Annotated in this window: 49 protein-coding genes, 3 tRNA genes and 1 riboswitch (1 of these 53 cut by a window edge); of the genes, 25 read left to right on the top strand and 27 right to left on the bottom strand. The window is 66.0% G+C overall.

Going from position 1 to position 56,801, the window contains the following annotated elements:
• The 3 genes in view from QFZ91_RS19350 to QFZ91_RS19340 are tightly spaced (at most 15 nt apart) and all read left to right on the top strand, a layout consistent with a single transcriptional unit that may run on beyond the window.
• Positions 1-568 carry the 3' end of a formate dehydrogenase beta subunit gene (locus tag QFZ91_RS19350; RefSeq protein WP_429568116.1) on the top strand. It extends 1,007 nt beyond the left edge of the window, so the window shows 568 of its 1,575 coding nt (coding positions 1,008-1,575); the start codon falls outside the window, past its left edge; the stop codon is at positions 566-568.
• 15 nt (positions 569-583) lie between these two features.
• Positions 584-3,550 carry a formate dehydrogenase subunit alpha gene (fdhF, locus tag QFZ91_RS19345; RefSeq protein ID WP_429568115.1) on the top strand — a complete coding sequence of 989 codons (2,967 nt, stop codon included), beginning with the start codon at positions 584-586 and terminating at the stop codon, positions 3,548-3,550.
• An 8-nt stretch (positions 3,551-3,558) separates the two neighbouring features.
• Positions 3,559-3,813, top strand: coding sequence for a formate dehydrogenase subunit delta (locus QFZ91_RS19340; RefSeq protein ID WP_013090158.1), 255 nt, complete (start codon positions 3,559-3,561; stop codon positions 3,811-3,813).
• Between the two features lie 75 nt (positions 3,814-3,888).
• Here the strand turns inward: QFZ91_RS19340 and QFZ91_RS19335 are convergent, their stop codons facing one another.
• Positions 3,889-5,583 (bottom strand): FAD-dependent monooxygenase, encoded by a 1,695-nt coding sequence (locus QFZ91_RS19335; protein WP_429568114.1) that lies wholly within the window; start codon positions 5,581-5,583, stop codon positions 3,889-3,891.
• 190 nt (positions 5,584-5,773) lie between these two features.
• Between QFZ91_RS19335 and QFZ91_RS19330 the strand changes: the two genes are divergently transcribed.
• Positions 5,774-7,621 carry a tetratricopeptide repeat protein gene (locus QFZ91_RS19330; protein WP_429568113.1) on the top strand — a complete coding sequence of 616 codons (1,848 nt, stop codon included), beginning with the start codon at positions 5,774-5,776 and terminating at the stop codon, positions 7,619-7,621.
• 76 nt (positions 7,622-7,697) lie between these two features.
• Here QFZ91_RS19330 and QFZ91_RS19325 read toward each other — a convergent pair whose 3' ends face one another.
• Positions 7,698-8,999, bottom strand: a complete 1,302-nt coding sequence (locus tag QFZ91_RS19325; protein ID WP_176124363.1) for an MFS transporter — start codon at positions 8,997-8,999, stop codon at positions 7,698-7,700.
• Positions 9,000-9,325: 326 nt separating this feature from the next.
• Here QFZ91_RS19325 and QFZ91_RS19320 point away from each other — a divergent pair, with 326 nt between their 5' ends.
• Positions 9,326-9,850, top strand: coding sequence for a GNAT family N-acetyltransferase (locus QFZ91_RS19320; protein WP_176105364.1), 525 nt, complete (start codon positions 9,326-9,328; stop codon positions 9,848-9,850).
• A 180-nt stretch (positions 9,851-10,030) separates the two neighbouring features.
• The gene (locus QFZ91_RS19315) at positions 10,031-11,002 is read left to right on the top strand and encodes a hypothetical protein (RefSeq protein WP_429568112.1); all 972 of its coding nucleotides are present in this window, start codon (positions 10,031-10,033) and stop codon (positions 11,000-11,002) included.
• Positions 11,003-11,079: 77 nt separating this feature from the next.
• Here QFZ91_RS19315 and QFZ91_RS19310 read toward each other — a convergent pair whose 3' ends face one another.
• Together QFZ91_RS19310 and QFZ91_RS19305 are read right to left on the bottom strand one after the other, a co-directional pair.
• Positions 11,080-12,531: a gamma-glutamyl-gamma-aminobutyrate hydrolase family protein gene (locus QFZ91_RS19310; protein WP_429568111.1), complete on the bottom strand. Its 1,452-nt coding sequence runs from the start codon at positions 12,529-12,531 to the stop codon at positions 11,080-11,082.
• 127 nt (positions 12,532-12,658) lie between these two features.
• Positions 12,659-14,416: a cation:proton antiporter gene (locus QFZ91_RS19305; RefSeq protein WP_429568110.1), complete on the bottom strand. Its 1,758-nt coding sequence runs from the start codon at positions 14,414-14,416 to the stop codon at positions 12,659-12,661.
• 212 nt (positions 14,417-14,628) lie between these two features.
• On the opposite strand from QFZ91_RS19305, the gene QFZ91_RS19300 reads away from it, so the two are divergent.
• From QFZ91_RS19300 to guaD, 7 genes are all read left to right on the top strand, one after another.
• Entirely contained in the window at positions 14,629-16,005 is a 1,377-nt protein-coding gene (locus tag QFZ91_RS19300; protein ID WP_429568109.1) for an amidase, read from the top strand.
• A gap of 94 nt (positions 16,006-16,099) precedes the next feature.
• Positions 16,100-16,609, top strand: a complete 510-nt coding sequence (locus QFZ91_RS19295) for a disulfide bond formation protein B (RefSeq protein ID WP_176105359.1) — start codon at positions 16,100-16,102, stop codon at positions 16,607-16,609.
• Between the two features lie 320 nt (positions 16,610-16,929).
• A complete protein-coding gene (gene xdhA / locus QFZ91_RS19290) occupies positions 16,930-18,468 on the top strand; it encodes a xanthine dehydrogenase small subunit (protein WP_429568108.1) in 1,539 nt (512 codons plus the stop codon).
• Positions 18,468-20,981, top strand: a complete 2,514-nt coding sequence (xdhB, locus tag QFZ91_RS19285; RefSeq protein ID WP_429568107.1) for a xanthine dehydrogenase molybdopterin binding subunit — start codon at positions 18,468-18,470, stop codon at positions 20,979-20,981. The genes xdhA and xdhB overlap by 1 nt, the downstream gene beginning before the upstream one ends.
• Complete coding sequence (gene xdhC, locus QFZ91_RS19280) at positions 20,962-21,978, top strand: xanthine dehydrogenase accessory protein XdhC (RefSeq protein WP_176105356.1); 1,017 nt, start codon at positions 20,962-20,964, stop codon at positions 21,976-21,978. Before xdhB ends, xdhC begins: the two co-directional genes overlap by 20 nt.
• Before the next feature lie 47 nt (positions 21,979-22,025).
• Positions 22,026-23,075, top strand: a complete 1,050-nt coding sequence (locus QFZ91_RS19275; protein ID WP_429568106.1) for an adenosine deaminase — start codon at positions 22,026-22,028, stop codon at positions 23,073-23,075.
• Between the two features lie 145 nt (positions 23,076-23,220).
• On the top strand, positions 23,221-24,585 hold the full coding sequence (gene guaD / locus QFZ91_RS19270) for a guanine deaminase (RefSeq protein ID WP_429568105.1): 1,365 nt from the start codon (positions 23,221-23,223) through the stop codon (positions 24,583-24,585).
• Positions 24,586-24,608: 23 nt separating this feature from the next.
• Here guaD and QFZ91_RS19265 read toward each other — a convergent pair whose 3' ends face one another.
• From QFZ91_RS19265 to QFZ91_RS19185, 17 genes are read right to left on the bottom strand one after another with little or no spacing between them, the layout of a single operon-like run.
• Complete coding sequence (locus tag QFZ91_RS19265) at positions 24,609-25,853, bottom strand: NAD(P)/FAD-dependent oxidoreductase (RefSeq protein ID WP_429568104.1); 1,245 nt, start codon at positions 25,851-25,853, stop codon at positions 24,609-24,611.
• A complete protein-coding gene (locus QFZ91_RS19260; RefSeq protein ID WP_429568103.1) occupies positions 25,850-27,130 on the bottom strand; it encodes a beta-ketoacyl-[acyl-carrier-protein] synthase family protein in 1,281 nt (426 codons plus the stop codon). Before QFZ91_RS19260 ends, QFZ91_RS19265 begins: the two co-directional genes overlap by 4 nt.
• Positions 27,127-28,353, bottom strand: a complete 1,227-nt coding sequence (locus QFZ91_RS19255; RefSeq protein WP_429568102.1) for a beta-ketoacyl-ACP synthase — start codon at positions 28,351-28,353, stop codon at positions 27,127-27,129. Before QFZ91_RS19255 ends, QFZ91_RS19260 begins: the two co-directional genes overlap by 4 nt.
• A complete protein-coding gene (locus QFZ91_RS19250) occupies positions 28,353-29,078 on the bottom strand; it encodes a 3-ketoacyl-ACP reductase FabG2 (RefSeq protein ID WP_429568101.1) in 726 nt (241 codons plus the stop codon). Before QFZ91_RS19250 ends, QFZ91_RS19255 begins: the two co-directional genes overlap by 1 nt.
• Positions 29,075-29,563 carry a hotdog family protein gene (locus tag QFZ91_RS19245; RefSeq protein WP_429568100.1) on the bottom strand — a complete coding sequence of 163 codons (489 nt, stop codon included), beginning with the start codon at positions 29,561-29,563 and terminating at the stop codon, positions 29,075-29,077. The genes QFZ91_RS19250 and QFZ91_RS19245 overlap by 4 nt, the downstream gene beginning before the upstream one ends.
• Before the next feature lie 5 nt (positions 29,564-29,568).
• Positions 29,569-30,753 (bottom strand): beta-ketoacyl-[acyl-carrier-protein] synthase family protein, encoded by a 1,185-nt coding sequence (locus QFZ91_RS19240; protein WP_429568099.1) that lies wholly within the window; start codon positions 30,751-30,753, stop codon positions 29,569-29,571.
• Positions 30,750-33,257 carry an MMPL family transporter gene (locus tag QFZ91_RS19235; RefSeq protein ID WP_429568098.1) on the bottom strand — a complete coding sequence of 836 codons (2,508 nt, stop codon included), beginning with the start codon at positions 33,255-33,257 and terminating at the stop codon, positions 30,750-30,752. The genes QFZ91_RS19240 and QFZ91_RS19235 overlap by 4 nt, the downstream gene beginning before the upstream one ends.
• A complete protein-coding gene (locus tag QFZ91_RS19230; RefSeq protein ID WP_429568097.1) occupies positions 33,257-33,940 on the bottom strand; it encodes a LolA family protein in 684 nt (227 codons plus the stop codon). The genes QFZ91_RS19235 and QFZ91_RS19230 overlap by 1 nt, the downstream gene beginning before the upstream one ends.
• Positions 33,928-34,368 (bottom strand): acyl-CoA thioesterase, encoded by a 441-nt coding sequence (locus tag QFZ91_RS19225; RefSeq protein ID WP_429568096.1) that lies wholly within the window; start codon positions 34,366-34,368, stop codon positions 33,928-33,930. Before QFZ91_RS19225 ends, QFZ91_RS19230 begins: the two co-directional genes overlap by 13 nt.
• Positions 34,365-35,984, bottom strand: coding sequence for an HAL/PAL/TAL family ammonia-lyase (locus tag QFZ91_RS19220; RefSeq protein WP_429568095.1), 1,620 nt, complete (start codon positions 35,982-35,984; stop codon positions 34,365-34,367). The genes QFZ91_RS19225 and QFZ91_RS19220 overlap by 4 nt, the downstream gene beginning before the upstream one ends.
• Positions 35,971-37,707, bottom strand: a complete 1,737-nt coding sequence (locus tag QFZ91_RS19215) for a glycosyltransferase family 2 protein (protein WP_429568094.1) — start codon at positions 37,705-37,707, stop codon at positions 35,971-35,973. The genes QFZ91_RS19220 and QFZ91_RS19215 overlap by 14 nt, the downstream gene beginning before the upstream one ends.
• On the bottom strand, positions 37,707-39,404 hold the full coding sequence (locus QFZ91_RS19210; RefSeq protein ID WP_429568093.1) for an AMP-binding protein: 1,698 nt from the start codon (positions 39,402-39,404) through the stop codon (positions 37,707-37,709). Before QFZ91_RS19210 ends, QFZ91_RS19215 begins: the two co-directional genes overlap by 1 nt.
• Complete coding sequence (locus tag QFZ91_RS19205) at positions 39,404-40,072, bottom strand: hypothetical protein (RefSeq protein ID WP_429568092.1); 669 nt, start codon at positions 40,070-40,072, stop codon at positions 39,404-39,406. The genes QFZ91_RS19210 and QFZ91_RS19205 overlap by 1 nt, the downstream gene beginning before the upstream one ends.
• Entirely contained in the window at positions 40,072-40,323 is a 252-nt protein-coding gene (locus QFZ91_RS19200) for an acyl carrier protein (protein ID WP_013090186.1), read from the bottom strand. The genes QFZ91_RS19205 and QFZ91_RS19200 overlap by 1 nt, the downstream gene beginning before the upstream one ends.
• Positions 40,320-40,625 (bottom strand): phosphopantetheine-binding protein, encoded by a 306-nt coding sequence (locus QFZ91_RS19195; protein WP_176105339.1) that lies wholly within the window; start codon positions 40,623-40,625, stop codon positions 40,320-40,322. The genes QFZ91_RS19200 and QFZ91_RS19195 overlap by 4 nt, the downstream gene beginning before the upstream one ends.
• On the bottom strand, positions 40,600-41,394 hold the full coding sequence (locus QFZ91_RS19190; RefSeq protein WP_429568091.1) for a lysophospholipid acyltransferase family protein: 795 nt from the start codon (positions 41,392-41,394) through the stop codon (positions 40,600-40,602). Before QFZ91_RS19190 ends, QFZ91_RS19195 begins: the two co-directional genes overlap by 26 nt.
• Positions 41,378-42,103, bottom strand: a complete 726-nt coding sequence (locus QFZ91_RS19185; protein WP_176381247.1) for a beta-ketoacyl synthase chain length factor — start codon at positions 42,101-42,103, stop codon at positions 41,378-41,380. Before QFZ91_RS19185 ends, QFZ91_RS19190 begins: the two co-directional genes overlap by 17 nt.
• Before the next feature lie 494 nt (positions 42,104-42,597).
• Positions 42,598-42,811: riboswitch (yybP-ykoY riboswitch) on the top strand.
• Positions 42,812-42,821: 10 nt separating this feature from the next.
• On the opposite strand from QFZ91_RS19185, the gene QFZ91_RS19180 reads away from it, so the two are divergent.
• Positions 42,822-43,394, top strand: coding sequence for a TMEM165/GDT1 family protein (locus QFZ91_RS19180; protein ID WP_429568090.1), 573 nt, complete (start codon positions 42,822-42,824; stop codon positions 43,392-43,394).
• Between the two features lies 1 nt (position 43,395).
• Here the strand turns inward: QFZ91_RS19180 and QFZ91_RS19175 are convergent, their stop codons facing one another.
• Positions 43,396-44,085: a DUF4136 domain-containing protein gene (locus tag QFZ91_RS19175; protein ID WP_429568089.1), complete on the bottom strand. Its 690-nt coding sequence runs from the start codon at positions 44,083-44,085 to the stop codon at positions 43,396-43,398.
• 323 nt (positions 44,086-44,408) lie between these two features.
• Here QFZ91_RS19175 and pepN point away from each other — a divergent pair, with 323 nt between their 5' ends.
• The gene (gene pepN / locus QFZ91_RS19170; protein WP_429568088.1) at positions 44,409-47,105 is read left to right on the top strand and encodes an aminopeptidase N; all 2,697 of its coding nucleotides are present in this window, start codon (positions 44,409-44,411) and stop codon (positions 47,103-47,105) included.
• Positions 47,106-47,283: 178 nt separating this feature from the next.
• On the opposite strand, the gene QFZ91_RS19165 is transcribed toward pepN, so the two are convergent.
• On the bottom strand, positions 47,284-47,541 hold the full coding sequence (locus QFZ91_RS19165; RefSeq protein WP_429568688.1) for a hypothetical protein: 258 nt from the start codon (positions 47,539-47,541) through the stop codon (positions 47,284-47,286).
• Here QFZ91_RS19165 and QFZ91_RS19160 point away from each other — a divergent pair.
• From QFZ91_RS19160 to QFZ91_RS19135, 6 genes are all read left to right on the top strand, one after another.
• Positions 47,506-47,589 (top strand): hypothetical protein, encoded by an 84-nt coding sequence (locus tag QFZ91_RS19160; protein ID WP_429568661.1) that lies wholly within the window; start codon positions 47,506-47,508, stop codon positions 47,587-47,589. The genes QFZ91_RS19165 and QFZ91_RS19160 overlap by 36 nt on opposite strands.
• A 16-nt stretch (positions 47,590-47,605) precedes the next feature.
• Entirely contained in the window at positions 47,606-48,058 is a 453-nt protein-coding gene (locus QFZ91_RS19155; RefSeq protein ID WP_429568087.1) for a HigA family addiction module antitoxin, read from the top strand.
• Positions 48,059-48,144: 86 nt separating this feature from the next.
• A complete protein-coding gene (locus QFZ91_RS19150; protein ID WP_176381236.1) occupies positions 48,145-49,161 on the top strand; it encodes a class 1 fructose-bisphosphatase in 1,017 nt (338 codons plus the stop codon).
• Positions 49,162-49,234: 73 nt separating this feature from the next.
• Positions 49,235-49,310, top strand: a tRNA-Thr gene (locus QFZ91_RS19145).
• An 802-nt stretch (positions 49,311-50,112) separates the two neighbouring features.
• Positions 50,113-50,262 (top strand): hypothetical protein, encoded by a 150-nt coding sequence (locus tag QFZ91_RS19140; RefSeq protein WP_008921206.1) that lies wholly within the window; start codon positions 50,113-50,115, stop codon positions 50,260-50,262.
• Between the two features lie 281 nt (positions 50,263-50,543).
• Entirely contained in the window at positions 50,544-51,140 is a 597-nt protein-coding gene (locus QFZ91_RS19135) for a chorismate mutase (protein ID WP_429568086.1), read from the top strand.
• 38 nt (positions 51,141-51,178) lie between these two features.
• Here the strand turns inward: QFZ91_RS19135 and QFZ91_RS19130 are convergent, their stop codons facing one another.
• The gene (locus QFZ91_RS19130) at positions 51,179-52,327 is read right to left on the bottom strand and encodes an exonuclease domain-containing protein (RefSeq protein WP_368715680.1); all 1,149 of its coding nucleotides are present in this window, start codon (positions 52,325-52,327) and stop codon (positions 51,179-51,181) included.
• Positions 52,328-52,639: 312 nt separating this feature from the next.
• Complete coding sequence (locus QFZ91_RS19125) at positions 52,640-52,843, bottom strand: cold-shock protein (protein WP_013090197.1); 204 nt, start codon at positions 52,841-52,843, stop codon at positions 52,640-52,642.
• A gap of 398 nt (positions 52,844-53,241) precedes the next feature.
• Between QFZ91_RS19125 and QFZ91_RS19120 the strand changes: the two genes are divergently transcribed.
• Positions 53,242-53,484: a hypothetical protein gene (locus QFZ91_RS19120; protein ID WP_429568085.1), complete on the top strand. Its 243-nt coding sequence runs from the start codon at positions 53,242-53,244 to the stop codon at positions 53,482-53,484.
• 527 nt (positions 53,485-54,011) lie between these two features.
• On the top strand, positions 54,012-55,175 hold the full coding sequence (locus QFZ91_RS19115; protein WP_429568084.1) for a porin: 1,164 nt from the start codon (positions 54,012-54,014) through the stop codon (positions 55,173-55,175).
• Positions 55,176-55,282: 107 nt separating this feature from the next.
• Here the strand turns inward: QFZ91_RS19115 and greB are convergent, their stop codons facing one another.
• Positions 55,283-55,852, bottom strand: coding sequence for a transcription elongation factor GreB (gene greB / locus QFZ91_RS19110; protein WP_176105325.1), 570 nt, complete (start codon positions 55,850-55,852; stop codon positions 55,283-55,285).
• Positions 55,853-55,975: 123 nt separating this feature from the next.
• Between greB and QFZ91_RS19105 the strand changes: the two genes are divergently transcribed.
• Positions 55,976-56,052: transfer RNA gene (locus QFZ91_RS19105), tRNA-Arg, on the top strand.
• Positions 56,053-56,126: 74 nt separating this feature from the next.
• Positions 56,127-56,203: transfer RNA gene (locus tag QFZ91_RS19100), tRNA-Arg, on the top strand.
• A 66-nt stretch (positions 56,204-56,269) separates the two neighbouring features.
• On the opposite strand, the gene QFZ91_RS19095 is transcribed toward QFZ91_RS19100, so the two are convergent.
• Positions 56,270-56,755, bottom strand: a complete 486-nt coding sequence (locus QFZ91_RS19095; RefSeq protein WP_368596565.1) for a phage protein NinX family protein — start codon at positions 56,753-56,755, stop codon at positions 56,270-56,272.
• Positions 56,756-56,801 lie beyond the last annotated feature (46 nt).

Below are 56,801 nucleotides of genomic sequence, written 5' to 3'. Positions count from 1 at the left end.
ACTGCCGTTCCAACTGGCCGGCAACATCAAGCGAGGCGGCCTCGTCGAACTCGCGTTCGGCGTGACATTGCGCCAACTGCTCGACGACTTCGGCGGCGGCACCGCGAGTGGCCGACCGGCGCGCGCAGTGCAGGTCGGCGGTCCGCTCGGCACATATTTGCCGGAAAGCCAGTGGGACATCCCGATGGACTACGAAGCGTACGCGGCAGTCGGCGCGGTGATCGGCCACGGCGGTCTCGTCGTGCATGACGACACGTCGAACCTGGCCGAGCTCGCGCAATACGCGATGCACTTCTGCGCGCTCGAATCGTGCGGCAAATGCACACCGTGCCGGATCGGCTCGACGCGCGGCGTCGAAGTGATCGCGCGGATTCGTAATGGCGATACCTCGACGCGTCAGGTGCAACTGCTGCGCGATCTGTGCGACACGATGGTGTCCGGTTCGCTGTGCGCGATGGGCGGCATGACGCCGTTCCCGGTGCTGTCCGCGCTCGATCATTTCCCTGAAGACTTCGGTCTCGCCGCCGATCCCACTGCCGACCACGCCAGCAAAGCGGCCGCGGCCTGACACGAGGAGTTCACCATGTCCGACCAGTTCAACTCTCCCGTCCCCCTGGGGGGCGGCTGCGGCTCAGGCAACTGCGCGTGCAAGTCGCAAGCCATCGCACGCGCCGCCAACCCGTTCGCCGACGACACCGACTACGGCACCCCCGCGCGTCACTCGGACGTCGACGTGACGCTCGAAATCGACGGCCAGGCGGTGACCGTGCCCGCCGGCACGTCGGTGATGCGCGCAGCGGCCGAAGCCGGCGTCAACGTGCCGAAGCTGTGCGCGACCGATTCGCTTGAACCGTTCGGCTCATGCCGTCTGTGTCTGGTCGAAATCGAAGGACGGCGCGGCTATCCGGCCTCGTGCACGACGCCGGTCGAAGCCGGCATGAAGGTGCGCACGCAGACCGACCGTCTGCAGACGCTGCGTCGCAACGTGATGGAGCTGTACATCTCCGATCATCCGCTCGATTGCCTGACCTGCCCCGCCAACGGCGACTGCGAACTGCAGGACATGGCCGGCGTGACGGGCTTGCGCGAAGTGCGCTACGGCTTCGACGGCGAGAATCACCTGAAGGACAGGAAGGACGAATCGAATCCGTACTTCACGTACGACCCGTCGAAGTGCATCGTCTGCAATCGCTGCGTGCGCGCGTGCGAGGAAACCCAGGGCACGTTCGCGCTGACGATCACCGGACGCGGCTTCGAATCGCGCGTCGCGGCGAGCGAGAACCAGCCGTTCATGGAATCGGAGTGCGTGTCGTGCGGCGCGTGCGTGGCCGCGTGCCCGACCGCGACCTTGCAGGAAAAGACCGTCGTGATGCTCGGCCAGCCCGAGCACTCGGTCGTCACCACCTGCGCGTATTGCGGCGTCGGCTGCTCGTTCAAGGCCGAGATGAAAGGCAATCAGGTCGTGCGCATGGTGCCGCACAAGAACGGCCAGGCCAACGAAGGCCATGCGTGCGTGAAGGGGCGCTTCGCGTGGGGGTACGCGACGCACAAGGACCGCATCAAGAAGCCGATGATCCGCGCGAAGATCACCGACCCGTGGCGCGAAGTCAGCTGGGACGAAGCGATCTCGTACGCGGCATCGGAGTTCCGTCGCATCCAGGCGAAGCATGGGCGCGATTCGATCGGCGGCATCACGTCGTCGCGTTGCACGAACGAAGAGACGTACCTCGTGCAGAAGCTCGTGCGCGCCGCGTTCGGCAACAACAACGTCGACACCTGCGCGCGAGTCTGCCATTCGCCGACCGGCTACGGCCTGAAGACGACGATCGGCGAATCGGCGGGCACCCAGACGTTCGCCTCGGTCGATAAGGCCGACGTCATCATGGTGATCGGTGCGAATCCCACCGACGGCCATCCGGTGTTCGCCTCGCGTCTGAAGCGGCGCGTGCGCGAGGGTGCGAAGCTGATCGTCGTCGATCCGCGTCGGATCGACATCGTCGATACGCCGCACGTGAAGGCCTCGCATCATCTGCAATTGCGGCCCGGCACCAACGTCGCGATCGTCAACGCGCTCGCGCATGTGATCGTCACCGAAGGCCTGCTCGACGAAGCGTTCATCGCCGAGCGCTGCGAAACGCGCGCGTTCGAGCAGTGGCGCGATTTCGCCGCGCTGCCGGAGAACTCGCCGGAGGCGACCGAAGCGGCAACCGGCGTGCCCGCGCAACAGGTGCGCGAAGCCGCGCGCATCTACGCGAGCGCCGGCAACGCCGCGATCTACTACGGCCTCGGTGTCACCGAACACGCGCAAGGCTCGACGATGGTGATCGGCATCGCGAACCTCGCGATGGCGACCGGCAACATCGGCCGCGAAGGTGTCGGCGTGAATCCGCTGCGCGGCCAGAACAACGTGCAGGGCTCGTGCGACATGGGCTCGTTCCCGCACGAGCTGCCCGGCTATCGGCACATCGGCGATCCGCTCGTGCGCACGCAGTTCGAAAACGCCTGGAACGTCACGCTGCAACCGGAACCGGGCCTGCGCATTCCGAATATGTTCGACGCCGCGCTGCACGGCAGCTTCAAAGGCCTGTACTGCCAGGGCGAGGACATCGTGCAGTCGGACCCGAACACGCATCATGTGGCGGCGGCGCTGTCGTCGATGGAATGCATCGTCGTGCAGGACATCTTCCTGAACGAGACCGCCAAGTACGCCCACGTGCTGCTGCCCGGCTCGTCGTTCCTCGAAAAGGACGGCACGTTCACCAATGCCGAGCGCCGCATCTCGCGCGTGCGCAAGGTGATGCCGCCGCTCGGCGGGTACGCGGACTGGGAAGTCACGCAGCTGCTGTCGCGCGCGCTCGGCTACGAGATGGACTACACCCATCCGTCCGAGATCATGGACGAAATCGCACGGCTCACGCCGACCTTCCACGGCGTGTCGTTCCAGAAGATCGACGAACTGGGCAGCATCCAGTGGCCGTGCAACGAGGACGCGCCCGACGGCACGCCGACGATGCACGTCGGTACCTTCGTGCGCGGCAAGGGCAGGTTCGTGATCACGAAGTTCATCGCCTCGCCTGAGAAGGTCACGCGCAAGTATCCGCTGCTGCTGACGACCGGCCGCATCCTGACGCAGTACAACGTCGGCGCGCAGACGCGCCGCACCGACAACTCGCTCTGGCATGACGAAGACCGGCTCGAACTGCATCCGGACGATGCGGAGGAACGCGGCATCAAGACCGGCGACTGGGTCGGCATCGAATCGCGCGCGGGGCAGACCGTGTTGCGCGCGAAGGTGACGGAGCGCATGCAGCCGGGCGTCGTCTACACGACGTTCCACTTCCCCGAATCGGGTGCGAACGTGATCACGACCGACAGCTCCGACTGGGCGACCAACTGCCCCGAATACAAGGTGACCGCGGTGCAGGTGATGCCGGTCGAGCAGCCGTCGCAATGGCAGAAGGACTATTCGCGCTTCAGTAGCGAACAGCTCGATCTGCTGAAACGGCGCGAGCAGGCCGATTCGGCCGCGGCCGTTACCGCGGGCAAGTGAGGCGAGCGATGGACAATCGGAATCTGATCGACATGGCGAACCGGATCGGCGACTTCTTCGAGTCGATGCCCGACCACGAGGAAGCGCTGACCGGCGTCGCCGAACACATCCGCCGCTTCTGGGAGCCGCGCATGCGTCGCGCGCTGCTCGCAACCCTCGACGAAGCGCCGGACACCTATGACATCGCGCTAACGAACTTCACGCGCGAGGCGATCGTCAGGTATCGCGAGAAGTTGACGCCGGCCCAGGCGTCGGCGGCTTAGGCTTAGACTTAGGCCATTTTCCCAACCACCGTGGCACGGCGGCGAAATCCGCTGGCGCGCAGCAGGCGACCCTGATCACAGCGTCGCCTGCTCGTGTATCTCTCCCCCCACCGCAAACCACGCCTCGCAGTGCCGTACGAGACCGTGCAGGTCCGAGCCGGTGCGTCCGCGCGCGCTGATATAGCCGTCGGGTCGCACCAGATAAAACGACGGCCGCGTACGCCCATACGATTCGGACAGCGCCGGGCCGCCGTCGCCGCTCGTATCGGTGACGCGCCAGATCCGCACCGCGTTCGGCAGCAGCCGCTCGACCTCGGCGGCGAGCTTTTCCAGCTCCGGGTCCGGCGGCGCCGCATGCTTCGCGGCCGGATCGAGCGGCGTGCCGTCGACGGGCAGCGGCGGCACCAGCAGAAACAGCGAGAAGAACGCCGGATCGTGCAGATCGAAAATGCAGCCGACGCCCGGCGCGCGCCCGAGCGGACCGTCGACGACATGCACCAGCGCATCCGGCGCGCGCTCGCCCGCGCGCGGGCCGCCGTCGAGCACGCGTTCGAGCGTCAGCGGACTGCGCCGGTACTGGATCGCCAGCTCGCTGATGGTCGCGCGCGCGGCATCGCGCAGCGGCCCGAGCGCGGCCAGCACCGGCATCACGCGCTCGCGCAGCAGCTTCAGCGGACCGTGATCGGCCTCGGCCATTTGCGTGATGAAGCCGGTCTGCCGCAGCACCTCGCGCTCGATCGGGTGCCGTTCGGCGTGGTACGTGTCGAGCAGGCGATCCGGCGCCGCGCCGCCGATCACACGCGCGAGCTTCCAGCCGAGATTGAGCGCTTCCTGGATGCCGGTGTTCATGCCCTGCGCGGCCGCGGGGCTGTGCACGTGCGCGGCATCGCCGGCGAGGAAGATGCGGCCCACGCGCAGCCGATCGACCATCCGGCTATTCACGTGGAAATACGCCGACCACGCGAGATCGGACACGGCGACGCGCTCGCGCACGCGTCGCGCAATCAGCGCCTTGCATTGTTCGAGCGACGGCACTGCGGGGGTGGCGGGCGGGGCGGCGGCGCCGGACGGCTCGACCGCATGATCGGCGATCAGTCGATGACGGCCATGGCCCATCGGAAACAGCGCGACGAGACCGTCGCCCGACGCGAAGATATGGAACTCGTCGTCGGGCCAGTCGGTTTCCGCGTGCAGGTCAGCGAGCAGGAAGGTCTGCTCGAAGGTCTTGCCCTCGAAGTTCAGGCCGAGGCGATGGCGAATCGAGCTATGCGCGCCGTCGGCGGCGATCATGTATGACGGGCGCATGCCTTCCGTACGGCCGTCCGCGCGGCGCAGGGTCGCCTGAATGCTCGCGGAGCCTTGCATGAACGCCATCAGTTCGACGCCGCGCTCGACCTTCACGCCGAGCGTCGCCAGATGCTCGGTCAGGAGCCGCTCGGTCACCGACTGGTCGAGAAACAGCAGATAGGGATAGCGCGTGTGCAGCGGGTCGAAATCGAGCTGCGCAAGCCGCATGCCGTTCGAAAACAGATTTGCGACGCGCGCTCGATGGCCGAGTTCGAGAAACGGCTCGATCAGCCGATGCTGCTCGAGCAGCTCGAGCGTGCGTGCCTGAATGCCGATCGCGCGCGAGTAAGGGTTCGGCTGCGGCGCCTTGTCGATCAGACGCACGGGGATGTGAGCACGCGCGAGACTCATCGCTGCGGCAAGTCCAGTGGGACCGGCCCCGACGATCAGCACCGGCGACGCGTCGTAGGCGGCAGCGTCCATGCGGAACTCCGGAGGCAACAATGCGTTCAGTGTACGCCGCCGCCCTCGCGCACACCGGTGCGCTGCATCAATCGCCCAGAAGGGACGCCGCGGCGCTGCAGAGGCCCCTGCGAGCCGCGCAAATCCGGGCCCCTTGCGCAAGTATGGGAAAATGCGGCCCAGTCTGATTGATCCGAATGCCCTCCCCGTCATGCAACCTGTATTTGACCGCGCGTTCGCGGCGCATCGTGACGGCCGCCTCGACGACGCCGAACGCGGCTACCGCGCCACGCTCGACCACGACCCCAGCCATGTCGATGCGCTGCATCTGCTCGGCGTGCTGCGCCACCAGCAGGGCCAGCACGCCGAAGCCGCGGCGCTCGTGCGGCGCGCGGTCGACCTGCGCCCCGAAGACGCGGCGCTGCAGCTGAACCTCGGCAATGCGCTGAAGGCGCTCGGCCAGATCGACGCCGCGATCGAGCAGTTCCGCAACGCGCTGACGCTCGCGCCGACGTTCCCGATGGCGCACTACAACCTCGGCAACGCGTACGCGTCGCTGGGCCGTCACGAAGACGCCGCCGATGCGTTCGAACGCTCGCTGCGCCTGCAGCCGGATGACGCGTCGTCGTACAACAATCTCGGCAATGCGCTGCACGCGCTCGGCCGTCACGCGGACGCGATCGCGTCGTTCCGGCGCGCGCTCGAACTGCGCCCCGGTCACGCCGGCGCGCTGAACAACATGGGCATGTCGCTGAACGCGCTCGATCGGCCGAACGAAGCGGTGCCCTGCTTCGAGGCCGCGCTCGCCGCCGAGCCGCGCTTCGTCGCCGCGCACTTCAACCTCGCGAACACGTTCGATGCGACCGGCCGACATGCGCAGGCGGTCGCATCATTCGAAGCGGCGCTGCGGCTGCAGCCGAACCTGCCGCCCGCGATCTACGGCATGGGCAACGCGCTCGCGGCGCTCGGCCGGGCCGAGCAGGCCTTGCCGTATCTGGAGCGCGCGGTCGGGCTCGACCCGCAATTCGCGCTGGCGTGGCTCGCGCTCGGCACCGCGCACCAGGCGCTCGGCGCGCACGCGGCCGCGGTGCGCGCGCTCGATCAGGCGCTGCGGCTGCGCCCCGACCTCGCGTCCGCGCATATGAACCGAGCGCTCGCGTGGCTTGCGATGCGCGACTTCGAGCGCGGTCTGCCCGAATACGAATGGCGCCTGCAAACCGTCGCGCAACCGGCGATCCAGACGCTGCCGCGCTGGCACGGCGAGTCAATCGACGAGTACACGCTGCTGATCCATGCCGAACAGGGTTTCGGCGACACGCTGCAATTCGTGCGCTTCGTGCCGCTCGCCGCGCAAAGCGCCGCGCGCGTCGTGCTCGAAGTGCAGCCGCAGTTGGTGCCGCTGCTCGCGCCCGTCGCGCAGGCATGGCGCGTCTCGCTGATCGCGCAAGGTCAGCCGCGCCCCGCCGCCGATCTGCAGATTCCGCTGCTGAGCCTGCCGCTCGCGCTCGGCACGCGCTACGACACGATCGAAGCGCGCACGCCCTATCTGAGCGTGCCGCCGGCCTATCGCCGCAAATGGCGCGGCTCGCTCGGCGGTCAGGCGAAGCGCAAGATCGGGCTCGCGTGGTCGGGGCGCATCCAGCGCAACGAAACCCGCACGATGCCGCTCGCCGCGCTGGAGCCGCTGTTCGCGCTCGACGGCATCGACTGGATCGTGCTGCAGCCCGATCTGTCCGACGACGAACGCGCGGCGCTCGACGCCCATCCGCGCGCGGCCGCGATCCATCGCTTCGACCAACGGATCGGCGACTTCGCGGATACCGCGGCGATCGTCGAGCGGCTCGACGCGGTGGTGTCGATCGACACCTCGATCGCGCACCTCGCCGGCGCGCTGCGCAAGCCGCTGTGGCTGATGCTGCCATTCGCCGCCGACTGGCGCTGGTTCGACGGCGACACGCGCAGCCCGTGGTATCCGGGCGCGACGCTGGTGCGTCAGCCGCGGCCGGGCGCGTGGGATGAAGTCGTCGAAGCGGTCGCCAACGAATTGCGCCACGGGTAGCGACGGCCACGCTCCGCCAACAAGCAAAAACCCCGCTTTCGCGGGGTTTTTGCTTTCAGAACATCGGGCGAACCCGTCAGGCCGCCCGATACTGATTGCGCGCCTCCGGCGTGCGATACAGGAACAGCGTCGCGAGCAGACCGCAGATCGCCGCCACGCCGAGAACCAGACCCGGCGCCGCCTTGTTGTTGGTCACGTGGATCAGCAGCGTGGCGATGGCCGGCGTGAAGCCGCCGATCGTCGTCGCGAGACTGTACGCGAGCGAGAAGCCGGCGGTCCGCACTTCGACCGGCATCACTTCGGTCAGCGCGACGACCATCGCGCCGTTGTAGCAGCCATACAGGAACGAAAGCCACAGCTGCACGGCGAGCAGACGCGCGAACGACGGCTCGGCCACGAGCCATTGCAGCGCCGGATACGCGGTGAGGATCGTCAGGATCGTGAACGCGAGCAGCACCGGACGGCGGCCGATGCGATCGGACAACGCGCCGGACACCGGCAGCCAGATCAGGTTCGAGATACCGACGCAGACGGTGACGACCAGCGCGTCGATCGCCGTCAGCTTCAGCACCTCCTTGCCAAAGGTCGGCGTATAAGCCGTGATCATGTAAAACGACACGGTCGTCATGACGACCATGCCCATGCCGCCCAGCACTACGGGATAGTTCGCCGCCATCGACTTCAGGATCTCGCCCATGCCCGGACGATGCTTGCGAGCCGTGAACTCCTCGGTCTCCTGCAGCGAGCGGCGGATGATGAACAGGAACGGCACGATCAGACAGCCGATCAGGAACGGCACGCGCCAGCCCCACGCGAACATCTGGTCGGCGGGAAGAATCTTGTTGAGCCCCACGCCGATCAGCGCGGCGAATACCACCGCGACCTGCTGGCTGCCCGACTGCCACGAGCAATAGAAGCCCTTGTTGCCCTTCGTCGCGATCTCCGACAGATACACCGACACGCCGCCGAGCTCGGCGCCGGCCGAGAAACCTTGCAGCAGCCGGCCGAACAGCACGAGCACGGGCGCCACGAGTCCGATGGTCGCGTAGCCCGGTATCGTCGCGACCGTCAGCGTGCCGAGCGCCATCAGGCTCAGCGTGAGGATCAGGCCTTTGCGGCGGCCGTGATGGTCGATGTAGGCGCCGAGCACGATCGCACCGAGCGGACGCATCAGGAAGCCCGCGCCGAATACGGACAGCGACAGCATCAGCGACGCGAAATCGCTGCCGCTCGGGAAGTAGGTCTTGGCGATCGCGGAAGCGTAGTAGCCATAGACCATGAAGTCGTACATCTCAAGAAAGTTGCCGCTGACGACGCGGAACACTGTCTTGACCTTGGATTCTTTGGTATTGGAAGCGGCGTGGGTGGCGGTAGACATGACACTCTCGGAGAGGCCCGCCGCCCAGTCGGACGGATCGACGCGGACGGTGACGAGCGGGCAGTTGGAACGATCCACTGCGCTTGGCAAGCGGATCCCGCAGACGGACACGCGGTTATCGATTGGCGAAGCGCGCCCGGGGGCGCCGCATTCCGCTGCCCACTGTGTTCATCCGAGACTAGGGTAAACGCTGAGCTTGATGCGGGGCCGATGCCACGTAATGTTACTGCTGATAAGGTCGCCGCGAAACGCATACAGTTTGCTTACGCGCGACACCTGCGGGCAGCGGTAGACTGCCCGCGCAAGCCATTCAGTTGATTACTCCGATGCAAACCACCCCTGCTCTTTCCCTGCGCCCCGCCACGCTCGAGGACGCCGCGCTGATCGCGTCGATCCACAGCGCCAGCTGGCAGGCGACCTATCGCGGTCTGTTGCCCGACGCGTTCCTCGACGGCGAAGTCACGCGCGAACGCGCCGCCTATTGGGAAGCGCGTCTCGGCGCGCCGGGCGGCGAGCGCCGCATCGTGCTGATCGCCGAATTGGCCGGCGAGCCGATCGGCTTCGTGTGTGTCGAGCGACAGCCGGAGTCCGCATGGGGCGTGCTGCTCGACAACCTGCATGCGCTGCCCGGTTATCAGGGCATCGGCGTCGGCAAGACACTGATGCACGCAGCCGTTGACTGGACCCGCGCGCAAGGCGAGGCCCAGTTGTATCTGTACGTGCTCGAGGGCAACACGGCGGCGATCGGCTTTTACGAGCGGCACGGCTGGCAGTTGGTCGGCGCGGAGCCCGACCATATGGGCGGCGTCGATATCACCGCGCTGCGCTACGTGTACCGGTTGAAGCCCTGAGCATCGCAGTTGAACGCACGTGCAGCGCGCCCGTGATGTCCCCGTTTTCGGAGTCATCTGAAGGGTGGACAAGGTAGTTTCGAGGCACGATATTCTGTCGCCGATGGCTTCATCGGTCCCCTAACAGATTCCGTCCCTGCCTCGCCGGTCGTCCCTGTCACGAGACACCGGAAGAAACCGATGACCAGCACGCCGCTCACCTTGATCGAAGGCGCATTTGCCCTTCCCCCTCTCCGTCCGCTCAATCAACTTTCCGAATCGTTCGGCCGCGATTGGGCGTTGCTGCCCGACGCTCAGTGCTGGCGAGCCGAATTCGATTCGCTGTATGCCGCGCTGCTGCGCACCGTCTGCATCAGGGATCAGCCGTTGCTGTCGTATGGGCAGTGGGTGTCGATCGAGGGCGCGCTGGGCGGCGCGAAGCGTCCGGCCGAGGCTCCGGTCGCGGACGCCACGCAGCATGCCGCGGAAGCGGCGCATACCGCGACGGTGACGCGTCCCGCTATGCAACGGAAGGTGCCTCAGGGTCCAATGCGTATCGCGCTCAAGGCCCGCTCGCCGCGAATCGCGCAACGGCGCTCAGTTTGGAATCGACGTACGGTCGCGGCGAGTGCCGGGGTAATCGGCTGCGTCGCGGCGCTAGTGTGGTGGATCGTCGATCAGCCTCTGGCGCCGCGGCAGATGGCCTCCGAGATGCTGAAGTCGGCGCAGGCGTTGATGCCGCGTCGCGATGCGCCGGTGATGGCCGAGGCCGTCACACCGGCTGCTGTGCTTCCGCCATTACCTGTCGACGTGGCCGCCGCTGCACCCGCGCCCATAGCGGCTTTGCCTCAGCGCAACACCACGCGAAATCCGCGCACGCCGCGTGATGCGATTCACTCCTCGCCTGCGCGTCGTGCGCTTCGCGCGCAAACGCGTCCGCTTTCGGTAAATCGCCATGCCGCAAACGAGTCGTCGCATGAAGCGCGCGTTCGAACCCGGTTCGGCGATGACGAATACGCCGACGTGACGACTTTCGCGATGATGTCTTCACGCGACGCCGCGCCGCTGCCGCGCTCCACCGTGTCGAACGGTCGGCCGGCGGACAGCTCCCAGTGGATGAATCACATATCGCAGCGACGCGTCACCGAAATCCCGGAACAATTCGCGCAATGATCGCCGCCGGCCCCATAGCGTGGCAGTGCGTCAAATGGATGGGACGGCCCCGTCGGGCCAACGCGAACCCGCCCTGCTCAAAACCGCGTCTCCCGCGCGACTCGCAGGAACGTATCGAGCAACGGCGTGCAATCGAGCAGCTCCGGCCCGCCCGCGCGATGAAACTCCGGATGCCACTGCACGCCCATCACGAACGGCGCGCGCCGATAGCGCACGGCCTCGATGATGCCGTCCGACGCCGACACCGCCTCGATATTCAGATCGCGGCCCAGTGTCTTCACCGCCTGATGGTGGATCGAGTTGACGATCGCGTCGCGTCGTCCGGGGAACATGTTCAGCAGCGTCGAACCATCGGGAAAATGCACGCCGTGCCGGTGCTGATCGTAGTTCTCGTTGACGTGGGCGTTCGCGGTAGGCACATCGGTCGCGATGTCCTGATACAGCGTGCCGCCGAACGCGACGTTGATCAGCTGGCAGCCGCGGCACACGCCTAGCACCGGCTTGCCCGATTCGACGAACTCGTGCAGCAGTTCGAGCTCGTACATGTCGCGCACGCGGTCACCGGGCCATTCGTGGCTGCTCGCCGTTTCCGCGTAGGTCTGCGGCGACACGTCGGCGCCGCCTTGCAGCAGCAGGCCGTCGAGATGCTTCGCATAGTCGCGCAGACGGATGTTGCTCGGGTGCAGCATGCCCTGATGACCGACGGTCGGGATCATGAATACCAGCACGTCGCGCGACATCACCCAGTGCGCGATCGACTCCTCCAGATACTGCAGCGTCTTGCCGCGCAAGCCCTTCGCGCCCGGTTCCGGGTGGAAGATGCGCGCCGACACGCCGATGCGCAGCGTGCGCTGCGTGATCCGCTGTCCCGCGCGATCGAACAGCTGCCGCGCGCGCGCCGCGACGATACGGCCGAACACGCTCCACGCCGAATCGCTCTGCTTCAGATAACGCGGCGGCGACGGCGGGAGCGCGTTGGGCGGCGGCGGATTGGTGGCGCTGAAATCGGGTGCCGCGCCGAATCCGGGCGGCGGCGAGCCGGGCGCGCGCGTCGCGCGCGCGGCGGTTTCCTCGGTGGCGATCTCGCCGTCGGTAGCGACGTCCGCGGCGCTGAGGCCGCCACCCACTAGAGGCTCGCCGGCGGCTGCCGTCGGTTTGACGGCTGGCTCGGGTTTCACCGTGGTCGCGCCGACGGGGCGCGTACCGGCGCGCCGCGCTTCGCGCTCGTGCACCGCGGCTTCCTGGCGCGCGGTCGATTCGGCGGCGGCGCTGCGTGCCTCCGCCGCCTCGCGCAACCGCGCCGTGCGCGGATCTTCGCGAGTAACTGACGATGCGCTGATCGGATCGTCGGTCGACGACCGCGCGGTCGCCTCCTCGGCGGCCGGGCTCGTGTCTTTGGCGGCCGACTGGGTGGCATCTTCATGCGACGGAGGAAGCGAGGGCGCCGGTGCGGCCGGCGTGCCGCTCGGCGCGGGCGAGCTCGGCTGTGGACTGCCAGTCGTGCCGGCGTTTTCGGGTTTGTCGCTCATGACTGTCGGACGGGCGCCTTCCGCGCGAACGAATGAATATGCCCTGATTATCCGTCAGTGCAGCAGGCCCGGCAAACCCGCAAACAATTACTCACATTGTTGCGAAGCTTTACACAAACCCTTTGAGTCAAGGGTCTGGCCGCTCGTCGAAAGTCTCCCGCAACGCGATCTGCATCGACGCGTGAATCTTCACGCACCAGCGCCACACGAGCGCGAGCAGCAGCGCGGCGCACACGAGCACCGCGACGAGCAGGCCCGTCGGCGGCAGGATGCTGCCCGACAGCGCCGCCACCAGCAGAAACACGCCGATCATCGACACGATCGGCACGAGGTCGGCGATCGCGTGACGCAGCGCGCTGGTGAAGCGCCCGGCAGCGGTCTGCTGCACGCTGACTTCGGCGAGCAGCAGCGCGAGCGACTTGGTCTTGCGATACACGGCCACGAGGAACGGCAGCGACACCACCAGCGCGACACTCCACTGCACGACGCGTTGCAATGGCTCATCATCGAGCCAGTGCGCGAGCAGCCGGCCGCTATGCGGCGCGCTATACGACACCACCAGGAAAATCGCCGCGACGAGCGCGAGATTCACCGCGATCTGCAATACGATGCGCCGCGTCATGCTGATCAGCGTCGGCTCGCCGCGCGCCGCGATCAAACTGCGCAGCCATTGCCCGTACATGCCGAACGCGTTGGATAACGTGGCGGGCATCGCATTCGCGATGCGGCGCGTCAGCGGATCGGCGACGCGGATCAGATAGGGTGTCGTCAGCGTGGTCAACGCCGACACGGCGACCGCGATCGGATACAGAAACCCGCTCGTCACCTTCAACGTCAAACCGAGCGTCGCAATGATGAACGAGAACTCGCCGATCTGCGACACGGTCATGCCGACGCGCATCGACGTGCGCCCGTCCTGCCCCGACAGAAACGCGCCGAGGCCGCACGACACGATCTTGCCGGCGATCACCGCGAACGTGATCACGGCGATCGGCCATCCGTAGTCGAGTATCACGGCGGGGTTCAGCATCAGTCCGATCGTCACGAAGAAGATCGCGGAAAACGCGTCGCGCAGCGGCGCGATCAGATGCTCGATCCGATGCAGATGGCGCGACTCGGCCATGATCGCGCCGATCAGAAACGCGCCGAGCGCGATGCTGTAATCGAGCTTGACGACCAGCAGGCAGAAGCCGAAGCAGAAGCCGAGCACGGACACGAGCATCATCTCGTTGCTGCCGGTGCGCGCGACGTAGTTCAGCGCGCGCGGCACGAGCAGCACGCCGACCAGCAGCGACACCGTCATGAACAGCAGCAGCTTGCCGAGCGTGACGGCCGCGAGCCCGGCCGACAACTGCCCGGTCTGCGCGATGCCGGTCAGCAGCACGAGCATCGCGATGCCCAGAATGTCTTCGACGATCAGGATGCCGAACACGAGCTGCGCGAAGCTTTCGCGTTTGAGTCCGAGGTCGGACAGCGCCTTCACGATGATCGTCGTCGACGAGATCGCGAGGATCGCACCGAGGAACAGTGAATCCATCGGGCTCCAGCCGAATGCATTGCCGATCGCGTAGCCGATCCACAGCATCAGCACGATCTCGGACAGCGCGGCGACGATCGCCGTCGCGCCGACCTTGAACAGCTTGCGCAGGCTGAATTCGAGACCCAGCGAAAACATCAGGAACACGACGCCCAGCTCGCCGAGCGTCTGAATCGTCTGTTCGTCATGGATCAGCTGGAACGGCGGCGTGTACGGTCCGATGATCACGCCGGCCACGATATAGCCGAGCACCACCGGCTGCTTCAGGCGATGGAACAGCACGGTGACGACGCCCGCCAGCGCCATCACGACGGCCAGATCCTGGATGAAGCCAATGCCATGGTGCATGAGCGCTTTCCTTACAAACGGTAATCTCGGAAGGCGCAGTGTAACAAACGGGCCGGCGATGTTTTTGGCGAATCCGCGCGCCGCGCCCGCCGGCCCTGGCAGGCCGCTCGGCCGCAAAACCATGCTCTACAATGCGGACGGACCTTTCCGTTGGCTCGACACCGCCCCGCTCATGCGCCCGAGCCGCGCTCAACCGGATCTCTACCGACATCATGGCCACTGACTTCGCTCCGTTCCCGCCGCTTGCCCAGCTTGCCGCCGATCTCGCCGCCGGCCGCACCACCAGCCGCGCGCTCGTCGAAACCGCGCTCGACCGGATCGCCGACCCCGCCGGCCAGGGCGCCGCCGTCTTCATGCACGTCGACGCCGATGCCGCGCGCGCCGCCGCCGACGCGCACGACCGCCTGCGCGCGGCCGGCACCGTGCTGTCGCCGCTCGCCGGGATTCCGGTGTCGGTCAAGGACCTGTTCGACATCGAAGGCCAGCCGACCCGCGCGGGCTCCGTCGTGCTCGCCGATGCGCCAGCCGCGAAATCCGACGCGGTCGCGGTCGCGCGGCTGAAACGGGCCGGCGCCGTGATCGTCGGGCGCACCAACATGAGCGAGTTCGCGTTTTCCGGGCTCGGCCTGAATCCGCACTACGGCCATCCGTTGTCGCCGTACCGGCGCGGCGTGAAGGGCGACGAGCGGGTTTCGGGCGGCTCGTCGTCGGGCGCGGCGGCATCGGTCGCCGACGGCATGGCGGCGGTCGCGCTCGCCACCGACACCGGCGGCTCCATCCGCATTCCAGCCGCATTGTGCGGGCTGACCGGCTTCAAGCCGACCGCCGCGCGCATCCCGAAGCAAGGCGGCGTGCCGCTGTCGTCGACGCTCGATTCGTTCGGGCCGATCGGTGTATCGGTCGCCTGCTGCGCGCTGGTCGACCGGATGCTCGCCGGGCTCGAGCCGCGCATCCCGGCCGCGCGGCCGCTCGAAGGCGTGCGTCTCGGCGTGCTGACCAACTTCGTGACCGACGGCGTCGAGCCCGAAGTCGCGCGCGCGATCGACACCGCGCTCAAGCACCTGGAGGCGGCCGGCGCGATCGTCAGCGAGGTGCGCTTCGCGCCGCTCGACCGCCTGCCGGAAATCAACCGCTTCGGCTTTGCGCCGATCGAGGCGTATGCGTGGCATCGCCCGCTGCTCGACAAGCATCGCGAGCAGTACGACCCGCGCGTGCTCGTGCGCATCATGAAAGGACAGCCGGCCACCGCGGTCGACTATCTGGACCTGCTCGCCGAGCGCGCGGCGATGCTCGACGAAGCCGCGCGCACGCTGTGGCAGCGTTTCGATGCGGTCGTCGCGCCGACGGTGCCGGTCGTGCCGCCGCGCCTCGCCGACCTGCTCGACGACCACACGTTCGGCCACACTAACGCGCTGATCCTGCGCAACCCGAGTGCGTTCAACTTCCTCGATAGCTGCGCGCTGTCGCTGCCGTGCCATCTGCGCGGCGACGCGCCGGTCGGCCTGATGCTGGCGGGCGCGCCGTACGCCGACGACGCGCTGCTCGCAATCGGCCGCGCGGCCGAGGCGGTGTTGAAAGCGATCCGTTAAGGCGCGGCAATCGTCAGGCGATAAGCGGCGCGAAAGGCGTTCGCGCTAGAATCGCCGGCACCCGCTCTACCGTCTCCAGACCAATCGAAGATCCATGACTAACGACTCCGCGATGCTGCGCCGCGAGCGCACCCTGCTGAATCTGCTCGGCCTGATCTGTCTCGCCCTCGTGGGCGGTGCGCTGTACCTGCAGTTCGGCCTGCGCGAAGACCCGTGTCCGCTGTGCATCATCCAGCGCTATTTCTTTCTGCTGATCGCGATCTTCGCGTTCCTCGGCGCGCGCTTCAAGAACTGGCGCGGCGTGCGCCTGCTCGAAGTGATGGCGGCGCTGTCGGCGCTCGCCGGCATCGCGACCGCCGCGCGCCATGTGTACATCCAGGCGAATCCTGGCTTCAGCTGCGGCTTCGACGAACTGCAGCCGATCGTTGACAGCCTGCCGCCCGCGCACTGGCTGCCGAGCGTGTTCAAGGTCGCGGGCCTGTGCGAAACCGCATATCCGCCGATTCTCGGGCTGACGCTGCCAATGTGGTCGGGGGTCGCGTTCATCGTCGCGTTCGTCGCGCTGGTGCTGAGCCTGGTGCGCAATCGCCATCGGGTGTCCTGACGACCGATCCGCATTGCCAATGACGCCGGACTTCGTGTCGCCCATGCTTGGGCCACCGGAGTCCGGCGTTTTTTTCTGCGCGATGTCCACCGATCGCGCACCATTGTCGTCGCTCCCCGCCCCGCGCACGCAACTCTCGCTGCCGCGCGAATCGTACCTGGATCATGATCGCCGCCGCATGAGCTTCATGCGACGCGGGAAATATTTTCGGGCCGGGGTAGTGCTATCTTCGGGTATGGATGGCGATCTACGTGCGCGAGGCCGGCTTTTGCGACCCCATGCGTAACGCGCGCCCGGTCCGCACTGTCTTCCGATCCGCCATGACAACGCAAACCATCCGCTTCTATCACCAGGGGTCCGTCCGCGAGGTCGCGGGCGTTCCGGCGACGCGCACCGTGCTGCAGCACCTGCGCGAGGATCTGCGCTGCACCGGCACCAAGGAAGGCTGCGCGGAAGGCGACTGCGGCGCGTGCACGGTCGTGATCGGCGAACTCGACGCGCGCGGCGAGCTCACGCTGAAGGCGATCAACGCCTGCATCCAGTTCCTGCCGACACTCGACGGCCGCGCCCTTTTCACCGTCGAAGACCTGCGCGCCGCGAACGGCGCGCTGCATCCGGTGCAGCAGGCGCTGGTCGACTGTCACGGTTCGCAATGCGGCTTCTGCACGCCCGGCTTCGTGATGTCGATGTGGGCGCTCTACGAGAACCAGCCCGCCAGCGCCGGTCTGCCGACCCGCGACGAAATCGACGCCGCGCTGTCCGGCAATCTGTGCCGCTGCACCGGCTACCGGCCGATCATCGATGCCGCGCAGAAGATGTTCGACTACGCGCAGCATCCGCGCGTCGCGCTCGACCGCGATGCGGTCGCGGCCACGCTGCGCACGCTGCAACGTAAAGACACTTTCGAATACAGCGCCCCCGACACTCGCGGCGCCGCGTTCGGCTCACCCACCTTCCACGCCCCGCTCACGCTCGACGCGTTCGCGACGCTGCGCGTGCAGCATCCGGACGCGCGCATCGTCGCGGGCAGCACCGACGTCGGCTTGTGGGTCACCAAGCAGTTTCGCGATCTCGGCGACCTGCTGTACATCGGCAACGTCGCCGAGTTGAAGACGATCGCGCGCGACGCGCAAACGCTGACGATCGGCGCGGCGGCCACGCTCGAAGACGCGTACGCGGCGCTCACCGCCGACTATCCCGAGCTCGCCGAACTATGGACGCGCTTCGCCTCGCTGCCGATCCGCAATGCGGGCACGCTCGGCGGCAACGTCGCGAACGGCTCGCCGATCGGCGATTCGATGCCGGCACTGCTCGCGCTCGGCGCCGAGGTCGAGCTGCGCCGCGATCGCACGACCCGCACGCTGCCGCTCGACGCGTTCTACCTCGGCTATCAGAAGACCGCGCTCGCGGCCGGCGAATTCGTCAGCGCGCTGCGCGTGCCGCGCCCGGCAGGCGCGCTGCGGTTTCGCACCTACAAGGTGGCGAAGCGTTACGACCAGGACATCTCGGCGGTGTGCGCGGCGTTTGCGCTGCACGTCGCGCAAGACGGCACGATCCGCGCGGCGCGCGTCGCGTTCGGCGGCATGGCGGCGACACCGAAGCGCGCCGCGCATGCCGAAGCCGCGCTCGACGGCGCGGCGTGGAACGAACAAACCGCCCGCCGCGCGATGGACGCGCTCGCCGCCGACTACCAGCCGCTCACCGACATGCGCGCATCGAGCGCGTATCGGCTGAAGGTCGCGCGCAATCTGCTGTGGCGCTGCTATCTCGAAACGCGCGACGACGCGCCGCTCGCGCTCTGCGACGTCAATGCGTTCGCGTTCGAAGCGGACACGGCCGTCGCGAAGGAGTCGCCGTGATGAACCGGACCGATGCCTTTATCGAACCCGCGGGCGAGCGTGCCGATCAACGCGATGCGACGCCTAACGATGGCAGTAGCAGCGCGTCGATCGGCGTGCCGCTGCCGCACGAATCCGCCGCGCTGCACGTGAGCGGCGAAGCGACCTACACCGACGATATCGCTGAGCTGCACGGCACGCTGCACGCGGCGCTCGGCCTATCGCGCCATGCGCATGCGCGGATCGTGTCGATGGATCTCGCCGCGGTCAGAAACGCGCCCGGCGTGATCGCGGTGCTGAGCGCCGACGATATCCCCGGCGAAAACAATTGCGGCCCGGTGCTGCACGACGATCCGATTCTCACCGACGGCGAAGTGCTGTACCTGGGCCAGCCGGTCTTCGCGGTGATCGCCGAAACTCACGAGCTCGCCCGCCGCGCGGCCGCGCTCGCGAAAAGCGACGACGTGATCCGCTACGAGCCGCTCGACGCGATCCTCACCGCCGCCGATGCCAAAGCCGCGAAGCAGTTCGTGCTGCCGCCGCTGCATCTGCGGCGCGGCGATCCGGACGCGAAGATCGCCGCCGCGCCGCATCGGCTGGCCGGCACGTTCGAGGTCGGCGGCCAGGAGCAGTTCTATCTCGAAGGCCAGATCGCCTATGCGGTGCCGAAGGAGATGGACGGCATGCTCGTCTACAGTTCGACGCAGCATCCAAGCGAAATGCAGCAGGTGGTCGCGCATATGCTCGACTGGCCCGCGCATAACGTCGTGTGCGAATGCCGGCGCATGGGCGGCGGCTTCGGCGGCAAGGAATCGCAATCGGCGCTATTCGCGTGCGTGGCCGCGCTCGCGGCGCAACGCTTGCGTCGGCCGGTCAAGCTGCGCGCCGATCGCGACGACGACTTCCTGATCACCGGCAAGCGCCACGACGCGGTCTACGAATACGAGGCGGGCTTCGACGATCAGGGCCGCATGCTCGGCGTGCGCGTCGAAATCGCGCTGCGCGCCGGCTACTCCGCGGATCTGTCGGGCGCGGTCGCGACGCGCGCCGTATGCCACTTCGACAACGCGTACTACCTGCCCGACGTCGATATCGTCGCGCTGTGCTGCAAGACCAATACACAGTCGAACACCGCGTTTCGCGGCTTCGGCGGACCGCAGGGCGCGCTCGTGATGGAGGTGCTGCTCGACGGCATCGCGCGCGAGTTGCGGCTGGATCCGCTCGACGTACGGCTCGCGAATTACTACGGCATTGGCGAGCGCGATACGACGCCGTACGGTCAACGCGTCGAAGACAACATCATCGCGCCGCTGACCGACGCGCTGCTCGCTTCGAGCGACTACCGCGCGCGGCGCGCGGCGCTCGCCGAATTCAATGCGAAGAGTCCCGTGCTCAAACGCGGCCTCGCGTTTTCGCCGGTCAAGTTCGGCATCTCGTTCAACGTGCCGTTCCTGAATCAGGCCGGTGCGCTCGTGCACGTGTACAAGGACGGCTCCGTGCTCGTCAATCACGGCGGCACCGAGATGGGCCAGGGGCTCAACACGAAAGTCGCGCAGGTGGTCGCGAATCAGTTCGGCTTGCCGCTATCGCGCGTGCGGGTGACGGCGACCGATACCTCGAAGATCGCCAACACCTCCGCGACCGCGGCTTCCACCGGCAGCGATCTGAACGGCATGGCAGCCGAAGCGGCCGCGCAGACGATCCGCGCACGTCTCGCCGAAGTCGCGGCGCGCCAGCTCGGCGGCGACGCGAGCGACGTGCAGTTCGCGCGCGGCAGCGTGTCGGTGAACGGTGGCGCGCTGCCGTTCGAACAGCTCGTCAACGCCGCGTATCTCGCGCGCGTGCAGTTGTGGTCGGACGGCTTCTACGCGACGCCGAAAGTGCATTGGGATGCGAAGACGCTGACCGGTCATCCGTTCTATTACTTCGCGTATGGCGCGGCGGTGTCGGAGGTCGTCGTCGATACGCTGACCGGCGAATGGAAGCTCGTGCGCGCGGACGTGTTGCACGACGCGGGCCAATCGATCAATCCGGCGATCGATCTCGGCCAGATCGAAGGCGGCTTCATTCAGGGCATGGGCTGGCTCACCACCGAAGAGCTATGGTGGAACCGCGACGGCCGCCTGATGACGCACGCGCCGTCGACATACAAGATTCCCGCGGTCAGCGACACGCCCGCCGCGTTCCACGTGCGGCTCTACGACAACAGCAATGCGGAGCCGACCGTGTTCCGCTCGAAGGCCGTCGGCGAGCCGCCGCTGCTGCTGCCGTTCTCGGTGTTTCTCGCGATTCGCGACGCGATCGCAGCCGCGGTGCCGGGCGCACAACATGCTCCGCTGTTGCGCGCGCCGGCCACGCCCGAGGCGATACTCGACGCGCTGGACGCGTTGAGCGCGTCGGACGCGTCGCAGCACGCAAATCCGACCGAAGCCGCCACGCACCCCGACAGCGCCGACCCCCCCACGCCATCCGCCGCGCCGACACCCGACGCGGCACCGCAAGGAGAATCGCCGGATGCAAGCCTGGCTCACTGACCTGCAACATCTGCTCGCGCATGGCGACGCCGCCGTGCTGGTGACGGTCGCGCGCGTCGAAGGTTCGGCGCCGCGCGAAGCCGGCACCAAGATGATCGTCACGCGCGAGGCGGCCAGGCATACGATCGGCGGCGGCCACCTCGAATGGAAGGCGATCGAGACCGCGCGCCAGGTGCTGCGCGACGGCATGCGCGCGCCGCACATGCGGCGGCTCGAACGCTTCGCGCTGGGGCCGAGCCTCGGGCAGTGCTGCGGCGGCGCCGTGGTCCTCGCCTTCGAGCGGCTCGACGTCGGCGATCTCGGCTGGCTAGCCTCGCTCGCCAAGCGCCTCGCGGCGGGGCAATCGACGGTGCGTAGCGTATCATTCGGCCCCGCGCCGGATGCGGTGATGCTGTCCGAGCCCGAGCCCGGCATCGACGGAGCCGACTGTCTGCTGTGGGACGGCGCCGGTTTCGACGACAGCAGCGCGTTGCTGACCGAAACCATCGCGCCGGGCGAATTCGCCGTCGTGCTGTTCGGCGCCGGTCACGTCGGCGCGGCGCTCGTGCGCGTGCTCGCGACGCTGCCGTGCACGGTGCGCTGGGTCGACGAGCGCGACGCGCAGTTTCCGCCGCTCGATACGCTGCATGCGCCGAACGTGACGATCGACGCGAACGACGCACCCGATGAAGCGATCGATCAGGCCGCGCCGAACACGTACTTCATCGTGATGACGCACAACCACGCGCGCGATCTCGACCTCGCCGAGCGCATCCTGCGGCGCGGCGATTTCGCGTTCTTCGGCATGATCGGCTCGCACACCAAGCGCAAGCAGTTCGAGCACCGGCTCGCGGCGCACGGCATCGATCCGGCGCGGATCGCGCGGATGAAGTGTCCGCTCGGCGTCGAGGGCATCGTCGACAAGTCGCCCGAGGTCATCGCGATCTCGGCGGCCGCGCAGGTATTGCAGGCGGTCGAGGCGAACGCGGGCGCGCGCCACGCGACGCAGTCGGTCTGATCCGCGAGCCGCACCGCTCACTACCCCATAAACAATTCCAAATCACCATGAATACGACAACAGCTACCCCCGTTTCCGCCGTTACGCTCGCCGAGAAAACCGCGCGCGCGCCGAAGGCCGAGTTGCATATCCACATCGAAGGCTCGCTCGAACCCGAGCTGATTTTCGCGCTCGTGCAGCGCAACGGCGTGAAGCTCGCGTACGACTCGGTGGAAGCCTTGCGCGCGGCTTATGCGTTCACCGATCTGCAATCGTTCCTCGACATCTACTACGCGGGCGCGAGCGTGCTGCTGCACGAGCAGGACTTCTACGACATGACGATGGCCTACGTCGAGCGCTGCGTCGCCGACAACGTCGTGCATAGCGAAATCTTCTTCGACCCGCAGACGCACACCGAGCGCGGCGTGCGGATCGCAACCGTGGTGGCCGGCATCGAACGCGCGCTGGCCGACGCGGAAAAGCGCGGCATCACGAGCAAGCTGATCCTGTGCTTCCTGCGTCATCTGTCCGAGGACGATGCGCTCGCCACCTTCGACGAAGCGCTGCCCCTCTTCGAGCAGTACAAGCATCGGCTGATCGGCGTCGGGCTCGATTCGTCGGAGCGCGGTCATCCGCCGTCGAAGTTCGAGCGCGTATTCGCGAAGGCCCGCGCGCTCGGTCTGAAGCTCGTCGCGCATGCGGGCGAGGAAGGCCCGCCGTCCTACATCTACGAAGCGCTCGATGTGCTGAAGGTCGACCGCGTCGATCACGGCGTACGCAGCATCGAGGACCCGGCGCTCGTCACGCGCCTCGCCGACACGCGCGTCGCGCTCACCGTGTGCCCGCTGTCTAACCTGAAGCTGTGCGTGTTCGACGACCTGACCAAACACACGCTGAAGGACCTGCTCGATCGCGGCGTCGCGGTGACCGTCAATTCCGACGATCCGGCCTATTTCGGCGGCTACGTGAACGCGAACTATCTGGCGACGATCGACGCGCTGAAGCTCGACGACGCCGAGGTCTACACGATCATCCGCAATGGCTTCGAGGCGTCGTTCGTGACGCCCGAGGAACGCGCGATGCTGATCGCTAAGCTTGACGCGCACTGGCGGCAGTAAGCCACGCGTTAATGGATTTCAACTGACCGGCCTCGACTGACGTCGGCGGCCTGCGGTTTCGCTTCGTTCGGGGATCGGTAAGACCCCGAACCGGGAAACCGTTGCCTGCGCCGTCCAGCTTTCAACATTCGGAGACAGCTTTTCCATGACTGAATCGGCTCATACCGCGCAAGCGGCACAAACTGCATTCCGTGCGGCGCTGCTGACCTTCAACGGCGATCCGGCGCACGCGCCGAACGCCGCTGTGTTTCACGAGGACGGTCTGTTGATCGTCGAAGACGGCCGCGTCGTCGCGGCCGACGCGTATGCGGCGCTCGCGTCGCGGCTCGCGCCCGGCGCCCAGATCGTGGAGCGACGCGACAAGCTGATCGTGCCGGGCTTCATCGATACGCACATCCACTATCCGCAGACGGACATGATCGCGTCGCCGGCGCCGGGTCTGCTGCCGTGGCTCGATACGTACACGTTCCCGACCGAGCGCCGCTTTGCCGACATCGACCACGCGCGCGACACCGCGAGCTTTTTCGTCGATGAACTGCTCGCCTGTGGCACGACGACCGCACTCGTGTACTGCACGGTGCACAAGGAATCCGCCGACGCCCTGTTCACCGAGAGCGAAGCGCGCAATCTGCGCATGGTCGCGGGCAAGGTGCTGATGGACCGCCACTGCCCCGAATTCCTGCGCGACACCGCGCAATCGGGCTACGACGACAGCGCCGAGCTGATCGGCCGCTGGCACAATCGCGGCCGCCAGATGTACGCGCTGACGCCGCGCTTCGCGCCGACCTCGACCGAGGCGCAACTCGAAGCATGCGGCGCGCTCGCGCGACTGCATCCGGACGTGTTCATCCAGAGCCACGTCGCCGAGAACACCGACGAAGTGAAATGGGTCGCCGAGCTGTTCCCCGGCCACCGCAGCTATCTCGACATCTACGATCACTACGGGCTTTTACGCCGCCGCGCGGTGTACGGCCATTGCATCTACCTCGGCGACGAAGACCGCAAGCGCATGGCGCAAACCGGCGCGCTCGCGTCGCACTGCCCGACGTCGAACCTGTTCCTCGGCAGCGGGCTGTTCAACTTCGACAAGGCCGACTCGGCCGGCATGCCGATCGCGCTCGCGACCGACGTCGGCGGCGGCACGTCGTTCTCGATGCTGCAGACGATGAACGAAGCGCACAAGGTTGCGCGCCTCGGCGGCCATCATCTGACGGCGACGCGCATGTTCTATCTGGCGACCGCGGGCGCGGCCGAAGCGCTCGATCTCGGCGACCAGGTCGGCACGCTGAGGGACGGCTCGGAAGCGGATTTCGTCGTGCTCGATCCGCAGGCGACGCCGCTGCTCGCGCGCCGCACCGCGCGGCGCGAATCGCTCGAAGAGTTGCTGTTCGCGTTCGCGTTGCTCGGCGACGATCGTGCGGTGTATGAAACGTATGCGGCCGGCAAGCGCGTGCATCGCCGCGACGACGCGCACCGGCACGTGCCGGGGCGCGCGAAGATCGCGGCTTGAGGCTGGCTCGGTTGACGGGGACCTCAGCCCGCCTTGCACACCTCGTGCAAAGCGTTGAGCCGCCGCGCCGGGTCCGCGACATACGGATTCGACTCGTCCCACGCATAACCGGCGAGCACCGCGCAGATCATCCGACGGATCGGCGTCACCTGCTCCGGGTAGTAGATGATGTCCTGCAGCTCGCCCGTGTACCAGCGCTCGACGAACGCGCGGAACGTGTCGATGCCCTTGCGCAACGGCACGTCGTAATCGGCTGACCAGTCCACCTTCTCGCCGTCGAGCTGCCGGTTGAGCGCGCGCGCCGCCAGATGCGCGGAGCGCAGCGCGATCGTCACCCCCGACGAAAACACCGGATCGAGAAACTCGCCCGCATTGCCGAGCAGCGCATAGCCCGGCCCGTGCAGACTCGCGACGTTCGCCGCATAGCCGCCGATGCTCCGCACCGGCATCAGGAACGGCGCCTGCCCGATCAGCCGGTTCAGCGTCGGCTCCTGCTGGATCAGCGCGCGTAGCGTCGCCTCGCGCTCGCCTTCCGGCACGTCGAGAAAGCTCGCCTCGGCGACACACCCCACCGAAGAACGGCCGCCCGCGAGCGGAATCATCCAGAACCACACGTCGCGACGCTCGGGATGCGTCGCGATGCAGATCTTGTTGCGATCGATGACATCGAGCGCGAGGCCGTCGCGCACGTGCGTGAACAATGCGGCGCGCGTCGGCATGCGCGTCGGGGTCTCCAGCTTCAGCAGGCGCGGCAGCACGCGCCCGAAGCCGCTCGCATCGAGCACGAAACGCGCTTCGACCGGATACGCGTGCCCCGCTTCATTCACGACGTCGAGCACCGGCGCCGCGCCCGTCTGCACCGCGCTCACCGTGTGGCCGAAGCGCACGTCGGCGCCCTGCGCGGCCGCGCAGCGAATCAGCACGTCGTCGAACAGCGCGCGTTCGACCTGGTACGTGGTGCCCCAGCCCGGCGAATGCTTGTCGCGGAAGTCGAACGACGAGGTCTGGTCGCGATACACGAAATACGCGCCGTTCTTGTACTGGAAACCCGCCTCGACGACGGCCTGCAGCATGCCGGCCTCTTCGAGGTACGCCATGCTTTGCGGCAACAGGCTCTCGCCGATCGAGAAGCGCGGAAAATGCTGACGCTCCAGCACTAGCACCGAGCGGCCGGCCTTGCGCAATAGCGCGGCAGCTACCGCGCCGGCCGGACCCGCGCCGATGATCGCAACGTCGACCACGGTCCGCTTTGAAGAATCGCTGTTCAAATCACTCCTCCAACGGTTTGCATGGGCGGCCGCGCCGTATGCGGACCGCGCCACGCTTCGAACATCAGGCTCGCGCAACTACCGCCGAACCCGAATGAAACCGACATCGCCGTGTCGATGCGCGCGTCGCGCGTGACGCGCACGAGCGGCATATCACGCACTTGCGGCTCCGGCGTATCGGCCAGCGCCGTGCCCGCGATAAAGCCGTCGCGCATCATCAGCAGCGTATAGATCGCCTCGTGCGCGCCGCACGCGCCGAGCGAATGCCCCGTCATGCCCTTGGTCGACGAGAACGCGGGCACCCCTTGCGCCGATGCTCCGAACACGTCGCGCAACGCGTGCAGTTCTTCGAGATCGCCGAGCGGCGTAGACGGCGCATGCGTGTTCACGTAGTCGGGACGGCGGCCCGCCTGCGCGAGCGCGCCGCGCATCGCGCGCCCGATGCCGGCCGCACGCGGCGCGACCATGCCCGCGGGATCGGTGCAATCGTCGAAGCCGCTCAGCTCCGCGTAGATGCGCGCGCCGCGCGCGAGCGCATGATCGAGCGCTTCGAGCACCAGCACGCCGCCGCCCGACGCGATCACGAAGCCGTCGCGCTGCGTGTCATACGGACGCGATGCGCTCTCCGGCGTGTGGTTGAAACGGCGCGATAACGCGCCCATCGCGTCGAACATCAGCGTCGTGTTGTCGTGCAGCGCTTCGCTGCCGCCCGCGAGCACGATCTGCTGGCGGCCGGTCTGGATCAGCTGCATCGCCTGCCCGATCGCGAGCGCCGATGTCGTGCATGCCGACGACGGTGAATAGCTGACGCCTTCGAGCCCGAACATCTGCGCGACGTTCGCCGACGCGGTGCTGCTCATCGCCTGCGGCACGGTGTACGGCGGCACCTTGTCGACGCCGCGCGTTTGCGCAATTGCGAGCGCCGCGTCGTAGCTCGCTAACGTGCCGACGCCCGAGCCGATCACGACGCCCGCGCGCGGCGACTGCAACGAAGCGAGGTCGAGCCCCGCATCGGCGATCGCGCGTTGCGCCGCGTGGCACGCGAAGCGCGCGGTGTCGCCCATGAAGCGCTCGAGCTTGCGCTCGAGCGGCGCCTCGTGCGCGACCGACGCGACGCCGGCAACCTGCGATGCAAACCCGCGCTCGCGCCACGCGTCGATACGCTCGATGCGCGAGCGCCCCGCACGCAATGCAGTGGAAACTTCGTCGAGCGTATTGCCGAGACACGACACGATGCCCATGCCGGTCACGACCACACGTTGCAGGCCGCCGCTCATCGAGCGCGCCGAAAAATCAGCGACGTGTTGATGCCGCCGAACGCGAAGTTGTTGTTCATCACGTACTCCGCGTCGATCTCGCGCGCGCCGCCGACGATGTAATCGAGCGGCGCGCAAGCCGGATCGACGTGGTCGAGATTCAGCGTCGGCGCGTACCAGTTGCGCTTCATCATCTCGATCGTCCACCACGCTTCGATCGCGCCGCACGCGCCGAGCGTGTGGCCGACATAGCTTTTCAGCGAGCTGATCGGCATGCGCGCGCCGAAGGTCTGCGCGGTCGCATGGCTTTCGGCGATATCACCGCGATCGGTCGACGTACCGTGCGCGTTCACATAGGCAATCGCTTCGGGCGCCAATTGCGCGTCGCGCAGCGCGAGCTGCATCGCGAGCGCCATCGTGTCGGCGGTCGGTTGCGTCATGTGCGCGCCGTCCGAGTTGCAGCCGAAGCCGACCACCTCGGCATGAATCCGCGCGCCGCGCGCCACTGCGTGCTCGTACTCTTCCAGCACCAGCGTCGCCGCGCCCTCGCCGACCACGAGGCCGTCGCGCGCGGCATCGAACGGACGCGGCGTCAGATGCGGCTCGTCGTTGCGCGTGCTGGTCGCGTACAGCGTGTCGAACACGGCGACCGCCGGACCCGACAACTCTTCCGCGCCGCCCGCCAGCATCAGCGTCTGCTTGCCGGACTGGATCGCCTCGTACGCATAGCCGATCGCCTGGCTGCCCGACGCGCACGCGCACGAGGTCGGGATGATGCGACCTTTGAGGTCCCAGAACAGGCTCACGTTGACGGCGGTCGTGTGCGGCATCATCTGCACGTAGCTGTTCGACGTGACGTTGTTCATCGAGCCGGTTTCGAGCATCGTGCCGAACGCACGGATCGGCTGCACCGAGCCCGACGACGAACCGTACGCGACGCCCATGCGGCCGTCGGCGATGGCCGTGTCTTCGGCGAGCCCCGCATCGGCGAGCGCAAGTTCGCTCGCGCGCACCGAGTACAGCGACACCGGACCCATCGAGCGGACCTTCTTGCGCGGGTAATGCGCGGGGGTCGTGAACTCGGGCAGCGGACACGCGAGCCGCGTATGGAGCGACTCGAAGTAGTCCCACTCGGGCATGCGGCGCACCGCGTTCTCGCCGCGCTTCAGGCGCGCTTGAACCGCGTCCCAGTTATCGCCGAACGCGGTGACGCCGCCCATGCCGGTGATGACGACACGCTTCATCAGACCATCCCGCCGTTCACGCCGATCACCTGGCGCGTCACGTACGACGCGCCATCCGACATCAGAAAGCTCACCACCGACGCGACCTCCGCCGGCTGGCCGACGCGGTTCATCGGCACGGTCTTCAACGCGTGGTCGACCGTGACCTGTTCGAGCATGCCGGTTTCGATCAGCCCGGGCGCGACGCAATTGACGGTGATATTGCGCGACGCGAGTTCGACCGCGAGCGCCTTGGTCGCGCCGATCAGCCCCGCCTTCGCCGCGCTGTAGTTGACCTGGCCGCGATTGCCCATCATGCCCGACACCGAAGCGATCGTGACGATGCGGCCGCCTTGGCGCGCGCGCACCATCGGCATCGTCAGCGGATGCACGACGTTGTAGAACGCATCGAGGCCGGTTTCGATCACGACGTCCCAGTCTTCTTCGGTCAGCGCCGGAAACGCCGCGTCGCGCGTGACGCCCGCGCTGCACACAATGCCGTAGTACGGACCGTGCGCGGCGACGTCGGCTTCGAGCACCTCGCGGCACGCGGCGCGCTCGCGCACGTCGAACTGCAGCACGCGCGCCGTGCCGCCCTGCGCGGCGATGCCTGTCGCGACCGCGTCGGCTTCGCTGCGTCCGGTGCGGCAATGCACGGTCACGGCGAAACCGTCGGCGGCCAACTTGTACGCAATCGCTCGGCCGATGCCGCGGCTTGCGCCGGTAACGAGAACTCGCCGGCTCATGTACTGATACTCCCTTCGATGAATGACTGGAAATCGAGCGGTTGAAATACCTTGATCACGGCTTCGGCGCAGCGCGTCTCGCCGTCGTCGATCGTGCATTCGTAGGCGCTGTGACCTGCGTCGCTGCGCAGCAGTTCGCTCACGTGAACGCGCAAGCGCGCGCCGCTTTGGAACACCGGCTGCAACGCCTGATAGCTGCGCGAACCCAGCAGCACGCCGTGACGCGCATGGCCGCCGCCGCGCATCGCGACGAGCGCGATGTGCGCGGCGATCGCCTGCGCCATCACCTCGATGCCGATCCACGCGGGCATTGCGCCGGCGGCGTCGGCATACCATGCGTGCGGATCGACGCGGGCGAACGCGCTGAGCGCGGAATCGGCGAACGTGTCGATCGCATCGAGCAGCAGCATGCTGCCGCGATGCGGGATGATCGCTTCGATCGGCTGACGCACGAGTTGCTCGACGGTGAGTGGCGGAGTCGTCATGCGCTTTACCGGGCGAGGATCAGGCTGACATTGCTGCCGCCGAACGCGAACGAATTGCTCATCGCGTACTGCGTGCCCGTGCCGCGCGGCAAATGGCGCGCGCCGGCGACAAGATCGAGCGCGGGCAGCGCGGGATCGGCTTCGCCGTCCCACAGATGCGGCGGCAGCGTCGCGTTCTCGTGCGCGAGCGTGAGCCACGCGAAGCCGAGTTCGGTCGCGCCGGCCGCGCCGAGCTGATGACCGGTCAGCGGCTTGGTGCCGCTCGCGGCGACGCCGTCTGGGAACACGCGCGCCATCAGACGGGCTTCCATTTCGTCGTTCTTCTGCGTGGCGGTCGCGTGCAGATTCACATAGCCGACCGCCGACGGCGCGACGCCCGCGTCCGCGAGCGCGTCGCGAAGCGCGAGTTCGCCGCCGACGCCCTGCGGGTCCGGCGCCGAAATATGATGCGCGTCGCTCGATTCGCCGACGCCCGCGAGCCGCACCGTCGCTTCGTCGCGGCTCATCAGGAACACGGCCGCGCCCTCGCCGACGTTGATGCCGCAGCGATTGCGGCTCATCGGATTGGTGCGCGCGCTGCTGGTCGATTCGAGCGACGCAAAGCCCTGTACCGTCAATTCGCAGAGCGAATCGACGCCGCCGACGACGACCGCATCGCACAGCCGCAATTGCAGCAGCCGACGCGCCGATGCGAACGCCTTCGCGCTCGACGTGCACGCGGTCGAAATCGTAAACGCCGGCCCGTGCACGCCGAGCGCGGCGGCCGCGAATGGCGCGGCGGTGCCGATTTCCATCTGCCGGTAGTTGAAGCTCTGCGGCAGTTCGCCGGCTCGGGCGTGATAGACGAACGCGGTTTCGGCCGCTTCGATGCCCGACGTGCTGGTGCCGAGCACGACGCCGATCCGCTCCGGGCCATAGCGCTCGCGCGCGGCTTCGATCGCGGGCGCGATCTGCGCCAATGCCGCGAGCAGCAGCCGGTTGTTGCGGCAGTCGTAGCGCGCGAGATCTGCGCGCGGCGCGAGTTCGAGCGGCGCGAGCACACTGCCGACGAACGCGTCGCCGATGCCGGTATGCACGTTGCCCATGCCGGGCGAATTCGCGGCGGCGAGCGCCGGCACGATCTCGCCGACGTCGCCACCGAGCGCGTTGATCATGCCGAGCGCGTGCAAATAAACTGTTGGCGCTTTCATGCCGCTCTCCGTGAATCCGATGATTTATCCGATGACTTCGCCGATGACTTCGCCGATGACTGCGCCGATGGCTTCGCCGATGACTGCGTCGATGGCATGCCGATAGGCGCGAGCAACACGGCAACCGCGATGCCGAGCGCGAGCGTGGTGCCGAAACTCCTGAGCGCGGGCATCGCACTGAGGCCGAGCATGCCGAACGACAACAACGTGGTTGCCGCCGACAGCAGCACGCCGGTCCACACCGCGCCGAGATCCGCGTCCGCGCGGGCGCAGCCTTCGCGCAGGAACACCGCATAGTTCGCGCCGACGCCGAGCACCAGCATCAGCGCGAGCCAGTTGAACAGATTGAGCGGCACGCCCGCGTAGCCGAACACCGCCAGCGCGACGCCGACCGCGAACAGCACGGGCAAGGTCGTGGCGATACCGCCGCGCGCCCCATAACGCACCATCAGCAGCACGCACACGAGCACGAGCGCGCCGCCGAGCCACCAGCCGCTATCCACGCGATATGCACCGAACAGCTTCGACACGCTCGCGGCCTTGTCGACGAACACGACGCCGGGCAGGCCGCGCGCGAGCGCGATCAGCGCGGGTTCGTTGCGCGGCGTCACGCCTTGGGGAATCACGACGGCCGCATAGCTTGTTTCATGCGCCCGATTGGCGTCGTTCGATCCCACCGCGCCGAGCCACAAATGCCGGTACGGCTGCGACCAGGGCGCCGCGAGCCAGCGCTCGACGGTCAGCGGCGCGGACGGCCGGGCGAAGCCGGCGAGCCAAGCCTCGGCGACTTCGTCCTTGAAGCCCGCTTGCAGCAGCGTCGCGCGCAACGCGGCGGAGTCGCCGAACACATGCCGTGCAAGCAGCGCGCGATCTTCGCTCTGACGTTGCGCGGAGGGCACGAACTGCGCGATCGACTGATAGCCGCCGACGCTATCCGCGCTGCCGTTCAGCGCATCGAGCTTCGCGCCGAGCGCTTCGGCGCGTTGCAGCACCGCTTCCTCGCTCGCGCCGCGCACGACGAAAAACTGCGCGCTGTTATCGACGCCGACCGCCGCGCGCACCGTGTCTTCCTGCGCGGCCAGCGACGCATCGCGCTGGATCAGCAGATGGATGTCGTCGTCGCTGCTCAGACGCAGCCAGCCGGGCACCGACGCGATCAGCAGCAGCGCGGCGACCAGCCACACGCGCTTGCCGCCGAGCGCATGCTGCCAGCGCGCGAGCAGCCGCGCCGCGCTCGCGAACAGGCGTCGCGGGCAGTGCTTCGGCGCGCGCGTGAGCAGCGCCGGCAGCAGCCACAGCACCGACGAGAACGCGGTCGTGATGCCCACCATCGCGAAGCACGCGATCTGCTTCAACGCGGGGAACGGCACCCACATCAGGATCGCGTAGCCGAGCAGGCTCGTCGCCAGCGCCACGCCGAGCGCGGGCCGCACGCTGCGCGCGCCGTGCCGCGCGTCCCAGTCGCGGCCCGCGCCGAGATAGACGACGAAATACTGGATCGAATAATCGACGGCCTCGCCGATCAGGCTCGCGCCGAACACAAGCGTCAACAAATGCAGCTTGCCGAAGATCAGCAGCGTCGCCGCCAGCGCGCACACGATGCCGAGCGCGGTCGAGACGAAGCCGAGCAGCAACAGACGCGGCGAGCGGAACACCCACATCATCAGCAGAGCGATGCCACATAGCGATGCGATGCCGATCACGTGCACCTCGCGTTCGGCAGCGCTGCGCGCGGCCTCGGCGTAGAACACGGCGCCGGTGCGCGCGACCGATACATCGGGGAACGCCTGACGCAACGTGTTTTCCGCGTCGGCGAGCGCCGCGTGTACCGCGCGCTGCGTCTTCGTTTCATAAGCGGAGCCAGGCAGCGTCGCGACGATCAGCACGCTGGTCGTATCGCCCTGCGCGTCGCGACGATGCGACACCAGCAGGTTGTCCCCGACTTCGAGATTCGACGTCGCGAGCGGCAAATCGCCGAGCCAGCGTTCGAGCCAGCCGAACGGATCGTCGGCGAGTTGCGTGCTGAGGCCGCCTTGCAGCGGGCTGTAGATGCGCTGCGCGAGCATGTCGTGCAACGTCGTGGCGCTGGCGCTCGCGAGCGCGCTGCGATCGGCCGGCGCGAGCAGGCCGAAGCGGTACGGCAGATACAGCGCCGCGATCTGCGACAGGTCGAACGGCGGCAGTTCGGCCGTCACCGACGCGAATGCGCCGCTCTTTCGCAACGACGCACCCAGTTGCTTCGCGGCCGCTTTCGCGTGCGCATCGTCGCGGCTCGTGACGAGCAGCACGGTGCGATCGCCGAGCGCGCTCGCGAGCGTGTCGACCGCTTTTTCGGCGACCGGGTCCGCTTCGGTCGCGGGCAAGAGCGCGAGCAGATTGGTTTCGAGCGGTGACGGCCCGGCGAAGCGCCAGCCGCAATACAGCGCCGCCAGCAGCGCGAGTGCGAGCCATCCGGCGCGCACGCCCCACGCCCGTTTCGCGGCTCGCTGCTGCGGTATCTCCATCACGGCGCTCCGAACAGGCTGCGCTCGTCCGGCGTCGGCTCGGCGACGGCCGTGCTGTTCGCGAACTCGAGCTTCGTCACGTCGCCGTTCGCGAGCGTGATGCGCAGGCTTTGCAGATAAGCGCCGCCGCTCATGTCGAGGCCCTTGATCGATTGCGCGAGCTGCGGTTGATTCGGCGTGAGGCGCATGCGCCATTGCGCGGCGCTGCCTTCGGCGCTCACGTCGAACTGCGAGTACAGCGCCGACAGATCGCCGCCGAGCATCGCGCGCATCATCTTCGACACCTGCGCGACGCCGCGCGTGCCCTGTGCGCCATGTGTGCTCACGCGTCGGCCGCTGGCGTCGACCTGCGCGACGCCAGCATCGGTAATCACGTAGGTGGCCTTGTACGGCGTGTCGATTTGCCAGATCACGCCGCGCTCGCGGAAGAACAGCAACGTGCCGTTGCTGACGAGCGGCTGCTTCATCGCGGCGAGCGTTTGTGTCTGCGTGAATTGCGAGCGCACGCCCTTGGGCTGCGCGAGATGCGCGGCGATCTGCGAGACGAGCGCGGCGTTGGCGGGCGCAGTATTAACCGTTGCCGCATGCGCTGGTGCCACCCATCCGGGCACGCACATGGCGCCGATCATGCCGATCACGCCCGCGATCCGCGACACGGACGCACGTCGGTTCATCGTCCCCATACGCGCTCCAGCTTGTCGAATACGACCTGCGGCGACACGAACTGCAATTCCTCGGTGGCGGCATCGACGGCGACCTGGATCGTATAGCCCTTCGTGAGCCGCGCGCCCGATGCGCAATCGACGATTTCATAGCCTATTTTCAGGCGGTTTTCGTATTCGAGCAGTTGCGCGCGCACTTCGAGCTTCTGTCCGTACACGGCGGCCCGCACGTACTTCAGATGCGCCTCGACGATCGGCCACAGATAGCCGGACGCCCGCATCTGGCGATAGTCGTAGTCGAACGCGCGCAACAGCGCCGCGCGGCCCAACTCGAAGTACTTCAGATAATTGCCGTGCCAGCACACGTTCATCGCGTCGACGTCGTGAAACGGCACTTCGACGGTCGCGCTCGCGGCGAGCACGTGATGCGTTTTCGCGGGCTCGCTCATAGCTTGACTCCTTCCTGATCGTCGATCATGTCCAGCAGTTCGCACGCGGCAATGCGCGCGGTGAGCGCGCGCAGCTCGCCTTCGAGCGCGCGGTCCTCGTCGACGAAGGGCGAATGCGCGCCCACGTCGTCGATGAATGCACGCAGCGGCGCGGGCACCGGCGTCGCGCTATCGATGCGCAAGCGCAAATTCACGGCCTGCACCGTCGCGAGCGTGTGCGCCGCGGCGACCTGCTCTGTCAATTCGAGCACGCGCAGGCAGTCGCGCGCGGCGATCGTGCCCATGCTGACCTTGTCCTGATTGTGCGCTTCGGTCGAGCGCGAAAACACGCTCGCGGGCATCGTGTTCTTCAGCGCCTCGGCGGTCCAGGCGGACGACGAAATTTGCACGGCCTTGAAACCGTGATTGATCGCCGCGCGTTCGGGCGCCGCGCCCGACAGATTGCGCGGCAAGCCATTGTTGAAGTTGACATCGACCAGCAGCGCGAGCTGCCGGTCCATCAGATCCGCCAGATTCGCGACGGCGACCTTCAGCGCATCCATCGCGAACGCGATATGGCCTCCATAGAAGTTGCCGCCGTGCAAGATGCGTTCGTTGTCGGGATCGACGAGCGGATTGTCGTTCGCGCTGTTCAACTCGTTTTCGACGTCGCGGCGCACCCAGCCGAGCGCATCGCGCGCGACGCCGATCACATGCGGAGCGCAGCGAATCGAATAGCGGTCCTGCAGACGATGCCCGGGCGTGTCGGTGCGGCCGGCCAGATCGGCGCGAATCCACGCGGCCGCTTCGGCCTGGCCCGCGTGCGGCTTCACGTCGAACAGCGTCGCGTCGAAGTGCGCGGCGCGACCGTCGAGCGCGACGGTCGCCAGCGCGGTCAAACTAGCGGCCAGCCGCGTCAAGTGCTCCGCGCGCGCCACCGCGAGACACGCGAGACCCGTCATCACGGCGGTGCCGTTCATCAGCGCGAGGCCCTCTTTCGGCGCGAGCGTCAGCGGCTCGACACCAAGCTCGATCCACACGTCGCGCGCCGCGCGCAACGCACCGGCGTACTGCACGTCGCGCTCGCCCGCGAGCGCCGCCGCCACGTACGACAGCGGCGTCAGATCGCCGCTCGCGCCGACCGAGCCCTCGGACGGAATGCGCGGCAACACGCGATGATTGATCAACGCCGCGAGGCGTTCGAGCAGCACCGTACGCACGCCCGAAAAACCATACGCGAGCGAATTCAGACGCGCGGCGATCACGGCGAGGGTTTGCGCATCGTCGAGATACGCGCCCATGCCGCAGCCGTGATAACGCGTCAGTTGCAGCGGCAATGCCTCGACGAGCGCCGTCGGCACGTCGATCACGCAGGCGTCGCCGTAACCGGTGTTGACGCCGTACACGGTCGCGCCGGCGGCCAACTGGCGGCGCAGGAACGCCGCGCCGCGCTCGATGCGCGCACGCCATACGGCATCGTCGCTCAGTGCGACGCACGCGCGCTGCCGCGCAATCGCGACGACCTCTTCGATCGTCAGTCGGCGGGCACCGACGACGATCGGCGTGCAGCCGGCGGCGCAAGCGGCATTCGCAACAACGCGCGCGGGTCGCACATCGTTCAGATCATGATCGGCCATTCGCGCCTCGTTCGGAGCTGGCCCAGAAATCGAAGAAGTTGAACCATTGATAAGGGGCCTTGCGGCAATAGTGTTCGAGGCGCAGCGCGTAGCGTTGCGCCCACGCGGCCAGGTGCTGCGCGCGATCGCGGCGCGGCAGCTCGATTCGCTCGGCGAACGGCTCGAAGTACATGCGATAGCCGTCGCGCTCCTTCAGGCAGAAGAACAGGTAGACAGGACAGCCGAGCGCATGCGCGAGCACGTAGGGCCCTTGCGCGAACGGCGCGCTCGCACCGAGAAATTGCGCGTCGGTGGTGCGCCCCGCCTCGCGCGCCGGCACCCGGTCGCCGACGATCACCAGCAGCTCGCCCGCATCGATGCGCTGCTGCATCAGAACCGCGGTCTCGGGACCGAAGTCACCGACTTCGAGCAGATGCCGCGCGAACTCGCGATTCGACGCCGCCAGCACCTCGTTGAAGCGGCGCGCGTGCTCGGTGTAGACGACCGCAGTGACCTTCGCGTGATCGCCGCGGATCGCGAGCGCGCGCATCATCTCCAGATTGCCGAGATGCGCGCCAATCACGAGCGCGCCCTTGCCGCTCGCGATCAATGCTTCGAATGCCGCGGGATCGTCGAACGTCACGTCTGTGTCGTCGACGCGGCCGGTCCATGCGGCGAGCTTGTCGAAGCCCGATTGCGCGAACGCGAGCATATGGCGATACGCGGACAGCCACCCCGGGCGCGGCATCTCCGCCGACGGCGCGACCGCGTTCAGATGCGCGAAGTAGTTGCCCGACGCGGCGCGCGCGGCGCGGCCCGTCACCAGAAAGTACGCGACGACCGGATGCAGCCACAGCGCGGTAAAGCGGCGGCCGAACAGCTTGCAGCTCAGCGCGAGCAGGCTCATGCCGAGCCGGCTGCCGCGTTCGGCGATACGCCACCAGGCTTCGGGCCGGGGTGCGTCGGCACAGTCGTCCGCTGTGTCGGCGAGCGCGCCACGGCGTGGCATCAGCTTGTGCGCGAGCAGCATCGGCAGACGCATCAGCATGCCGAACACGAGCCGCGTATGGCTGCGGCTGATGCGCACGTTGTCCCACAGCACGTCGAAATGCGACACGCCGTCGGCCGCGTAGGTCACGCGCGTCGGGATCGAGCGGAACTCGGCGCGCCGCCAGTGCAGACGCACGAGGATCTCGATGTCGAAGTCCATGCGCGTCGGCAGCCGCACGCTGTCGATCAGCTCACACGCGAGCGCGAGCGGATACAGACGAAAGCCGCACATCGAATCGCGGATCGTCAGCGACAGCGTCTCGATCCACACCCACACGTGGGTCAGATAGCGGCCGTACAGACGTGCCTTCGGCACGCTGTCGTCGTACACCGGACGGCCGAGAATCACCGCGCCAGGTTCGGCGCGCGCGGCATCGATGAAGCGCGGCACGTCGGTCGCGTCGTGCTGGCCGTCGGCGTCGATCTGCAGCGCATGCGTGTAGCCCGCGGCGCGCGCCGCGCGCAGGCCCGCCATCACCGCCGCGCCCTTGCCGCCGTTTTCGGGCAGACGCAGCAGCGTCAACTGCTGCGCGTATTGCAGCGCGAGCGCGGCGAGTACCTGCTGGGTCGGCTCGTCGCTGCCGTCATCGACGACTAAGATCGGCAAGCCGTGCACCGCGAGATTGGCGATGGTCGCGCCGATCGCGCCCTTGTGGTTGTAGATCGGAATGACGATGCAGGGCGCGAACTTCATCACGCGTCCTCCCGATGCACGAGCACGCCCGACGCGCATTCGCGTCCATCGAGCCGGTACGCGAACTGGACGCGCCGGCGCTCGGCATCGTACGCGAGCGTGAGTTCGAGCACCGCACCGGGCGTCACCGGCGCCATGAACTTCAGGCGATCGACCGACGCCACCGCGCGCACCCGCGGCCAATGCCCGGCCGCGAGCCGCGCCGCCCAGTCGACCTGCACGACGCCCGGCAGAATCGGCAGGCCCGAAAAGTGGCCGGCGAAATGCTGGAGCGACGGCGGCACGCGCAGCACAAAGTGCAGCGTGTTGCCGACGCGCGTTTCGGCCAGCACTTCCATGCCCTCGGCGAGCGGCGAGAACGCGGCCGCGACCGCACTTGCGGGCAGCTTGCCGCGCGCGTCGAATGGCAGACCCACGCGAAAACGCCAGTGACGCGGCAGCACGACCGCATCGAAGTAATCGGCCAGATGCCGGCGCAGCGTTTTCGCGAGCGCGACGCGGCCTTCATCACGCAATGTCGCGCCGCCCGCTTCGGTCAGCGCGACCACTGCGCCGACCCGCTCTCGCGTCGCGCCTTCGAGCGGCACCAGCGCCGCCTGCGCGACATACGGATGCAGCGCGAGACGCGCCTCGAGCTCCGGCAGCGACACGCGCTTGCCGCCGAGCTTCAGCACGCGGTCGAGGCGCCCTTGCAAATGGAAGCGCCCGTCGGCATCGAACGCGATCCGATCGCCCGTGCGATGCCAGCCGTCGTGATTGAGATGCGGCGAGCGCACGCACAGCGCTCCGTCGTGGTCGCGGCGCACCTCGGCGCCGGCGACCGGCTGCCACGCGTGGCCCTGATCCTGACGCCGCCACGCGATCCCGCCGGTTTCCGTACTGCCGTAGATTTCGAGCGGCGCCGCGCCATAGCTGACCGCATAGGCCTGCGCGGGGTCGGCCGCGAGCGCGCCACCCGACGAAAAGAACGCGCGCGGCGCGGGCGCGAGCGCGCCGAAGCCCGGCAACGCGGGCCAGCGCGAAAGCTGCGCGGGGGTCGACACGACCGCCGTCGCGCCGCATTGCGCGATACGCGCCTGTAGCTGCAGCGGCTCCATGCCGATTGCGCGATCGAACGCGCGGCCCGCCGCGAGCGGCCACAACACGCGAAACAGCAGACCGTAGATGTGGTGATGCGGCACGCTCGCGAGCATCGTCGCGTCGCCGAGCAATGCGCCCCACTGCTGTTCGAGTGTGTGGACTTCGGCGTTGAATTGCGCGAGCGTCTTGCGGATCGGCTTCGGTGCGCCGCTGCTGCCGGATGTGTAGAGCGTCAGCGGCGCGCGGGGGTCGATCGGCTGCGCGGTATTGACCGTGACGACATGCGTCGCTGCGACGAACGGCGGCAGATCCGCGTCCGTCAGCAGGAAGTCGTACGCGTTAGCGAGATCGGCGAGATAGCCCGGCGTTGCATTGGCAGGAATCACCGGCTCCTTGCCGCACGCGAACAGCGCGAACAACGCGCAGGCGAACTCGAACGGATCGTCGATACAAAGCGCGCAGCGCCGCGCATCGTGCGTTTGCACGAGTTCGATCAAGCCCGCGACGCGCGCGCGGAACGCCGCGCGATCGAGCAGCACGGCGCCGTCGCGGCACACCGGTGCGGCGGGCGTCGCGAGCGCGGCATCGGCCGACAACAGGTCATGCAACGCGATCATCAGGCCGACTCCGAATCCGCGCGCGCGGCGCGCGGCAGCACGAACAGGCGTCGCCACACGTATTCGCCGGCCAGCAGCAGGCCGATCAGTCCATAGGCGATCGCGCCGTTGTACAGCGACCAGGCCGCGCGGCTCCAATAGAGCGCGGTATAGGCGGAAAACGCGCCGTTCAGCACGAAGAACGCGCACCACACCTGGGTCACGCGCCGCGTATAGCACACCGCGCCCGGCGGCAGATCGGGACTGCCGAGGCGCGCGAATTTTTCGATCATCGACGGCCCGCGCACGAGCGTCGCGCCGAACGCGATCAGCAAACCGAGATTGACGAGCAATGGATAGAAGCGCAGCAGCAGTTCGCTATCGGTGACGACGATCGTCGCCGACGCGCAGCTCAGCATCGCCACCACGCTCCAGTCGAGTCTGGAAAGCTGCCGCAGCGGTATCGCGACCGGACCGCCGCCGGCCCAGCGCTGCAGCCACAAGGTCACGAGCAGCATGCCGCCGACGAGGCGCGGCGCATCCCAGCGCCAGGCACACAGGATCAGCACGGGGTAAGCGAGTTTCAGCAGCACCAGCACGACGGTCGTGCTCCAGCGAGGCCGCGCGCCGGACTCGCTTGCGGCGTGCGGTGGCTCCGACATCTGCATGCGCGGGTGCGCGGCCCGCATCAACCTTGCGCCGCGAGCAGCGATTCGACCGCGCCGATCACGTCGCCGACCGTGCGCACGGATTTGAAGTTCTCCGGCTTGATGCGGCGGCCGGTCATCTCCTGCAGCTTGATCGCGAGATCGACCGCGTCGATGCTGTCGAGATCGAGGTCTTCGAACAGATGAGCGTCGGGCGTCACGCGCTGCGGCTCGATCGCGAAGTTTTCCTGAAAGATCGCGCGGATGCGCTCGAGAATCTCAGTCTCGGTCACGATTCAATCCCCTTCCTTGCGGTTTCGTTCGCAGCGTGCGCCGCTTCGCGCTGACTCGCGACCAACGCGGCGAGCGTGTTGATCGAGCGGAAGTGCTCGCGGGTACGTTCGTCGTTCGCCGCGATGGTCAGTTGGTATTGTTTGCGCAGCACGATGCCGATTTCGAGCGCGTCGATCGAATCGAGACCGATGCCGTCGGAACCGAACAACGGGGCGTCGTCGTCGATATCGGCGGGGCTCAGGTCTTCGAGATCGAGGGCTTCGATCAGAAGCTTTTTAATTTCCAGTTTTAAAGAATCCATAATCGAACAGGTGCTGGGTAATGTGGGCTTCTACGGCATTCGTCACGCTGCGCGCCGCGATGGCCGCGGTGGCGTCGTGCGCGGCTAGCTCGTCGACGCCAAGCGGCGCGAGCACGTTCACGCGCATCCGGAAAGCGCGCGCCGGCACGTGATACCAGCGCATCTGCCGCGTGAACGCGGGCGGATCGCAATCCATCAACACCGGCACGATCGGCGCACCGGCCTTCAGCGCCATGTGCGCGAAACCGCGCGAAAAAGCGTGCAGCCGGTTGGGCGCGGGGCTGCGCGTGCCCTCCGGAAAAATGATCATCGTGTAGCCGGCCGCGAGCTGCCTGGCTCCCGCCTCGACGAGCGCGATCGCGTCCGCGTTGCTCACGTATTCGGCCGCGCGCACGATGCCCCAGAAACACGGGTTGTGCCAGTGCGCGTGCTTGACGACACAGCATGCGCGCGGCGTCAGCGACAGCAGGACCATCACGTCGAGGTAAGTCGGGTGATTCGCGACGACGATCGCCGGTCCGCCCGCGCGCAACGCCTCGGCGCCGGATGCTTCGAGTTCCATCACGCCGAGGCCGCGCAGCACCGCGACGAGCGCGCGAAAGAACCGATGGATCACGACGCTCACCGCACGCTGCCGCGACGCGCGATGCGGCCACAGCCACGCGAGCGGAAACACGAGCACCGAAAACAGCACGCCGCACACGCCGAACGCCACAAAGGCGAGGCCGGTCGCGCAAAAACGCCACGCGTAATCAAGCCGCGCGCTCATCCCACCTCCAGTGCCACAGCGCGCCGGCGCGCTGCCAGCGCGCGGGCTGGCCGGTTTCGAGGCAGTGCAGCAGCGCCTGGCTCTGGGTCGGAAAGCTCGCGGCGCCGCTCATTGCGGTTCGCGGCTCGCCGGGTTGCCCGGCCACCTCCTCGTCGGCGCGGGTCAGGGAGCAAACAACGCGCCCTGCCGACGCATCCTTGTCGAGCAGCACCGCGATCGCGCCGCCGTGCACTTCGTCTTCGATCGTGCCGTACGCGAGATCGGCCGGTTCGTCGGCATAGACGAGCAGCACCGGCACGTCCGGTTGTGTCGCGAATTGCGCGTACGCTTCGAGCAGCGCATAGCCGAGCGTTTGCGCACCAGCCGATACCGCGCTCGCGGCCGAGCGGTCGCCGCGCGCGATCCCGAACACGCCGGTCATCGCGTTCAGCACCGACAGGCTGAAGGCGGTCGGCGACACCGGTTCGCCCGCGCTGATGCTGCGCAGGATGTCGGTGGTACGCCGCAATTCCCCGTGCCGCGACGCGAACACCACGCGCGCGGGTTCCTGCGCGACGCAGTCGTGCGCGACCTTGAGCGCGACCTTCGACAGCGTGCTGAGACGCCGCCGCACGATCGGCTCGATAAAGCCGACATCGGGTGCAGCAGACGAGGTAGCCGGCCAGCTAGACCAGCGACCGACCGGAATGGTCCAGTGCAGATCGGGCATATGGTGTTCGCGCGTAGAAACGGGAAAAGAGCTCAAGCGCCTGACGGAATACACAGCCGTCACAGCGAGCGGCGCCGCGCGGATCGGGAGGTTCCAGCCGGGATCGACCGGTCTGCTGGCATGGGAATGCAGCACCGGCGATCGGCCTGACTTGTCAGGCGCGCCTGACAATCGGTGTGGTGGATGGCGGCTCGGGCTCCTTTTGTGGCCGAATAGTACCGGATATTCTGAAGCAAATCGTCGAGGAAAGACGTATCCATCTGTATCCGCGCCTGACGCGCAACACATTGTTAGACGATTTGACAAAGCCGGCCGCGGCGACGCACCGCAAGGCCGTTTCGCGCGTCGACGCTGGCGCGCCAACGCCGACAGAATCCACCAAAAAACCTTTCATTGATCTTTCGCGGAATACGTCGTAGAGCGAAAACACCTCCGCAGGGTCGTCCGCACGCGAACAACGTTCGTCACAGCGATGCTGCGGCGCCTGTTATACTCCGCCCCTCATTGGGGAGTAGCCGCCCCGCGGCACGTCCGCACCGCTTCGCCGGTGCGTCGCACGTGTGGCTCGCGGGGGCGCCTGTCAACACACTTGGCCAGCACGGCCATGGCAGTCGCAGCCTTTGGCCTGGCGAGACCGATGATCCACACGCGCCGCAACAGGGCCCGGCGTGTCGTGGGTCGTCGCTCGTTCATCTTCGGCCCGAGGAATCCATTCAACGTGACTCAAGCTTTTCTCATTTCGACCGGCGCGGTCGCGCTCGCCGAAATCGGCGACAAGACGCAACTGCTGTCGCTCGTGCTGGCCGCGCGCTATCGCAAGCCCATGCCGATCATTCTCGGCGTGTTCGCGGCAACGCTGATCAATCACGCGGGCGCCGGCGCGCTCGGCGCGTGGCTCGGTTCGATGCTGACGCCGACCGTCATGCGCTGGGCGCTGGCGGTGTCGTTCGTCGGCATGGGGCTGTGGATTCTGGTGCCCGACAAGCTCCAAGACGAGGAAGCCAACACGAGCCGCACGCACTTCGGCGTGTTCGGCACCACGGTCGTCACGTTCTTCCTCGCCGAGATGGGCGACAAGACGCAGATCGCGACGGTCGCCCTCGCCGCGCGCTTTCACGATTTCTTCGGCGTGGTGGCCGGCACGACGCTCGGCATGATGATCGCGAACGTCCCGGCGATCCTGCTCGGCGACCGCTTCGCGCATCGTCTGCCGACGAAGCTCGTGCACGGCATCGCCGCGGTGATGTTCGTCGTGCTGGGCGCGATGGCCTTGTTCGGGGTCGGGGTCTAAGCTACTGCGCGGCCTTCGGCGCCGACGCCGAACCCGCGGGCGGCGTCGCCGCTGGCAGAGACACTTCGTTCGCAGCCGCGCCGCCGCCGAGCGGGATCTTCACGGTGTGCACGGCGCCGTTGGCCAGCGGGAAGTCCGCCAGCGCGCTACGCGCCAGATAAGGCATCGCCCGCACCAGCGACGACTCCTCGCCGAAATTGCGCGCCGTCACGTTGTAGACCTCCCGGCCGCTCGCACGCTCGGTAATCCGGATGCCGAGCAGATGCGTGAATACCGGGTAGCTCTGGTTCACGTATGTCGCCGGGAACGGCCCCCACGGACCCCACGGATCGAACGGCCGGCCCCAGTAAGGGCCGGGCCACGGGTTGTAGTAGACCGGCTGCGCGACGGTCACGACATCCGAGCGGATGCCATAGGCGAGTTCCACCAGATAGCGCGCTTCGTCGTGAGGGACTTCGCGGAACGCGTGCACGGCGAGCTCGTTTGCGACGATCCGCTCGTAGGCGCTCAGTTCGAGATTGTTCTTCTGATCCTCGTGGCGCGTGAACGCATAGGTGCGGGTTGCGTCGCTGCCGGTCCAGTCGGAGAACGCCGTGACCTCTGTCGTCACGTAGGTCGTGCAGCCGGACAGCAGCACGCTCAGCGCGACGAACAGCAACGCGACGCGGCGGGTCCATCGATCGAAGTTCATGGTCTGCCTCGTGATGCCTCTGGTTGCATCTATTCAGCTTCGGTTAAAACTCTGCGTCGGCCGCGATTATTCCGTCGCGCGATGCGCTCGCCGGCTGACGCTGCCGGGTCCCCGCCACGCACGGCGACCGATAATACGCTGACCTCGGCAGCGAACAAAAGGTTCTTGCCCTGCCCGTCGAAACCGGACGCGCTGCCCGGCGCCGAAACTCGGCCCCCTTCCCCTCCGCACGATCGCCCGAGGCTTTGTACAATGAGTCGACCAAGCCCGGCTCGCGCGCCGTTTGCGCGCCCGACCGCTCGAGTACACCACCAAAGAACACCATGGCCGATACCGCAACGCCCAATGTGATCCGCCGCGCCGATTACGCGCCGCCCGCCTTCCTGATCGACACCGTCGCGCTGGAGTTCGATCTGGTCCCCGAACGCACGGTTGTCAGGAATACGATGCGCGTGCGCCGCAACCCGGATGCTTCGCGCGCCGCGCATCTCGAACTGATGGGCGAGCAGCTGGAGTTCGTCAGCGCCGAAATCGACGGCAAGCCGTTTGCGAACGCGCATCCGCACGAGCACGGCCTGCTGCTCGACAACGTGCCGGACAGCTTCGAGCTGACCCTCACGAGCATCTGCAATCCCGCGGAAAACACCACGCTGTCGGGGCTGTACGTGTCGAGCGGCAACTTCTTCACGCAGTGCGAAGCCGAGGGCTTTCGCCGCATCACCTACTTCCTCGACCGCCCCGATGTGATGGCGAGCTTCACGGTCACGCTGCGCGCGAGCAAGACCGACTATCCGGTGTTGCTGTCGAACGGCAATCTGCTCGAACAAGGCGATCTGCCCGACGGCCGTCATTTCGCGCGCTGGGAAGATCCGTTCAAGAAGCCGAGCTATCTGTTCGCGCTCGTCGCGGGCAAGCTCGTCGCGCTCGAAGAACGCGTGAAGACCGGCTCGGGCAAGGAAAAGCTGCTGCAGGTGTGGGTCGAGCCGCATGATCTCGACAAGACCCGTCACGCGATGGATTCGCTGATCCACTCGATCCGCTGGGACGAAGAGCGCTTCGGGCTCGAGCTCGATCTGGACCGCTTCATGATCGTCGCGGTCAGCGACTTCAACATGGGCGCGATGGAAAACAAGGGGCTCAACATCTTCAACACGAAGTACGTGCTCGCGAATCCCGAAACGGCCACCGACACCGACTTCGCGAACATCGAGGCGGTGGTCGGCCACGAGTACTTCCACAACTGGACCGGCAACCGCGTGACCTGCCGCGACTGGTTCCAGCTGAGCCTGAAGGAAGGCTTGACCGTGTTTCGCGACCAGGAGTTCTCGGCCGACATGGCGGGCGGCGCCAGCGACGAAGCCGCGCGCGCGACCAAGCGCATCGAGGACGTGCGCGTGCTGCGCCAGATGCAGTTCGCCGAGGACGCGGGTCCGATGGCGCATCCGGTGCGCCCGGAGAGCTACGTCGAGATCAACAACTTCTACACGATGACCGTCTACGAGAAAGGCTCGGAAGTCGTGCGGATGTATCAGACGCTGTTCGGCCGCGACGGCTTTCGCAAGGGCATGGACCTGTACTTCAAGCGTCACGACGGCCAGGCCGTGACCTGCGACGACTTCCGTCACGCGCTCGCCGACGCGAACGGCCGCGACCTCGCGCAGTTCGAGCGCTGGTATAGCCAGGCCGGCACGCCGCGCGTATCGGTGCGCGCGCGCTACGACGCCGCGCAGCAGCGCTACAGCGTGACGCTGCGCCAAGGCTACGGCGATGCCGTGCCAGCCGCGCGCGAAACACAGAAGGGTCCGCTGCTGATTCCGTTCGCGATCGGTCTGATCGGCAAGGACGGCCGCGATCTGCCACTGCAGCTCGACGGCGAGGCGAAGGCGTCGGAGTCGACCACGCGCGTGCTCGAATTCGCGCAGACGGAGCAGACCTTCACGTTCGTCAACGTCGGGCAGGAACCGCTGCCGTCGCTGCTGCGCAATTTCTCGGCACCGGTGATCGTCGAATACGACTACACGGCCGAACAGCTCGCATTCCTGCTTGCGCACGACAGCGATCCGTTCAACCGTTGGGAGGCCGGCCAGCGGCTCGCCACCCGCGAGCTGCTCGCGCTCGCCGGGCGTGCGGCCACGGGCGCGGCGCTGCAGTTCGACGACTCGGTGGTCGCCGCGTTCGCGCGTGTTTTGACCGACGAGACGCTGTCGCCGGCATTCCGTGAACTCGCGCTGATGCTTCCGTCCGAAGCGTATCTGGCCGAGCAGATGGCCGAGTCGAATCCGGCCGCGGTGCACGCGGCACGGCAGTTCGTGCGCAAGCGCCTCGCCAATGCGCTGCGTGACGACTGGCTGAAGGTCTACGAGCAGCATCGCACGCCGGGCGCCTACGAGGCGACGCCGGAGGCGGCCGGTCATCGCGCGTTGAAGAATCTCGCGCTGTCGTATCTGACCGAGCTCGACGATTCCGCGGACGCCGTACGTCTTGCCTCCGCGCAATATGAAGCCGCGAACAACATGACCGACCGCGCGGCCGCACTGTCGGCGCTGCTCAACGCGGCCGCGCCGCAAGGCGGCAGTCCCGAGGCGCAGCACGCGCTCGACGACTTCTATCGACGCTTCGAGAAGGAGCCGCTCGTCATCGACAAATGGTTCGCGTTGCAGGCCACGCAGCGCGGCGGCGCACAGCATCCGGTGATCGATACGGTGCGCAAGCTGATGACGCATCCGGCCTTCAACCTGAAGAACCCGAACCGGGCACGTTCGCTGATTTTCAGCTTCTGCGCGGCGAACCCCGCGCAGTTCCACGCGGCAGATGGCTCCGGCTACGCATTCTGGGCCGAGCAGGTGATCGCGCTCGACGCGCTCAATCCGCAGGTGGCCGCGCGCCTCGCGCGTTCGCTCGAGCTGTGGCGACGCTTCACGCCGGCGCTGCGCGACAGCATGCGCGCGGCGTTCGAGAAAGTGGCCGCGCAGGTCAAGTCGCGCGACGTGCGCGAGATCGTCGAGAAGGCGTTGGCGTGATGCCTCGCTGAGTTCTCGAGTCGCATCGGAAAGCCGGCACGCGTTGCCGGCTTTTTTTGCGCTGCTTTTTCGTTGATGGGCTGCGCTCCCCGGTCGTGGCACGGCGTTAGCCATTTGGCCGACTCTTCATCGGACCTCGGCGGGGAGAAAGTATACGCACACGTTTAATGGTTTGCATTTAACGCAATGCGTTATACGATTCAATGATCACGACATTCGCAGACAAGGCCACCGCAAGAATTTTCCAGGGCAGGTTCGTGCATACGTTGCCGCACTCGATCCAGGCGCTAGCACATCGCAAGCTGCTGATGATCGACGCCGCGAGCTCCATCGCGAATTTGCACGCGCCGCCCAAAACCGGCTCGAAGCCTTGCGAGGCCAGCGCAGCGGGCAATGGAGCATCCGCATCAATGCGCAGTTGCGCATCTGTTTTCATTTCGTCGGCGAGGACGCGCTGAATGTCGAGATCGTCGACTATCACTGACTACTGGGAGACCGACATGGTCATCAAACGCTCCGCGCTGAAAAGCATCGATTTCTCCGACATCGATACGGGCGCGGCCATTGACGAGATCCATCCTGGCGAAATTCTGCGCAGCAAGTTTCTCGAGCCGCTCGGCATGTCCGTCAACGCGCTCGCGCTTGCACTGCGGGTGCCGGCGCCGCGCATCAACGACGTCGTACGCGGCCGCCGCGCCATCTCCGCCGATACCGCGCTGCGGCTGGAGCGCTACTTCGGCGCCAGCGCGCAGTTCTGGCTCAATCTGCAAATCGCCTACGATCTGCGCGTCACCACCGCCGCCGCCGGCGAGCAGATCGAACGGGAAATCGAACCGATGCCGCGCGCCGAGCGCCCGAAACTGCCCAGCGTGCCCGCCGGGCACGCCCGGGCCGCGGCGCTCGCGGCCAGCGTCCGCGGCACCGTCTCGGCCAGGACGCGCCGCAAGGCCTGAAGGCGGCCGTGCGGCCAAAAGCACGGAGCCGACACACACGAGCGGTTAAAATCCCATCATTCTTCTAGCCTTCCCGGAGTACAGCAATGTCTTTGCAACGTCGTACCACTCTCACGAAGTACCTGATCGAGCAGCAGCGTGAAACCAACAACCTGCCCGCCGATCTGCGCCTGTTGATCGAAGTCGTCGCGCGCGCGTGCAAGGCGATCAGCTACCACGTCAGCAAGGGCGCACTCGGCGATGCGCTCGGCTCGGCGGGCAGCGAAAACGTCCAGGGCGAGGTGCAGAAAAAGCTCGACATCCTGTCGAACGAAATTCTGCTCGAGGCGAACGAATGGGGCGGAAACCTCGCAGGCATGGCCTCCGAGGAAATGGAACAGTTCTTCCCGATTCCGGCCAACTATCCGAAGGGCGAATATCTGCTCGTGTTCGATCCGCTCGACGGCTCGTCGAACATCGACGTCAATGTGTCGATCGGCACGATCTTCTCGGTGCTGCGCTGCCCGGACGGCCACCAAGCCACCGAGCAATCGTTCCTGCAGCCGGGCACGGAGCAGGTCGCCGCGGGCTATGCGGTGTACGGCCCGCAAACAGTGCTCGTGCTGACCACCGGCAACGGCGTGAACTGCTTCACGCTCGATCGCGAACTCGGCTCGTGGGTGCTCACGCAAAGCGACATGCGTATTCCCGTCGAAACTCGCGAGTACGCGATCAACGCTTCGAACGAACGCCACTGGTATCCGCCGGTTCAGCAATACATCGGCGAACTGAAAGCGGGCAAGGAAGGTTCGCGCCAGGCCGACTTCAACATGCGCTGGATCGCATCGATGGTCGCCGACGTACATCGCATCCTGAATCGCGGCGGCATCTTCATGTACCCCGCCGACAAGCGCACACCGGACAAGCCTGGCAAGCTGCGTCTGATGTACGAAGCCAATCCGATGGCCTTCATCGTCGAGCAGGCGGGCGGAGCCGCAACCAACGGCGAGAAGCGTATTCTCGACGTCCAGCCAAAGAGCCTGCACGAGCGCGTCGCGGTGTTCCTCGGCTCGAAGAACGAGGTCGATCGCGTGACCCGCTATCACCTCGAAGCGAAGAAGTGATCGCGAAAGAAAAAATGCATCAAGGGGCTTGCCAAGTCACTGAAGTAGTCCCTATAATCTCGTTTCTCCTGATGCCGGAATAGCTCAGACGGTAGAGCAGCGCATTCGTAATGCGAAGGTCGGGGGTTCGATTCCTCTTTCCGGCACCATCAAGTTTCAAGCAAAAAGCCCAGTCCTCGTGACTGGGCTTTTTGTTTTGCCGTCGCGCGAGACGTTGCCGACCTCCCACTCCCTTGACGAGTTGAAACAGCCAGTAGCCGGCAATGCCCGCTCCAGCGTTGTCCATCGGCGACCTCTCCCCCCAACATGAAGAACGTCATAATCCGCTCCGCGCGTCGCGGGTCCGTCTGTCAACGCACGTCGAAACATCGGTAGTCGCTTCAATCATAGGAGGCGCGATCGCATATGCTAGACAGGTCGCCAAATGCGCTCCTTTCGTCACAGCAATATGGGAATGGGTATGCCATCCGACTGTCAGCAATTAATTAACGACAAAAATCTTTAAACAGCGGTTGGTCCGGTCAACGCGGCGCGGAATGTGCCGTTTACCAAGTATTAGGCACGCAATTATGCAATCGGCAAATTACGAACGTTCAATTGAGAAAACGCGAAAATACTGCCGATGCGGCAACGCACAAATTTGTCACGTTTTTCGCACGAGAACGTCGGATGCAGTGCAGGGAAATATCGATCGGACATGCTCCAACCCAGGTGGGGCAAGGCGCGAGAGCAATGGCGGAGGGAGCCGGATCGAGATGATTTCACGCTGGGAATTAAGCGGATCAGGCAGATCGCGAAACCCAAGCGATAGTTAGACGATAAATTTTATTCAATCCCTCTGCTGATGTGTCGGCTTGTGCCGTTAAAGCAACAGAGTATGTATGACTCGCATCGGGCACTGGTGCCATGCGGGGGACGAGGCCGATAATCGGTTCGCAAAGGAGAAAGATCATGGATGCCAAACCACCGAAGATTCCGACCCCGGACAAGGTTTTTTACCCGGATCCGGAACCTGTGGCCGTCGAGTTTTTGGGAGCCGAGCTGCCCGAGCATGTTCGCGCTTTCTTCGACGAACAACGCAAGTCGTGCGATCCGAAATAGCGGACCACTGGCGCGGCGCAGCATTCGCGCTCGTTGATGTCATGCGCGGTGCGTACTCGCGCCCTCATTACGCGTCCGACACCTCCGTCAGGACGCTGGATCAGTTCGCCTGATCACAGCAGCTACCGGGCCACACGGCTCGAGCGTACGAATACGCGCGTCCTTCACGCGCCAATTTTCTCTCCGACAACTTGTGTAAAGTGGCCCGGCGCGCGAGGTTTGCCGGGCATCATTTATTCTTCTGTTTTTTCCGTCAACGGCCGCCCGGCCACGTCCACCTCATGAATCGTTTGCATCGCTTCGGCGCGTCATGCGCGCTCGCCATCGCCGCCACCGTCGCTTTCTCGCCTGCCCCCGCCCTTGCCGATGGTGACGACACCGCGCTCACGAACCTGATCGCACTGGTTTCGCAGCGCCTTGCGCTCGCGGAGCCGGTCGCGCGCTGGAAATGGGCGAACCACCAGCCGATCACCGATACGCCGCGTGAAAACGCGCTGCTCGCCGATGTGGAAAAGCGCGCTGCGGCGGCAAACGTCGACCCGGCGTTCGCGCGCGTGTTCTTCCAGGACCAGATCGATGCGAGCAAAGACGTGCAGAACGCGCTGTTCGCGAAATGGCGCAGCACGCAGCCACCGCAAGGTCCCGCACCCGATCTCGCAACCAGCACGCGACCACAGCTCGACAAGCTGACGCAAGCGTTGATGGCGAGTCTGGCGCGCGTGCAGCCGCTGCGCGCAGCGGACGATTGCCCGTCGCGCGTCGCGCAATCGCTGGCTAACTGGAAAACGCTGACGCGCTATGACTCCACGCATTCGAGCGCGATGACGCGCGCGCTAGGTCACGTGTGCGAGACCGGTGGAGTTGGCGCGACCGGCTGATTCCGCCAACGCTACCACGAGCGCACGCTGCATAGGCGTCACACGACGATGCTCGACTCCGGAGTGTCACGCGATACGCTTAACGGCATCACGCGCAGACCACGAGCCAGATGGCTCTGCAGGATACGGTACGTCGAGAGTTCGAACGACCCCGCCAGTGTCGACGCATGCAGTTGCGCCGCCTGCACGAGCGACGGCGCGTGCCCGAGGTATCGCCAGCGATCGACCACGTGGAAGATGCGCTGCGCGTCCTCACGCTCCTCGAAAACGATCGGCCCCTCGAACGGCCACGGCGCGTTCGCGGGATCGCTCTTCGTCACGCGCGGCAAACGGTTGTGGCCCGGCCGCAGCGTCGCGATCCACTGCGCCTCCGCGAGCATCGCGCCGAGTTCGCCGCCAGTCGCGCGCCATTCGACGCGCCGCACCAGCTGCGCAAGCCGCATATCCTTCGACGAACGCCGCTCGCCGGTCAGATGTGAGCGCAGCCGCTGACGCACGCGCACGCTGCGGCCGACATACAGCGGTGCATCTCCTTCGCCATAGAACGCGTACACGCCACAGCCTGCCGGCGCGGTGTCGAGCAGGTCTTCGGTGATGTCGCCGGCGAGCCGGTAGCGACGCGTCGTGCGCTCGATCTGCGCGCGCAGCGCTTCGAGCGGTACGAGCGTCGGCAGACGCTGCCAGAACTGCCAGATGAGATCCGCGTCGGCGAGCGCGCGGTGACGGTCGGACGGCACCAGCGCATGACGTTCGACGAGCGCATCGAGACCATGGCGCTTTTCGCCAGGAAACAGCGCGCGCGACAGCCGCACCGTGCAAAGCACGTCCGGATCGAACGCAATTCCCGCGCGACGAAATTCGCTGCGTAAAAATCCGCGATCGAAACTCGCGTTGTGCGCGACGAACAGCTTGCCGTTCAGGCGCTCGAACAGCGCGGGCGCGATCGACTCGAACGTCGGTGCGCCGCGCACCATATCGTTCGTGATGCCGGTCAGTTGCTGGATGAACGACGGAATGGGCTGCCGCGGATCGATGAGGCTGCTCCAGCGCGATACGCCGGCCGGCCCGACTTCGACGACGCCGACCTCAGTAATGCGGTGCTCGCTCGTCGAGCCGCCGGTCGTTTCGAGGTCGACGAAAACGATGGGTGCATCGAGCGCCGGTTCCGGCGAAAGCAGTTCAGACATGGGGCAAGAGATTCGGATGCGTGAATTTGCGGCAAGTATGCACCAGCTGGACGGTGCGCATCCACACTGAGCGCCGTCCGCAGGCAGAAACTGGTCGGCGGCCCCTCAATTTTGCGCAGATGTTCCCGCAGACGCTTGAATCATTAATCCGGATGTAGCCAATTCGCTTCACTGAATTATCTTCCGACGCTAATGCGTATTGCTGAACCATGCAGTTACCGAAGATCTCGATGAGAGAAATAAAAAACCCTCGCGCGACGACGAGGGTTTTTCGCTCCCGACTGCGTGGGCGGCGCGCCCGGCGCAGCGCACTTACAGCGGCTGAATGTTGGCCGCCTGCTTGCCCTTCGGGCTGGTCTTGACTTCAAAAGACACCCGCTGGTTTTCCTTCAACGACTTGAAGCCCTCGCTGCGGATCTCCGAAAAGTGGGCGAAAAGATCCTCGCCACCCGCGTCCGACGTAATGAAGCCAAAACCCTTAGCATCGTTGAACCATTTGACGACACCAGTTTCCATTTCCTGTTTTCCCTCGGTGATTTATCCAAAGCGGGCATTGCCCTTGAATCGATCCAACCCCGATTCAGTTGCCCATATCTGATCAAGACAAAAACCAGAAACAGCCAATCAAATTCGGCTTTGCCGTTATACGGGGAACAGAGAATCGCCGTCAAGTAAACTTTACATATGCGTTTAGCGTATAAAGACATAATGCTTCAAATCGCATGGATATAGATCAGCTCGTCAAACTTACCTGGAATGATCTAGCCCAGTTTGGAAACGGAAAAATTTGCGAAAAATATGCAACGTGGATGTAACAAAATCCATCTTTGCGTAAGTGTTTGTCCGACTTGTTGCTGCGCAATCCGACTCGCATGATGCAGATGAGTTGTAGCGATGTGCTTCAGGAGGTTGTCATGTTCCAGGAAATTCGCCGTCTGTTCGCCTGGCTAACTCATTCGCACGCAAAGGTCATACCAGGTCAACCTGCAACCGCGGACGCATCCACGGTTTTCGACTTCGATCCGATGTGGCATGGAGACCACTGGCAGAATCTGCTCTCCTCGCCGATGGATGCGCGCCATTATGTGATGGAAGACTGGAGCGTGTCCGCGCAGGGCGATTGCGACGACACGGAAGGCACCGCCCCCGCTCACTAGGAGCAGTTCGCGAAGCTCGTCCGACATAAAAAAAGCGCGACTGGAAGGTCGCGCTGACAAGGTTTGGAGATCTTTTTCGTCAACGAAAAAGTCTGCTTCGGAAAGCAGAAACTAAAGTATAGCGGTCGTATGCGATTTCGATTATTCACACAATTGACAATCGTGTATTGCCCCATTAACAACAATCGTTTTTCCGCATTTCTTCCCGTTGTTTTTTCGCATCGTTTGGTGTCGCGAATCAGCAACGCGGTTTAGGAAAAATCAGACGCTGAATTCCGCCGAGTTCGTCGCAAAGCCTTTATCCATAAGGCCCGAATGGCGAGTCATGATCGTTTCTTGATGCGTAATACTTTATTGCGCAAATCGGAACACCAACTGCTGGAAGTGTCTCTCTACACTCTGCGTAATCGGAAACCGGCGCGGATCTGGTCAGCGCGCTTCTCACGCGGATTCCGCTTCTCGCAGCGCTCGCGTGAAGGTCTCCTAAGCCAGGGTTCTATACCTCTCTCGCTCTTGGAGTTATATCAATGAAGAAGACACTCATGGTCGCTGCCCTGTCGGGCGTATTCGTCACGGCAGCGCACGCGCAAAGTAGCGTCACCCTGTATGGCCTGATCGACGCCGGGATTACTTATACGAATAACCAGCGCGTCAGTGCTACCCAGCACGGCGCCAACGTTGCGATGACGAGCGGTTCGGTGAACGGTAGCCGCTGGGGCCTGCGTGGCGCTGAAGATCTCGGCGGTGGTCTGAAGGCCATCTTCACGTTGGAAAACGGCTTCGGCATCAACGACGGCACGCTCAAGCAGCAGGGCCGTATGTTCGGCCGGCAGGCGTTCGTCGGTCTGTCGAGCGACCAGTTCGGCGCTGTCACGCTCGGCCGTCAATATGACAGCATGGTCGACTACGTCGGCCCGCTGGCACTGACCGGCACGCAATACGGCGGCACCCAGTTCGCCCACCCGTTCGACAACGACAACCTGAACAACTCGTTCCGTATCAACAACTCGGCCAAGTACACGAGCGCGAACTACGGCGGCTTCAAGTTCGGCGCGTTGTACGGCTTTTCGAACCAGGCTAGCGGCTTCGCGAACAACCGCGCATACAGCGCGGGCGCATCGTACAACTGGGGTGGCCTGAACGTCGCAGCCGCTTACTTGCAACTGAACGCCAACGGCGCCACCGGCGCGGCCGCAGCGTTCAATTCGGGTGGCGCAGTATCGGGCGACAACACGTTCTTCGCGCAACGTCAGCAAACATGGGGCGCAGGCGCCAACTACGCGTTCGGCCCGGCAACCGTTGGTATCGTGTACTCGCAGACGAACCTGCATGGCCTCGTCGGCATCAGCCAGGGCTCATCGGGTGTCTCGGGCGGTATCGGCTTCCCGTCCAACAGCGCCCAGTTCCAGAATTTCGAGGGTAACGCTCGTTACGCTCTGACACCGGCGATCAGCGTTGCCGCTGCGTACACGTACACCCGCGCTAACCTGTCCAGCACGCACGTGCACTGGAACCAGGTCGACCTGCAGACCGCATACGCGTTGTCCAAGCGTACCGATGTGTACCTCCAAGGCGTGTATCAGGCAGCAAACGAAGGCTCGATCGTCCCCGCCTTTATCAATGGCGTGGGTAACGCATCGGGCAACAACAAGCAAGTCGCTGTGACGGCTGGTCTGCGTCACCGTTTCTAAGCACCGCGCAAGGACTGGCAGTAGAGAAGGCGCCGATCGCGGCGCCTTTTTTATGTTCGCGCCGAAGGGGTCTTTCGCCAGACTTTGCGTGCTCCTCCACCAGCGCCCTAGCGATCGGCGTCAGGTGGCGGGTACTTGACGTCGAGAATGTCGATCGGCTGAGGGCCGGCCGGCGTGAAAAGCGTGACCGTATCGCCGACCTTGGCCTTCAGCAGCGCACGCGCAATGGGCGAAATCCAGCTCACGTGCCCAATGTCCAGGTCGACCTCGTCGACACCGACGATCGTCACCTTATGCTCTTCGCCGTCCTCGGTCGCATAGTCGACCGTCGCGCCGAAGAATACCTGGTCGAGGTTTTCCTGCTGGCTGCTATCGACGACCTCGGCCAGATCGAGCCGCTTGGTCAGGAAACGGATGCGCCGGTCAATTTCGCGCAAACGTCGTTTGCCGTAGATGTAGTCGCCATTCTCCGAGCGGTCGCCGTTCGACGCCGCCCACGACACGAGCTTGACGACCTCGGGCCGCTCGACATCGATCAGATGCAGCAACTCATCGCGCATACGCCGATGACCGGCGGGAGTCATGTAATTTTTGGTGCCTGCGGGCACGTCGGGCTGGGTGACGTCGAGATCGTCGTCGTTGTCCTCGCTCGACTCTTTGACAAAGGCCTTGTTCATAATCGTCCATTAACAGCAGCTAGCAACAACCTGATAAAAGGTTACACGATCGGGCCGGCGACACAAATCGCCGTGATGGGCTTCCATTTTTCAATTCGGTTGGCTATAATCTCGTTTCTGTGTGCGGCTGTAGCTCAGTTGGATAGAGTACTTGGCTACGAACCAAGGGGTCGTGGGTTCGAATCCTGCCAGCCGCGCCACCTTTTTCGAGAGCTTCCTTGCCGGGAGCTCTCAGGTTTGACCGGTTTTTGCAGCAAGCATCACTGTTTTGCGTGCGGCTGTAGCTCAGTTGGATAGAGTACTTGGCTACGAACCAAGGGGTCGTGGGTTCGAATCCTGCCAGCCGCGCCACCTATGAAGGGCCTTCCAATCGGAAGGCCCTTTGTTTTTCTGGCACACCGTGCACCGTGCGCCAACTCAACGCGGCGGCGACTGGATATCCCCAATCTGCCCGTCCGGGTGCGGCAAGTCCTCGACGACCCCGCCTACCGTCTGCTCGCTGATCGTCTCGGCCCGCATGCCGGTCAGTGCCTGGCGCTCGCGCAGCACGTCGTCGACGGTATCGCCGAAATGGCTCGCGACGAACGCCCGCAGCAAAGCAATGCGCAGCGAGTCGCCGCTTCCCTCCGAGGCCCGCTGTCCGCCCTTGAACTCCGCGACGCACAACGCGCCTTTTTCGCTCTGCTCGCGCACATCGAGCCGCATCGCGCGCTCGAGCACAACGGCGGCCGTTTCCCATGACGCGCAAGGCGTGAAGCGCCCGTCCCACGGACGACCGCGATCGTTGCCGCGGATCGCAACAGTCTCGCCACTATCGGTAAAGTAGATTTCGCGCACGAAGTCGTGCAGGCTGCGCGCCACCCAGTAATCGAGCGCCACGCCAGCGAGGTCGGATACGTTCATCTGCGTTCTCCCCCGGGTTCAGGTGAGACTTGCCTTCAGTTGTATC

The organism is Paraburkholderia sp. JPY419, from assembly GCF_050435705.1.
Taxonomy (GTDB): Bacteria; Pseudomonadota; Gammaproteobacteria; order Burkholderiales; family Burkholderiaceae; genus Paraburkholderia; species Paraburkholderia youngii.
Note: the sequence above shows the minus strand (reverse complement) of the source record. Positions and strands in the feature narration are given on the sequence as shown.

Excerpts from the sequence above, each read along its gene's own strand:
- greB (WP_176105325.1), bottom strand. The coding sequence starts at position 55,852 with ATGAACAAGGCCTTTGTCAAAGAGTCGAGCGAGGACAACGACGACGAT.
- QFZ91_RS19150 (WP_176381236.1), top strand. The coding sequence starts at position 48,145 with ATGTCTTTGCAACGTCGTACCACTCTCACGAAGTACCTGATCGAGCAG.
- QFZ91_RS19195 (WP_176105339.1), bottom strand. The coding sequence starts at position 40,625 with ATGGATTCTTTAAAACTGGAAATTAAAAAGCTTCTGATCGAAGCCCTC.
- QFZ91_RS19255 (WP_429568102.1), bottom strand. The coding sequence starts at position 28,353 with ATGAAGCGTGTCGTCATCACCGGCATGGGCGGCGTCACCGCGTTCGGC.
- QFZ91_RS19115 (WP_429568084.1), top strand. The coding sequence starts at position 54,012 with ATGAAGAAGACACTCATGGTCGCTGCCCTGTCGGGCGTATTCGTCACG.
- QFZ91_RS19135 (WP_429568086.1), top strand. The coding sequence starts at position 50,544 with ATGAATCGTTTGCATCGCTTCGGCGCGTCATGCGCGCTCGCCATCGCC.
- QFZ91_RS19210 (WP_429568093.1), bottom strand. The coding sequence starts at position 39,404 with ATGATCGCGTTGCATGACCTGTTGTCGGCCGATGCCGCGCTCGCGACG.
- QFZ91_RS19335 (WP_429568114.1), bottom strand. The coding sequence starts at position 5,583 with ATGGACGCTGCCGCCTACGACGCGTCGCCGGTGCTGATCGTCGGGGCC.
- QFZ91_RS19230 (WP_429568097.1), bottom strand. The coding sequence starts at position 33,940 with ATGGGGACGATGAACCGACGTGCGTCCGTGTCGCGGATCGCGGGCGTG.
- QFZ91_RS19295 (WP_176105359.1), top strand. The coding sequence starts at position 16,100 with ATGACTAACGACTCCGCGATGCTGCGCCGCGAGCGCACCCTGCTGAAT.
- QFZ91_RS19315 (WP_429568112.1), top strand. The coding sequence starts at position 10,031 with ATGACCAGCACGCCGCTCACCTTGATCGAAGGCGCATTTGCCCTTCCC.
- QFZ91_RS19310 (WP_429568111.1), bottom strand. The coding sequence starts at position 12,531 with ATGAGCGACAAACCCGAAAACGCCGGCACGACTGGCAGTCCACAGCCG.
- QFZ91_RS19185 (WP_176381247.1), bottom strand. The coding sequence starts at position 42,103 with ATGCCCGATCTGCACTGGACCATTCCGGTCGGTCGCTGGTCTAGCTGG.
- fdhF (WP_429568115.1), top strand. The coding sequence starts at position 584 with ATGTCCGACCAGTTCAACTCTCCCGTCCCCCTGGGGGGCGGCTGCGGC.
- QFZ91_RS19325 (WP_176124363.1), bottom strand. The coding sequence starts at position 8,999 with ATGTCTACCGCCACCCACGCCGCTTCCAATACCAAAGAATCCAAGGTC.
- QFZ91_RS19220 (WP_429568095.1), bottom strand. The coding sequence starts at position 35,984 with ATGGCCGATCATGATCTGAACGATGTGCGACCCGCGCGCGTTGTTGCG.
- QFZ91_RS19215 (WP_429568094.1), bottom strand. The coding sequence starts at position 37,707 with ATGAAGTTCGCGCCCTGCATCGTCATTCCGATCTACAACCACAAGGGC.
- QFZ91_RS19240 (WP_429568099.1), bottom strand. The coding sequence starts at position 30,753 with ATGAAAGCGCCAACAGTTTATTTGCACGCGCTCGGCATGATCAACGCG.
- QFZ91_RS19165 (WP_429568688.1), bottom strand. The coding sequence starts at position 47,541 with ATGAAAACAGATGCGCAACTGCGCATTGATGCGGATGCTCCATTGCCC.
- QFZ91_RS19130 (WP_368715680.1), bottom strand. The coding sequence starts at position 52,327 with ATGTCTGAACTGCTTTCGCCGGAACCGGCGCTCGATGCACCCATCGTT.
- QFZ91_RS19095 (WP_368596565.1), bottom strand. The coding sequence starts at position 56,755 with ATGAACGTATCCGACCTCGCTGGCGTGGCGCTCGATTACTGGGTGGCG.
- QFZ91_RS19340 (WP_013090158.1), top strand. The coding sequence starts at position 3,559 with ATGGACAATCGGAATCTGATCGACATGGCGAACCGGATCGGCGACTTC.
- QFZ91_RS19320 (WP_176105364.1), top strand. The coding sequence starts at position 9,326 with ATGCAAACCACCCCTGCTCTTTCCCTGCGCCCCGCCACGCTCGAGGAC.
- QFZ91_RS19120 (WP_429568085.1), top strand. The coding sequence starts at position 53,242 with ATGTTCCAGGAAATTCGCCGTCTGTTCGCCTGGCTAACTCATTCGCAC.
- QFZ91_RS19245 (WP_429568100.1), bottom strand. The coding sequence starts at position 29,563 with ATGACGACTCCGCCACTCACCGTCGAGCAACTCGTGCGTCAGCCGATC.
- QFZ91_RS19190 (WP_429568091.1), bottom strand. The coding sequence starts at position 41,394 with ATGAGCGCGCGGCTTGATTACGCGTGGCGTTTTTGCGCGACCGGCCTC.
- QFZ91_RS19175 (WP_429568089.1), bottom strand. The coding sequence starts at position 44,085 with ATGAACTTCGATCGATGGACCCGCCGCGTCGCGTTGCTGTTCGTCGCG.
- QFZ91_RS19300 (WP_429568109.1), top strand. The coding sequence starts at position 14,629 with ATGGCCACTGACTTCGCTCCGTTCCCGCCGCTTGCCCAGCTTGCCGCC.
- guaD (WP_429568105.1), top strand. The coding sequence starts at position 23,221 with ATGACTGAATCGGCTCATACCGCGCAAGCGGCACAAACTGCATTCCGT.
- xdhC (WP_176105356.1), top strand. The coding sequence starts at position 20,962 with ATGCAAGCCTGGCTCACTGACCTGCAACATCTGCTCGCGCATGGCGAC.
- QFZ91_RS19260 (WP_429568103.1), bottom strand. The coding sequence starts at position 27,130 with ATGAGCGGCGGCCTGCAACGTGTGGTCGTGACCGGCATGGGCATCGTG.
- QFZ91_RS19330 (WP_429568113.1), top strand. The coding sequence starts at position 5,774 with ATGCAACCTGTATTTGACCGCGCGTTCGCGGCGCATCGTGACGGCCGC.
- QFZ91_RS19125 (WP_013090197.1), bottom strand. The coding sequence starts at position 52,843 with ATGGAAACTGGTGTCGTCAAATGGTTCAACGATGCTAAGGGTTTTGGC.
- xdhA (WP_429568108.1), top strand. The coding sequence starts at position 16,930 with ATGACAACGCAAACCATCCGCTTCTATCACCAGGGGTCCGTCCGCGAG.
- QFZ91_RS19155 (WP_429568087.1), top strand. The coding sequence starts at position 47,606 with ATGGTCATCAAACGCTCCGCGCTGAAAAGCATCGATTTCTCCGACATC.
- QFZ91_RS19205 (WP_429568092.1), bottom strand. The coding sequence starts at position 40,072 with ATGCGGGCCGCGCACCCGCGCATGCAGATGTCGGAGCCACCGCACGCC.
- QFZ91_RS19275 (WP_429568106.1), top strand. The coding sequence starts at position 22,026 with ATGAATACGACAACAGCTACCCCCGTTTCCGCCGTTACGCTCGCCGAG.
- QFZ91_RS19225 (WP_429568096.1), bottom strand. The coding sequence starts at position 34,368 with ATGAGCGAGCCCGCGAAAACGCATCACGTGCTCGCCGCGAGCGCGACC.
- xdhB (WP_429568107.1), top strand. The coding sequence starts at position 18,468 with ATGAACCGGACCGATGCCTTTATCGAACCCGCGGGCGAGCGTGCCGAT.
- QFZ91_RS19140 (WP_008921206.1), top strand. The coding sequence starts at position 50,113 with ATGGATGCCAAACCACCGAAGATTCCGACCCCGGACAAGGTTTTTTAC.
- QFZ91_RS19235 (WP_429568098.1), bottom strand. The coding sequence starts at position 33,257 with ATGGAGATACCGCAGCAGCGAGCCGCGAAACGGGCGTGGGGCGTGCGC.
- QFZ91_RS19250 (WP_429568101.1), bottom strand. The coding sequence starts at position 29,078 with ATGAGCCGGCGAGTTCTCGTTACCGGCGCAAGCCGCGGCATCGGCCGA.
- pepN (WP_429568088.1), top strand. The coding sequence starts at position 44,409 with ATGGCCGATACCGCAACGCCCAATGTGATCCGCCGCGCCGATTACGCG.
- QFZ91_RS19305 (WP_429568110.1), bottom strand. The coding sequence starts at position 14,416 with ATGCACCATGGCATTGGCTTCATCCAGGATCTGGCCGTCGTGATGGCG.